Source organism: Streptomyces albus subsp. chlorinus (assembly GCF_013302895.1).
GTDB lineage: Bacteria > Actinomycetota > Actinomycetes > Streptomycetales > Streptomycetaceae > Streptomyces > Streptomyces chlorinus.
This window is the reverse complement of the sequence record NZ_VJOK01000001.1, coordinates 6,706,488-6,760,442: the sequence shown is the minus strand read 5'-3', so window position 1 is coordinate 6,760,442 and position 53,955 is coordinate 6,706,488. Positions and strand designations below refer to the sequence as shown.

Below are 53,955 nucleotides of genomic sequence, written 5' to 3'. Positions count from 1 at the left end.
AGCTGCGGTCGGCCCTGCGCGAGCACCTCCACAACTCCACCCGTGAAGTGAGGACATCATGACCGCGCACCCCAGGCTGAGCATCGGCCTGCCCGTCCACAACGGCGAGGAGTACCTCGCCGAGTCGCTCGACGCGCTGCTCGGCCAGACCTACGAGGACTTCGAACTGGTCATCTCCGACAACGCCTCGGCCGACGGAACCCAGGACATCTGCCGCCGGTACGCCGCGCGGGACTCACGCATCCGGTATCTGAGGCTGCCCCGGAACATCGGCGCGGCGCCGAACCACACCTACGTGTTCACCCGGTGCCGCGGCGAGTTGTTCAAGTGGGCCTCGCACGACGACCTGTACGCCCGGGACCTGCTGCGGCGCTGCGTGGAGGCGCTGGACGAGCGCCCCGAGGTGATCCTCGCGCACTCCGGCCAGGCCGTCATCGACGGCGACGGCAAGGTGAAGGTCCCCTACACCTACGGGCTCGCCACCGACTCGCCGCACGCGCCGGAGCGCTTCCGCAGTCTGCTGTTCGAGCCCGGTGGCGACGACTTCTACGGGGTGATGCGGGCCGACGTGCTGCGCCGGGTCAAGCCGCACGACAGCTACCACCACGCGGACCGCACCTTCGTCGCCGAGATCACCCTGCACGGGCCCTTCCACCAGGTGCCGGAGCTGCTGTACTTCCGCCGCGACCACCCCACCCGCGCCGAGCGGGCCAACCCGTCCAAGCGCTCCCGGTGCGTCAACCTGGACCCGCGCCGGGCGGGCCCGCTGCACCCGACGCCCCGGCTCCTGGCCGAGTACGTCTGGGGCTTCGCCTCGGCGATCCGGCGGGCGCCGCTGTCGCCGGCCGACCGGCGCGCGTGCTACCGCCACCTGGCCGCGTGGCTGGCCAGCCGCCTCGGGCCGGGCGCGGACGAGCGGGTCGAGGACCGCACCCCGGCCGACCCTGGCCGGCTCACCGTCTTTGTCGACTCCCTCGTCGCCGGCCGCGAGGACCGTGAGGGAAGGCGGGCGTGAGGTCCGGGGACCCGGCCCCGGTGCGGGTCGGGGTGTTCGGCCTGCTCGGCTCCGGCAACCTCGGCAACGACGGGTCGCTGGAGGCCGTGCTCGGATACCTGCGCGCCGAGCACCCCGGCGCAGCCGTGGACGCGCTGTGCGGCGGACCCGAGGTCGTCACGGCCCGGTACGGCATCCCCGCGGCGCGGCTGCACTGGTACCGGGGCGAGTACCGGACCGCCTCCCGTGCGGGCGCGGTCGCGGCGAAGGGCCTGGGAAAACTCCTCGACGCGTTCCGCACCGCCGCCTGGGTGCGCCGGCACGACGTGGTGATCGTGCCGGGCATGGGTGTGCTGGAGGCCACGCTGCCGCTGCGGCCGTGGGGTTTTCCGTACTCACTGCTCCTGCTCTGCGCGAGCGGCCGGCTGTGCGGCACCCGGGTCGCGCTGGTCGGTGTCGGTGCCGCCGCGATCGGCAGCCGGCCCACCCGGGCCCTGGTGCGCTGGTCGGCGCGGCTGGCCGCCTACCGGTCGTACCGGGACTCCCTGTCCCGTGACGCGCTGCGGGCGATGGGCGTGGACACCGCGCGCGACGAGGTCCACCCGGACCTCGCCTTCGCCCTGCCGGCGCCGCGGGCGGCCGTGCCCCGAGGGGCCGCGGAACGCCTGGACCCGCCGGGTGCGGTCTGCGTCGGCGTGATGGATTTCCACGGCGGCGACGACGACCGCGACCGGGCCGAGGAGATCCACCGGCGCTACCTCGACGGGACGACCCGCTTCGTCCGCGCGCTGGCCGAGGACGGCAGGCGGGTGCGGCTGCTCACCGGGGACGCGTGCGATGCGCCGGTGGTCGCCGCGATCCTCGACGCGGTGGACTCGCCACTGGTCACCGCGGCCGAGGCGGACTCGCTGACCGACCTCATGACGCACATGGCGGCAGCGGACACCGTGGTGGCGACGAGGTACCACAACCTGGTCTGCGCGCTGAAGGCCGGTACGCCGACGCTGGCGCTCAGCTACGCCGCGAAGAGCGATGCGCTCATGGAAGGGATGGGCCTCGGCGCGTACCGCCACCCGGCCCGCGAGATCGACACCGACCGGCTCCTCGCACAGTTCCGGGACCTGGAGAAGCACTCGGCCGAGCTGAGGCGGACCCTCACCGAGCGGAACCAGGCCGCGGCCCGCCGCCTGGCGGACCAGTTCGCCGCGCTGAGCACGGCCCTGTTCCCCGCAACGGACCACCACGCACCCGCCCCTGCCCGACGGGAGACTCCATGAAAGCGACCGACGTCCCACAGATCGACGGCGCGTACCTGTTCGAGCCGACGCCGTACGCCGACGAGCGCGGCTTCTTCTGCCGCACCTTCGACGCCGACGTGGTCCGCTCGGTCGGCCTCGACCCGTGCGCCTTCGTCCAGGACAGCGTCTCCCGCTCGGTGCGGGGCGTGCTGCGCGGCCTGCACCTGCGCTCCGGCGCGGGGGAGGCCAAGCTGGTGCGGTGCTCGTACGGCAGGATCTTCGACGTCGTCGTGGACCTGCGGACCGACTCACCGACCTACCTGGGCCGGGCCTTCTTCGAGCTGTCCGGCGAGACGCAGTCGACCCTCTACATCCCGGCGGGGTGCGCGCACGGCTTCCAGGCGCTGACCGGGACCGCCGACACCTCCTACCGGATCGACCGCCCGCACGATCCGGGCGAGGACGTGACGATCGCCTTCGACGACCCGGAGCTGGCCATCCCCTGGCCGCTGCCGGTCACCTCGATGTCCCGGCGGGACCGGGAGGCACCGCGCCTCGCCGAGGTCCTCCAGCGGAAGGAAGGGTGAGGCGGCGTGGACACCGGAGGATCGGGACGCACCGAAGTACCCGGGGAGTTCTCCCTGCCCCTCTCGCGGCAGGCGAACGAGCGGCTGCACAGCCTGATCCCCGGGGGCGCGCACACCTACGCCAAGGGCGACGACCAGTACCCCGAGAACCTGGCCCCGGTCATCAGCCACGGCCGGGGCGCACACGTGTGGGACATCGACGGCAACCGCTACACCGAATACGGCTCCGGACTGCGGTCGGTCAGCCTCGGCCACGCCCACCCGCGCGTGACCGAGGCGGTACGGCGGCAGCTGGAGAGGGGCAGCAACTTCGTCCGGCCGTCCGTCGTGGAGATCGAGGCCGCGGAACGCTTCCTGGCCACCGTGCCGACCGCAGAGATGGTGAAGTTCGCCAAGAACGGCTCCGACGTCACCACCGCGGCGGTGCGCCTCGCTCGCGCCGTCACCGGACGCCCGCTGGTGGCCCTCTGCCGCGACCACCCGTTCTTCTCCGTCGACGACTGGTTCATCGGCACCACACCGATGCCGGCCGGTGTGCCGACGGCGACCACCGAACTCACCGTCTCCTTCCCGTACGGGGATCTGGCCGCCACCGAGGAACTGCTCGACCGCCACCGGGGCGAGGTCGCCTGCCTGATCCTGGAGCCCGCCACCCACACCGAGCCCCCGCCCGGATACCTCGCCGGACTGCGCGAGCTGGCCGACCGGCACGGCTGCCTCCTGGTCTTCGACGAGATGATCACCGGCCTGCGCTGGTCGGAGGCGGGCGCCCAAGGGCTGTACGGCGTCGTCCCCGACCTCTCCGCGTTCGGCAAGGCACTGGGCAACGGGTTCGCCGTCTCCGCGCTGGCCGGGCGCCGCGAGGTGATGGAGCGGGGCGGGCTGCGGCACTCCGGCGACCGGGTCTTCCTGCTGTCCACCACGCACGGCGCGGAAACGCACGCGCTGGCCGCCGCGATGGCCGTGCTCACCACCTACGTCGAGGAAGGCGTCACCGCGCGGCTGCACGCCCTCGGCGAGCGGCTGGCGGCCGGGGTCCGCGAAGTCGCGGCGAGCATGGGCGTCGGTGACCACCTGATCGTCCGGGGCCGGGCCAGCAACCTGGTCTTCGCCACCCTCGGCGAGGACCGGCAGCCGTCGCAGCGGTACCGCACCCTGTTCCTGCGCCGGCTCCTGGAGGGCGGCGTGCTCGCTCCCTCGTTCGTGGTGAGCAACGCGCTCAGCGACGCCGACATCGACCACACCGTCGATGTGGTGGCCCAGGCGTGCGCCGTCTACCGGAAGGCGCTGGACGCCGCCGACCCCACCCCCTGGCTGGCCGGGCGGCCGGTGAAGCCGGTGTTCCGCCGCCGCGCGTGACGTGCCGTCAGGGGCGCGCCCCCTGCCGGGCGTCGGCCCTCGCGTGGACGAGGCGGCCGGCCGTCAGGTCGACCAGCCACCCGGTGGCCGGTACCGCCGCCAGCGCGGTGCACCAGCCGCCGAGCACGTCGGTCGGGTAGTGCGCGCCGAGGGCGACCTGCGCCCAGCCCATGGCGGCGCCGGCGACCAGTGCCACGGCGAACACGAACGCCGTGCCGGCCGTCCTGCCGGGGCGGCGCCGACCGGTCGCGAGCAGCGCCACCACGAGGGCGAGCGCGGTGGCGAAGGCGGTGTGCCCGCTCGGATAGGACAGGTTGCCGTCGCCGTGGATGCTGCGCCCCACAAGGGGCTTGAGCAGCGTCGTCGCCCCCACCGCCGCTCCGGTGCCGAGGACGGCGAGCACCGCGGCGCGGGGCCGCCGAAGCAGCAGGCAGCCCGTCACGGCGGCAGCGACCAGCATCGCCGCTCCGGCCGGCTCCCCCAGGAAGTCCATGGTCGAGGCGGCGTGCCGCCACGGCGACCGCACGCCCTCCCCCGCCGGCTGGAGCCACTCGTCCACCGTGCCGGGACGGCTCTGCCCGGCGAACAGGGCCCCGAGCACGGCGACGACCAGTGTGGCGAGAACCGCGAGCAGTCCGAGCCGCGCGCGCAGCGGCGGGGGCAGCACCGCGGGCGCCGGCCCGCCGCTCACCCGGCCGTCGGGGCTGACCACGTCGGAATCCGTCTCCACCCGCCACCCCTGCCCACCCGCACGGCCGTGGCAAACCGCCGCGCGGCGAGCAGGTGAACAGTACCCGCCCGGCACGGGCCGCCGAGCGGCGCGGGCTTCCCACCGGCCGCCCCGGCTTGACCTTGACACCGTGCCAAGGTCTTCGCTGGAGCCGAGGAGGTGGTCCCCATGACCGCATCGGAGCAGGACACCGGGACCGCCCGGATTCTGCGGGGCCTGGAGGACGGCCGCGCGTCGGTGCGGCTGCGGGCGGCGCTGGCGGCGGGCACGGCTCCCGACCCGGGGTTCGTCGGCAGGCTCGTCGAACGCTGCGCGGTCGAGCCCGAGTTTTCCGTACGCGAGATGCTCACCTGGGCACTCACCCGCCACCCGGCCTCGTCGGTGGTCCCCCTGCTGCTCGCCGAAGTCCGCTTCTCAGGAGCGCAGGCTCGGAGCCAGGCGTTGCACACGCTCTCCAAGATCGGGGACCGGCGGGCATGGCCGCTACTCACACCGGCGCTGCTGTCCGACCCGGACGACGAGGTGGCGCGCAGCGCCTGGCGGGCAGCGGTCGTGCTCGTCCCCGAGGACGAGAAGCCCGAGCTGGCCGCGGTGTTGGCCGCACAGCTCGGGCGCGGTGGACGCGAGACGCAACTGAGCCTGAGCCGGGCGCTGATCGCGCTGGGTGAGACGATGCTGCCGGCTGTGCGCGCCGCGACGGGGGACGGCGACCCGCGCGTGCGCGGGCACGCGATCGCCACGGAACGGCTGTGGCGCGACCCGGACGCCGGGTTCGAGTTCGCGGTCGAGGAGGCGAAGCGCGCCGTGGCACTCGGCGGGGCCGCCCAGGAGGGAGAAGAAGACCGTGCTGATCGGTGAGGTGGCGCGGCGGTCCGGGGTCAGTGCCCGCATGCTCAGGCATTACGACGCGCTCGGTCTGGTGCGGCCGACGGGCCGTACCGTTGCCGGTTACCGGGAGTACTCCGGCGACGACATCCGGCGCATCTTCCACATCGAGAGCCTGCGGTCGTTGGGGATGTCGCTGCGGGACGTCGGGCGCGCACTCGACGATCCCGACTTCACGCCCTCCCAACTCGTCGGCGACCTCGTCGAGCGGACGCGGGAGCGCCTCGCGATGGAGACCGAACTGCTCACCCGGCTCCGTCGGATCGGTGCCGCGGAACCCGCCGGCTGGGAGGGCGTCCTGGAGGTCGTCGCGCTGCTCCAGGCGCTGGCCTCGAAGAGCCCCGGGAACCGCCAGCGCGCGGCCCTCTCGTGCGGGGAGAAGGTCCCGGTGCCGGTGGACGCCCTGGTCGAGGCGGCCCTGAGGGAGAACGACCCCCACGTCTCCGGAGCCCTCCGGTGGGCCCTGGCACGCGCGGGCGGGGACGGACCGGCGCTGCTGGCGGAGGGCCTTCGCTCACCTGAGGCCGAGGTGCGGAAGCGTGCGATCCAGTGCCTCGCCGGGTTCCCGGACGGCAGGACGACCGCACTGCTGCGGGAGGCCCTCACCCATGCCGACTGCGTCGTGCGCGGATACGCGGCGCTGGCGCTCGGGAGGCGCGGAGCGGCCGAGGCGGTCCCGGCGCTCGTCGATATGGTCGTCGCACAGACGCACGACGTCGAGGCGGCCGACGCGCTCAGCGCGCTGGCGAGCAGCCCCGCGCTGGCGGAGCGGATCGCCACCAGGCTCGTCGGCCGTCTCTCCGCCGACGCCACCGGGCCGTCCGCGCGCCGGCGGCTGGCCCAGGCGCTCGCGGACATCCCGGGCGGCACGGCCTCCCGTGCGCTCGCGGAACTGGCGCGGGACGAGGACCGTGGCGTCGCGGTCACCGCGGCCTACATCCTCGGCATCCGCGATGACGGATGACACAGGGGCGCCCCGGGCGGACCCGTCCCCTCTCAGGTCGCTCGCGTGAGCGGGGGGGGCGGGCCGACGGTGCGGGCGGCCCAGGGGCGGTCGTCGGCGCGGCCGGTGGAGGCCCTATCGTTCTCGCCCGTGACCGAACCTTCCTCGTACCTCACCACCACGGCGGACGCCTACGACGCCGTCGCCGGCCTCTACGCCGAACTCGCCCGCGACGCCCTTGACCCCCTCCCGCTGGACCGTGCGGTCCTCGCCGCGTTCGCCGAGCTGGTGCGGGCCGACGGCGCCGGGCTCGTCGCCGAGGTGGGCTGCGGCCCCGGAGAGGTGGCCGCGCACCTCAGGGACCTCGGCCTGGAGGTCTTCGGCGTCGACCTGTCACCGGTGATGATCGACATCGCCCGGCGGACGTACCCGGACCTGCGGTTCGAGCTGGGTTCCATGGACGCCCTGGAGGTGGCCGACGGCGAGCTGGGCGGCCTGGTCTCCTGGTACTCGGTCATCCACGCCCCGCCCGGCACTGTGCCCTCCTACCTCGCCGAGTTCCGGCGGGTGCTGGCGACGGGCGGCCATCTGCTGCTGGCGTTCTTCGAGTCGGAGGGCGGACCGGTCACGGCGTTCGACCACAAGGTGACGACGGCCTACCGGTGGCCGCTCGACGAGCTGGCGCGGCTGGCGGGTGAAGCCGGTTTCACCGAGACCGGCCGGATGCTGCGTGAGCCGCGCGAGGACGAACGGTTCCGGCGCGGCCATCTGCTGCTGCGCAAGGCCGGGTAGCGGCCCCTGGCGGGGTGGGTGCGGCGGCGGTTCCTCCCGGCCCGGCGCCGCGACTGCCGTACCGTGGACGGCGGTCCACTGGCCGAGGGAGAGTGCCGTGCCGGCCGTCACGTCCTCTCACACGCCCAGGGTGGCTCCGCCGTCGACTGTCAGGTCGTGCATGGTGATGTGCCCGGCCCGGTCGGAGAGCAGGAACAGCACGGCGTCCGCGATGTCCTCCGGCCGGGCCAGCTTGCCCAGCGGGATGCCCAGCTTGTATGCCTCGGGCCGGCCCTCGACCGTGGCCTGCGGGCCGGTCTCGTCCTGCCACATCGACCGGAGCATCGCGGTGTCGGTCGACCCCGGGGCCACCACGTTGCACCGGATGCCGTGGCCGGCCACCTCCAGGGCGAGGCACTTGGTGAACATCGTGGCCGCCGCCTTCGACGCGGCGTAGGCCGCCATCTCCGTGCGCGGCGTACCGGCCGCGTTGGACGCCACCGTGACGACCGCGCCGCGCGAGCGGGGCACCATGCGGTCGACCACCGCCCGCGACACCAGGAAGACGCCCGTCGTGTTGACGGCGAACGTCGCGGCCCAGTCCTCGTCCGTCTGGTGGCGCACCGGCCCCAGCCGCAGCACACCGGCGGCGTTGACCAGGAAGTCGAGCGGCCCCAGGGCGCGTTCCACGCCCTCCACCAGGTCCTCCACCTCGGCGCGGCGGGTGACATCAGCGGGGAACGCCTCGACGGCCAGTCCGTCGACGGTCAGCTTGGCCACCACCTCGGCCAGCCGTCCGGCGTCACGGTCCACCGCGGCCACCCGCACACCCCGCCGGCCGAGTGCGCGGACCACGGCCGCGCCGATTCCGCCCGCTGCCCCGGTGACCAGGGCGACCTTGTCCTCCATTGTGCAGACCTCCATTGCTGGGTGCGTGCGACGGAGTTCCCGTACGTCCGGCCGGTTCGAGTCGAGGCGTACGCGGGCTGTGCCGGGAGACTCCATGGTGGCGGCGCTGTACGGTCGAGCTTCTGCGATCACGTGGCCGGCTGACCGCGTTTCAGTGTCGTGGCCGTCTCGACAGCGGGGCAAATGTCCTCGGCGGGACTGTGTCAAGTGAACTGTGTTCCACGAGTGCGGCCGACGGCCGCACCGCATCCGGCGCTACAGGCGTCGGCGTCTCCTGCCGCGGAGGCCGGACAGGAGCGCCGCGAGGACCATGATCCCCGTCATCGCGCGGAAGGCCGCGCCCAGGCCGTCGGCGAAGGCGACCGCGAGCCGGCCGTCCAGTCGGCTGGTGCCGACGAAGAGGGCGAACGCCAGCTCGCGCGGGATCGAGTGCGCGGCCACGAGCATGGCCGTGGTGAAGGAGAAGACCATCCCGATGCCGGCGAACGTGCGCAGCACACCGGAGGCGATGCCCAGCCGGTCGGGCGGCGCGGCCTTCATCACGGCGGCGCTGTTGGCCGGGAAGAAGAAGCTGCCGCCGATCATGAGTACCAGGTTCCCGATCGCGGGGAGCCACAGGCTGCTCGTCGCGGTCATCCGGGAGAAGACCAGCATCGCGGCGACACAGATGCCGAGCCCCAGGGTCGCGGGGACGACGGGCCCCAGCCGGTCGGTGAGCCGCCCCGCCCAGGGCCCCACCAGTCGCGCCGACCACATAGCCGGGTACCAGCAGCAGGGACGCGTCGATCGGGTCCATGCCGCGGGTGCCCTGGAGATACATGATGACGAGGAAGAGCACGGCGAAGCTGCCGACGCCCTGAAGCAGCGAGGCCAGCAGCGACGGCGTCATCGCGGGGATGCGGAAGAGCGACAGGTCGAGGGTCGGCTCCTCCTGCCGCAGCTCGATCGTGACGAACGCCACCAGCAGCGCGAGGCCGCCGGCCAGGAACCCGGTCATGGTCGCGTCGAGCGGACGGGACGCCAGTCCGGTCATCGCCCACAGCACCCCGAAGAGTCCGAGTCCCAGTGCGACCATGCCGGCGACGTCGAGCTTCCTGCGGCGGCGCTCGCCCCGGTCACGCAGCACCCGCGCGGCGAGCGCCAGTGCGACGGCGCCGATCGGCACATTGATCCAGAAGATCCACTGCCACGACACACAGGTCACCACGACCCCGCCGAGCAGGATCCCGAGGACGGAGCCGAACGAGAAGCCGAAGGCGTTGAACCCGTAGGCGCGACCGCGCTCCTCGGGCGGGTACAGCTCCGAGATGATCGCGCCGCTGTTGGCCGCGATCAGCGCCGCACCGACGCCCTGGAGGAGACGGAACCCGATGATGCTCGGCGCGTCCCAGGCGAGCGCGCACAGCACCGAGCCGACCGTGAACACCAGGAAGCCGGCCTTGTACATCCGCACGCGGCCGAACATGTCCCCGAACCGGCCCAGTTGGGTGGAGAGCACCGTGACCACGAGGAGGTAGCCGATGACCACCCAGGTGACGGCGGACAGGGAGATACCGAGGTCTTTCTCGATCTCCGGCAGGGCGAGCACCACGATCGTGCCGTCGACAGCCGAGATGAGTACGCCGATCATCACGACGAGCATGCCGAGGGCACGGCGCGGCGGTATGGGCGCCGGAGTGTCCGCCGACCCCGCCGCGGTCTCTTCGCTGACCATCGCTGATCCGCTTCCTTTCACTTCGCGTATCTACCATGTGAGCTTGCTAGCATGCCGGGAACAGTGAACGCCCCCGATGCCGTGGGGAATCGGGGGCGTCCGGAAAGGCGGCCTCACTCCGCGCCGCCGGGGCACCACCGCGCCCCGGTGGCCCGCCACCGCTTTCTCGCGCCGCGGAAGCCGCTCAGCTCTCGCGCGACAGCGACGCCGGGGAAACGCTCAGCTGGGGAGAGGCGCCTCGATGCTCCATTCCCGCCCGTCCGGATCGCGGACGACCATCCGCTGGGTGCCGTAGTGCGTCTCCTCGAACGGGGAGACCACCTCGACGACGGGGTCGGGCCGGAAAGCGGCGGCATCCGCGACGCGCAGCACGATCTGCGTCCGCGGCTCGCGCTCCTCGGGGATCTCGTTGACGACGAAATAAGGACCGCTGTCCTGCTTGAGCATGCCCGAGCCGTGCTCGGTGGAGAACTCGACCTTGAAGCCCAGCGCCTCCAGGAACTTGGCCGTCTTCCCCCAGTTGTGCGTCTCGACGAAGACGCCTTCGACACCCTCGGTCGTCATGTCTGAAGTCCTTTCACGAAGGGGTTCCATCCTGATCGCGCCGCTGGTGCTCGGCGAGGTAGGCACGCAGCGCCTCCGCGACCAGAGCCGACAGCGACAGCTCGCGGTCGATGGCGGTGTGCTTCACCTGTCTGATCAGCTCCACCGGCAGGTAGACGTTGAACTGCCTGACTTCCTCAGCACCCATGGCGAGCATGCTAGCACGCTAGCAGCTACAGGCCGATTGTTCTCCCTGCGCCCCGTCGTTCCCGCCCCGCGTCCCCATGGCGGAAGGGTCGGAGGCGGTCAGGCGGTCGCCCCGGCGATGAGGGCGGACCCGCCCATGGGCGCGGACACACCGCGGCCCGGCACCCCGCCGGGGTGCCGGGCTCCGTCCGGCAAGGTGCCGCTGGTCAGTCCGTGCCGGACTCCATCGCGGCACGGTCCAGCAGCTCGTCGTCGCCGGAGACCTCGCCGCGCGAGGCGATCGCCTCGGCGCCGCCCTCCGGCATGGTGCCGATCAGCCCGGTCGCGGCGGCCTGCGCCGCGCCGATGGCCGGCGTGGAGGTGCCGATGAGACCGAGCCCGGCGTACTGCTCCAGCTTGGCGCGCGAGTCGGCGATGTCGAGGTTGCGCATGGTGAGCTGGCCGATCCGGTCCACCGGGCCGAACGCCGAGTCCTCGGTGCGCTCCATGGACAGCTTGTCCGGGTGGTAGCTGAAGGCGGGACCCGTGGTGTCGAGGATCGAGTAGTCCTCACCGCGCCGCAACCGCAGCGTCACCTCTCCGGTGACGGCCGCGCCGACCCAGCGCTGCAGCGATTCGCGCACCATGAGGGCCTGCGGGTCGAGCCAGCGGCCCTCGTACATGAGACGGCCGAGGCGCCGCCCCTCCGTGTGGTACTGGGCGAGGGTGTCCTCGTTGTGGATGGCGTTGACGAGCCGCTCGTAGGCCACGTGCAGCAGGGCCATGCCGGGCGCCTCGTAGATCCCGCGGCTCTTCGCCTCGATGATCCGGTTCTCGATCTGGTCCGACATGCCCATGCCGTGCCGGCCGCCGATGGCGTTCGCCTCCATCACCAGATCGACGGCGGAGGCGAACTCCTTGCCGTTGATCGTGACCGGACGCCCCTGGTCGAAGCCGATCGTCACGTCCTCGGCGGCGATCTCCACCTCGGGGTCCCAGAACCGCACGCCCATGATCGGCTCGACGGTCTCCACGCCGGTGTCCAGGTGCTCCAGCGTCTTGGCCTCGTGGGTGGCGCCCCAGATGTTGGCGTCGGTGGAGTACGCCTTCTCGGTGCTGTCACGGTAGGGCAGCCCGTGAGCCAGAAGCCACTCGGACATCTCCTTGCGGCCGCCCAGCTCCGTCACGAAATCGGCGTCGAGCCAGGGCTTGTAGATCCGCAGGTTCGGATTGGCGAGCAGGCCGTAGCGGTAGAACCGCTCGATGTCGTTGCCCTTGAAGGTGGAGCCGTCGCCCCAGATCTGGACGTCGTCCTCCAGCATCGCCCGGACCAGGAGGGTGCCCGTGACCGCGCGGCCGAGCGGCGTGGTGTTGAAGTAGGCACGCCCGCCGGAGCGGATGTGGAAAGCGCCGCAGGCCAGCGCGGCAAGGCCCTCCTCGACCAGCGCCGCACGGCAGTCGACCAGGCGGGCGATCTGTGCCCCGTAGGTCTTCGCGCGACCGGGTACCGAGGCGATGTCGGGCTCGTCGTACTGGCCGATGTCGGCGGTGTACGTGCACGGGACGGCGCCCTTGTCGCGCATCCACGCGACCGCGACCGAGGTGTCGAGGCCGCCCGAGAAGGCGATGCCGACGCGCTCGCCGGCGGGAAGGGAGGTGAGGACCTTAGACATAGGAAGAGTATGCATAATCGCGCATGGTCATGCAAAGCGACGCGGGTCACGCCGACCGTGCACGACCCCTCCCGGCACCTCCGGGGCGGAGGATCTCATGATCCACCACCCCGGAGAAGCCCACCGTGGACGGCACCCTCTCCTGCCGGCTGGACGATCGTTCCGGCAACCGTCGCGTGACGTCGCACGTCGTACTGGACCCTGGGCCGAGGCGACCGCTCCCGGTGCCGGGGAGGCTCTTGCCAAGCACTCGCGCCGACCGGGGTATTGACGTCACCGCGTGGGGGACGGTGAGGTGTCCCCTCCGGCACACTCCCCCCCGGCACAGCCCCCCCACACACACAGCCTTTCCCCCCACAACTTCCCCCCACAGGAGGTCTGTTCATGGCAGGCAGCTCCACCTCGCCGGAAGGCACAGGCATACGCGTACGCGCGCGTCGCGCACGGATGGTGGCCGCGCTGGCCGTCGTCGGCGGTCTGACGGGTACCGCCGCGGCGACGCCGTCGTTCGCCGCGCACGAGGGGGCCGGTACGGCCCCGAAACAGCACCGGGCCGCCGCGTACATCTCTCCGTTCACCGGGCTGCCGGCGCGGCGGAACCCGGTGCTCGCGGTGAAGATCGACAACCACAAGGACGCGCGCCCGCAGACCGCGCTGGAGGACGCCGACATCGTCGGTGTGGAGAAGGTCGAGGGCGGCCTGGGCCGGCTGTTCGCGATCTACTCGAGCCACTACCCCGAGACCCTGGGACCGGTGCGCAGCGCCCGCGAGTACAACGTCGAGCAGATGCGGATGTTCCAGCGGCCCGCGCTCGCCTACTCGGGCGCGCGCCAGGCCGTCGTGGACAAGATCAACAAGTCGCCGCTCCACGGGGTCTCGCACGACGACCACCCGGACGCCTACGAGCGCGGCGGCGACCACGCGCCACCGCACAACCTCTACGGCCACCCCGACAGGCTCCTCGCGAAGGCGCCGGAAGCCAGCACGGCCAGTGACATCGGTTTCCGCTTCGGCGCCGAGCCCGGCGGTGGCACGCCGACCGACGAGCGGACCGTCGACTACGGCTCGTCCGCGACCACCTTCACCTGGTCGCCGGACGAGGGCCGTTGGCTGGTCTCCTTCGACGGTGAGCCCGCGAAGGGCACCTCCGGGAAGCGGCTCGGCGGCAAGACCGTGATCATCCAGAAGACGGATATGCCGCCCGACTCCAGCGGCGAGACGCCCTACATCGAGACCGTCGGCAGCGGCGAGGCCGTCGTGCTCCGCGACGGCAAGGCGTTCACGACGACGTGGCAGCGCGCGAGCGCGACCGGCGACACCACCTACACCCTGCCGAACGGCAAGCGGATGCCGTTCGACCGCGGTCAGGTCTGGCTCGCCTACCAACAGCGCTGACGCCGCCTGCCGCCGGGCGGCACGGCTCGCGTGGAAAAGCGCCTGTCCCGTCCTGCCGGCATGGGTATGACGGTGGACACGGCCCCTCGCCCGGGGTCCTCTCCGAAGGAGCAGCACCGTGGTGTACGTCCCGGCCGACTGGTCCCGGCACCACCTCGACGGCCGCCGCTTCCGCCCCCTCGGTGAGGTGGAGCGGTCCCTGCTCGCCCAGCGTGTGCCGGCACCCGGCGGAGGGCGCGCCCTCGATGTCGGCTGTGGCACCGGGGAGCTCGCCGTCTTCCTCGCGGAACAGGGGTATGCCGTCGACGCCGTCGATTTCGCCGAGGGTGCTCTCGTCCGTGCCCGGAGGGAACGACGGGGTGCCGGGCGGATCCGGTGGCTGTGCCTGGACATCGAGCAGGAGGGCACGGAGGTGCTCGCCGGGGACGGCTACGAGGTGATCACGCTCCGTCTGGTGTACCCCTTCCTGCGGGACCGCACCCGGGCCATGCGCGGCCTCGGCGCCCGGTTGCGAACCGGCGGGGCCGTCGTGGTGATCACTCCCGTCGCCGCGAACACACCGGAGGAGCGGCGGAACGTCGCCTTGGACGAGGACGAGATCGAACTGCTGGCCGAGAGCTGGGAGGAGGTGGAACGGTACGACGCCGAGGGGCTGGCCGTCCTCGTGCTGCGACATCCGCGCACCGCGCCCCCCGCCGTCGAGAAGCCCGGACGGCTGGGCCCGCACGCGGTGGCCGGGGCGTGCGCCGTGGTCACCGACGCGCACGGGCGGGTCCATCCAGCGGCTGTCGCGGGACGACCGGCGGTCGTCCCGCCGAGGCCGGCCGCGGAAGCGGGCGAGCCGGTGCCGGAGCAGCGGGCGCCGGGAGCGCCGGTGTCGGATCCCGTCCGGCGGTCGCCGCGTGCCGTGTCGCGCCCGGACAGGCGCGGCGACGGCTCTCGCGCACGGGAGACGGCGTGAGCGGAACCTGGCTGCCGCCCGCGCAGTACCTGGCCACTCTGCCCAAGGCCACCGTCTACGGCTGCCTCTACGTCACCGACGAGGCCGACCGCCCCCTTCAGCTGCGCTCCGTCCGGAATCCGGCGGTGTGGCAGTGGCCCGGCGGGAACATGGACCCGGGCGAGACGCCGTGGGAGTGCGCGGTGCGCGAGTGCGAGGAGGAGACCGGGCTGCACGTCGCCGGTGAACCGCGGCTGCTGGCTGTGCACTTCCTTCCTCCGCTCGGCAACTGGAGCACCCACAAGGTCGGTTTCGTCTTCGACGGTGGCCGGCTCAGCCGCGAACTGATCGACAGCATCGTGCTGGACCCGGAAGAGCACACCGAGGTCGCCGTCCGGTCGGTGGAGGAGTGGCGGACGGTGATGCCGGCGTTCTCCTTCCGCCTGCTGGCCGTGACCGCGCAGGCCCGCCGCACCGGCGTGGCGGCGTACCTCGAACAGTCGGGGCCCGCGTAGACGACCGGCCCGTTCCCTCTCGCTCGCCGGTGCACGGAGCTGTCGCGGTGGACCGATCCGGGGTTGAATACCGCACAGGCCGGTACCGCGGCCGGCCGGCGAGCGGCGGCGCGGTGACGGTGTCGGTGGCGGACACGGCGTGGCGGGGCGGCGCTCAGGGGGCAGACCGCCGTGCGACGCGTGAGCGGGGGCGGGCGGGGCCGGGCGACGGGCCCGGGTCGCGGTCGAAGGGGGACGGAATGCCGGTGTGGCAACGGTCGGGGCCAGCGGCCCGGTGCGGAGAGGCTGCTCCAGCGGGAACGCGCCCCTCGGGGGCCCGGGTCGCCGGTGCACCCGCTGGGAAGGCGCAGGGTGCCGGGGCGTGTTCCGCCGGTTCCACTCCCGGGAGACGGCAGCCATGACCGATCTCGACTTCGGTGCCGCGCAGGAGGCCGTGAACCGGATCCAGCGGCTCTCGGACACGTACTGGCACGCGCTGGACGCGTCCTGCCGGGCGATGGACGACGACGCCTGGGTCGGTCCGGCCGGCCGCCGGTTCCATGACGACGTACAGGCGCAACGCCGGGAGTTATGGGACCAGTTGACCCAGGCGGTGCACGCCGCCGAGGCGAAGCTCCGGTCACTGCCGAGGAAGCCATGACCGATCCGACGGCCGACCCGAACTTCTCCGGCATCAAGCAGCCCGTATTCGACGACCTGGTGGGCAGCCACGGGCGGGCCGCGTCCGCGCTGGAGCAGCTCGCCCAGGATCTGTGGGCCGAACTGAACAGGATGGGCATCGACACCTCGCCCGCGACGCGCCTGCGCGGTCTCGCGCAGCGGGTGCGCACCCAGGCGACCGACCTCCAGGCGCGGCAGAGCCGGGTGCACGCGATGCAGCAGGAGGGCTCCGGGGGCGCCCCCTACCGCACACCGTCCGGCACGTTCTGGGAGGTGGGCGAGGCCGCCACCCCCTCGCCTCGGCCCGGTGCCCCGCCTCCCACCGATCCGGCGCGCCTCTCCTACGAGCTGTGGAACGCGAACTTCCTGCCGCGTCCCGGGCGGCTGCGGCCCGACGGCACACCGTTCTCCCGCGAGGAGGACGCGGTCCTCAGCTGGATCGAGACGAACAAGCAGACGATCATCGAGGAGGCGCGGAAGTGGAACATCTCCCCGCAGGCCGTCGCCGCCGCCATCGCCTGGGAGGCGATGGAGAACGTGCAGCCGTTCCGTCATCCGATTCCGGCCAAGTCCGGGCTCGGCCGGGTACATCAGCGGTTCGCCCGGTGGGCCACCGGGCCGGGAAAGGTGCACACGGACTTCCCGTTGGTCAAGCAGGTCGAGGACCGCGGCTATCTTCCCCGTCAGGGCCTGGCGGAGCGTGAGGCCCTGCTCAGTTCGAGCAAGGGGTCGATCACGTACATCGCCGCGATCATGGGGGCCTTCGCCGACAGCGCGGACCGCGACGGTCGATACCACATCCGTTACGACGTCCCGGCGCTCACGCATCTGTTCCAGGGCAGCGACCTGGAACAGTGGGAGCGGCGGCTCCGCGAGAAGCCGAGGGACGAGCCGCTCTCCCCGAAGAACCCGATGGCCGAGTGGGCGAAGCGCAACCGGGTGTTCCTCGACTCCGCCATGCCGCTGCGCCCTTGGGACAAGGACCCCACGCCCACGACGCCCACCCCGCAGCCGCCGCCCACCCCCGAGCCGACGCCCGGACCGAGCCCCACGCCCCGCTGAGGCCGGCGCCGCCCGGCCCGCTCCCTCTTGCCGGGCTGCCGGACGTTCCCGGACCGCCCAACGGTTCCGGGACTGCGGGTCGTTCCCGGACCGCCGGACGGCTTCCGGACTGATGGCCGGTTCCCGGGGTACGGACGGTTCCCCGGCCGCGGACGGCCGTTCGGCCGGTCTCAGTCTCCCCCGGGCGCGGTGTGCCGCAGCAGAGGGCCGGTGTGGCGCTGGAGGACGGCCGTGGCCTCGGCCGGGGTGCGGTGGCCCGCCAGGACGTGGACGGTCAGCCCCTCCGCCAGGGCCAGCAGCGTGCGGGCCTCGCGCCGGGGGTCGATGTGCGGGGGGATCTCCCGGGTGTCCTGTCCGTAGCGGATGAGCCAGCACAGGAGGTCGTCGAGTTTGGCGTAGGTGTCCCGCAGGACGGCGGCCAGCTTCGCACTGGCCGGGGCGTGTGCGGTGAAGGCCAGCCAGGCGTGTGCGTGAGTCCTCGACTCCTCGTCCAGCAGCGCGAGTTCGGCCAGCGTGTGGGACAGCAGGGTGGAGGCGGACCGCGGGTCGGAGGCGGCGGCGATGCGCTGGTTGGCACGCTCGGTCACGCCCTGGGAGATGTGCTCCAGTGCGAACAGCAGCATGTCCTCCTTGGTGCGGAAGCAGCGCTGGACGGCGCCCATGGACACCTCCGCCTCTGCGGCCACGTCCCGGAGGCTGACCGCGTCCATGCCGGAGCGGGCGATCAGGGTGCAGACGCTCTCGGCGATCCGCCGGCGGCGTTCCTCGTAGTCGACCTGTCTGGGCACGTTCCCGCTCCTCCCCAGGTTCCGATGCACTTGCATCATATCCGGATCTCCCGCACGATGTGATGCGACCGCATCGGAACGGCGCGGGCACATCACAGGAGGGGTATTCCGTTCATGGCAAAGCAGACCAAAGGGGCGGGCAGCGACTCGGTACAGGGGCTGCTGTGGCTGTTCGGCGCGATCCTGGTCGTCCAGGGCTTCGGATCCGCCGTCACGGAGGCCGGGTGGGACACCAGCTTCGGGGTCTCCGGTCTCCTGCGGGCCGCCCATGTGCCCGTCTGGGGAACCCTGGTGGTCGGGGTGGCGGGCGTCGCCCTGCTGGGTGCGGCGGCGCGTCGCCGCCACCGCGAGAAGCGGGCGGGGCGCGGCTCGTGACGGGACGGGCCAAGCTGCACCGTCCATGACCGGTACGGAGTGACGCACCTCGTGACCGGTACGGAGTTGCCGCGCCTCGTGACCGGTACGGAGTGACGCATCTCGTGCCGACGCGAGGTGTCGCACCTCGTAGCCCGTGCGAAGTGCCGTGTCTCGTCGATCCGTCGGCGACGGGCGCGGGCCACCGGAGGCGGAGCGCCTGCCTAGGCAGGGAGGCAGGGAGTCAGTCCGCTCGGCGCAGTCCCGCGATGAGGAGAGCGACCAGCCGGCGGGCGTCGTAGCGGGGGTCGGTGTCCGCGCCGATGCACAGGTTGCCGACGCCGCGCATCAGTTCGTAGGCCCCTAGGCCCGCGCGGATCTCGCCGGAGTCGGCCGCGGCGTCGAGGAGTTGGGCGCACACCGGCACGAGGCGGTCCAGGAAGGAGGCGTGCAGCGTATCGAAGCCGGCCTGGTCGGACTGCAGCACGGCGGCGAGTCCGTGCTTGGTGACCAGGAAATCGACGAACAGGTCGATCCACTGCCGCAGCGCGGCGTACGGGGTCGCGCCGCTCTCCAGCAGAGCCGGCCCGGCCTCGGCGCAGGCCTCGATCTGGTGCCGGTAGACGGCGATGATGAGGTCGGCGCGGGTGGGGAAGTGGCGGTAGATCGTGCCGACCCCGACGCCGGCCTCGGCCGCGATGTCGCGTACCGGCGCCTCCACGCCCGACGTGACGAACACCGCGGCGGCCGCGTCGAGCAGGGTCTCCTGGTTGCGCCGGGCGTCCGCCCGCTTGGACCTGGCCGCGGGACCCGCGCCCTCGTCGCTCCCGTGCACCGCCGCTCCCTCCGCCGTCTCGCCTACGGAACAGGGTTCCGCTTGCCCATCGTGCCAGAGCCGGGACCCGGCGGCCAACCGGGCCCCGCGCGGCATCCTCGCCGGCGGAACCGGACCCTGCCCCGGCCCCGGCGCCGGGTGTCAGGGCCGGGAGCCCGCCTCGATCCCGTCGAGCAGGAACTCCAGCCCGAGCGAGAAGTTGGCGTCCCAGTCGTCGTCGGCGATGTAGTTGTTCGCGGCGACGGTCGGGTACCGCTCGCGCCTGTTCTCCAGGTACTCCTGCCCCAACCGGGTCTCCTCGGCGGAGAGCTGGAGGCTGGACTGGGCGGCGGTGGCGCCCATCACATGGTTGTAGAGCGCCCAGGTCGCGGCGTGCAGCCGCTTGCCGGTCACCCCGGCACGGACCAGCGCGGACTGCAGGAACTCCATCCACGCCAGGAAGTTGGGCCCCATCAGCGGCCGTTGGCGCGCGGGCAGGGTGGCCGCCCAGGGGTGCCGCAGCATGGCCTTGCGCCAGCCGTCGACGAGGGTGGCGATGTCCTCGCGCGGACTGTCGGCGTGCCGGTCGGGGACCTGGGTCTCGCCGAAGATGGCGTCGACGGCGAGATCGACGACGTCGTCCTTGGTCGCCACGTGCCAGTACAGCGTCGTGGCACCCACCTGGAGGCGCTCGGCCAGCCGTCGCATCGTCAGCCGGCCCATGCCCTCGTCGTCCAGCAGCGCGACGGCCGCGTCGACGATACGCGCCCGCGTCAACGGGGGTTCGCCCTGTTTCTCCCGCGAGGCCCGCAGCCAGACGTTGCCGACTCCGCCGCCGGACCGGCTCTTCGTGCGCTCTTTGTCTGCGATGACGTTCACCTCCGAAATCACGCGGCCCGATCCCAGGGCGCGAGACGCCGCACCGAGCGTGCACTGGAGTCTCGCATGCCCTGGCCCCCGGTCCGTACCAGGTGACCGGCGCACCGGGACCGAGCCGCAGTCCTACTTCTTGAAAAAATCTTCGCCCCCCTGTTGACCAGGCATTTCAACGCTCTCCAGGCCGCCCGGGGAGAGGCTTCGCACCCCCTTTTGGTCACGTCCCGCTGCGCAGAGTTGTAGTAGAGTCACTCGTCACTAGACCAACGTTCGAGACACCCGACCATAGTGCGAGTGACTGTGACAGACATCAAGCAAGAAGCCCCGGCTCCCCCCGCTCAGTCCCCGAAACGCTGGTGGGCCCTCCCCGTCGTGAGCCTGGCCCAGCTGATGGTCGTGCTGGACGCGACCATCGTGAACATCGCCCTTCCCTCGGCCCAGCAGGACCTGGGAATGTCGGACGCCGACCGGCACTGGGTCATCACCGCCTACGCCCTCGCCTTCGGCGGGCTGCTGCTCGTGGGCGGCCGGGTGTGCGGCGCCCTCGGCCACCGCCGCTCCTTCACCCTCAGCCTGATCGGCTTCGCCGTGACCTCCGCGCTCGGCGGAGCCGCGAACTCCGCGGGCATGCTGTTCGCCGCCCGCGCGGGCCAGGGAGTCTTCGCCGCCCTCCTGGCGCCGGCCGCGCTGTCCCTGCTGATCCTGACGTTCACCGACGGGCGCGAACGGGGGAAGGCCTTCGGTGTGTTCGCCGGGGTCGGCGCCGGCGGCGCGGCCCTGGGCGTGGTGGCCGGCGGTCTGCTCACCGAGTACACCGACTGGCGCTGGTGCCTCTACATCAACGTCCCGATGGCCGCCCTCGCCCTGCTGGGCGTGCCGTTCATCATCCGGGACCGCCCCAGCGGCACCCTGCGCCACCTGGACCTTCCCGGGGTGCTGCTCAGCGTCGCCGGCCTCGTCTGCCTGGTCTACGGCTTCACCCAGGCCGAACCGCACGGCTGGGGCGACCCGAAGGTGCTCTCCCTGCTGATCGGCGGCATCGTGCTGCTGGGGCTGTTCGTCCTGGTCGAGGCCCGGACGGGGCACCCGCTGCTGCCGCTGCGCATCCTCGCCCACCGCACACGGGGCGTCGCCTTCGTCTCCGTGTGCGTGATGTTCATCGCGATGTTCGGCTTCTACCTGTTCGTCAGCTACTACACGCAGACGATCCTCGGCTACTCACCCGTCAAGGCGGGCATGACGCTGCTGGTGAACGCCGTGTGCACCACCATCGGCGCGATGCTGATCGCCGGAAAGCTGACCGGCCGCGTCCCGGCGAACGTGCTGATCGCGGGCAGCCTGCTCTCCTCCGCCCTCGGCATGCTGATCCTCACCCAGCTGGAAGTGGACAGCTCCAACGTCTTCCTCGTCTATCTGACCCCCGCGATGATCCTGACGGGGCTCGGACTCGGCTGCCTGCTGGCGGCGGCGACCAACATGGCGACGGTGGAACTGGGCCACGCCGAGGCGGGTGTCGCCTCAGCCGCGTACAACACGGTGCAGCAGGTGGGCGCCGCGTTCGGTACCGCTCTGCTCAACTCGATCGCTACCAGCGTCACCGGTGACTACCTCAAGGAGCACGGGGCCGGCCCGGAATCCGTCAACGCCGGGACCGTGCACGGATACACGGTGGCGCTGTGGGTCGCCTTCGGCATCCTCCTCGCCGGTGCGGTGGCCGTCGCCCTCTTCTCCCGGCGCCGGGACAGCGAGGGCCGGCCGGAGGCCGTCCTCGAGTCCACGCACTGAACCGTCCCTCTCCGCTCACTCAGGCCATCCCCCAGCCGAACAAGGAGAAACAAGGCCCATGGACAATGCGCAGCTGCCCCCCACCGCTGCCGAGGGTTTCGTACCCGTCATCGATTTGTCCGCGAAAGACACGGCCCCAGGACGCGCCGCGATCGCCACCGCGATCGACCAGGCGTGCACGAGTTCCGGTTTCTTCGTGATCGTCGGTCATGGTGTCCCCGAAGACCTCATCGGCCGCATGTTCACCACGACGAAAGCCTTCTTCACCCTGCCGGACGAGGAGAAGGACCTCGTCGCGCACCGGCCGGGGGTGTCCGGATACCGGCGGACCGGCGGCACCACCGCCCTCAGCCTCGATCAGGAGACGCCGCCCGACCTGTGCGAAGCCTTTTCCGCGCACGTGACGGGGGAACTGAGCGACAGCGAGCGCGGCAGGCTCGGTGACCAGTGGGCGACCTGGACGCTGGCGAACATCTGGCCCGAACGGCCCGCCGGCTTCCGGGAGGTGTGGCAGGAGTACATGGCCGTCATAAGCGATCTCGCGGCGGACCTGATGCGACTGTTCGCCCTCGCACTCGATCTGAAAGAGGACTTCTTCGACGACAAGTTCGACCACCACGGATCATCCGTCGCCGTCAACTACTACCCCCCGCAGCACACCCCGCCCCTCCCCGGCCAGTGGCGGCGGGGCCCCCACACGGACTTCGGCAGCCTCACCATCCTCTACCAGGAGGACGACCGCGGCGGCCTCCAAGTCCTCCAGGGAGAAGACACCTGGCGCGACGTCGCCGCCATCCCCGGCAGCTTCGTCGTCAACATCGGCGACCTCATGGCCCTGTGGACCGGCGGACGCTGGGTCTCCACCATGCACCGCGTCGTCAACCCCCCACACGGAGACACCACCTCCCGCCTCACCATCCCCTTCTTCTACCTCCCCAACCACGACGCCACGATCGAACCGCTGCGGCCGTGCCCGGACGCGGCCGGCGGCCCGGTGGGCAGTCGCCGGACCGATCTCACCAGCGTGATCGCCGGGGAGTGGATGTCCCGCAAGATCCAGAAGATGTTCGCCGGCACCCCGTAACACGCCGCGCGTGCCCCGACCCCGATCCGTTGCCGAGGTGCCCTCCCCCGCATGCGCACCTCGGCAACGGGTCGGCTTTCCGCTGTTGCGGCAGCGGTACCGACAGAAAGACGTAAAGAAAAGGATCGAGCAAACCGTGGGGACCGTACGGTCGGCGGATGAGTTGACACATTCGGCCACCGGCCGTGGCGACCGGCAGCCGGCCGGACCTACCGTCGGGCGGGACATCACTTCCCGGGCGTCGGCGCGGAAGCCTCGGGAAATGCAAGAGGAAGGAAAAGTCGTGAGTAATGCTCAGCCGACCGTCACCGTGACCGATGGGTTCGTGCCGGTCATCGACCTCTCCTCGCGGAAAACCCCCGAGGGTCGCGCCGCGATTGCCGACGCGATCGGAAACGCACTGCGCAGTTCGGGCTTTTTCATCGTCGTCGGCCACGGGGTTTCCCGGGACCTCGTCGACCGCATGTTCACGACGACGAACGCCTTCTTCAAGCTCCCGGAGGAGGAGAAGGACCTCGTCGCGTCCCGCCCGGGGGTGTCCGGATACCGCAGGGCCGGCGGCACGCTCGCGCGCAGCCTCGACCAGGAGACGCCGCCCGACCTGTGCGAGACGTTCGCGGCCCACGTGACCGGGGAGCTGAGCGACGAGGAGCGCGCCGGGCTCGGTGACCAGTGGGCGAGCTGGACGCACCGGAACGTGTGGCCGAAGAACCCCGAGGGGTTCCGGGGCGCCTGGCAGGACTACATGGCCGCGATGGAGGAACTGGCCGCCGACCTGATGCGGCTGTTCGCGCTGGCACTCGAACTGGACGAGGACTTCTTCGACGACAAGTTCGACCACCACGGATCATCCGTCGCCGTCAACTACTACCCCCCGCAGCACACCCCGCCCCTCCCCGGCCAGCTGCGGCGCGGTCCGCACACGGACTTCGGCAGCCTCACCATCCTCTACCAGGAGGACGACCGCGGCGGCCTCCAGGTCCTCCAGGGAGAAGACACCTGGCGCGACGTCGCCGCCATCCCCGGCAGCTTCGTCGTCAACATCGGCGACCTCATGGCCCTGTGGACCGGCGGACGCTGGGTCTCCACCATGCACCGCGTCGTCAACCCCCCACACGGAGACACCACCTCCCGCCTCACCATCCCCTTCTTCTACCTCCCCAACCACGACGCCTCCATCGAGCCGATGCGGCCGTTCACGGATTCCTCCGCCGTCGAGCGGTTCGACACCGTGACGGTGAGCGAATGGGTGTCGCGCAAGGTCCAGAAGATATTCTCCTGAATTTCTTCCGAGTTGACAGATCCAACGGCTGAACATGGTCCGCCCGCTCAGCCGTATCTACGGTCGGAATCACCTACCGCTGACGGCTCCGCAGAAAGGCACGGAAGATGACCAAGAGCGTCCACCACGACAGGATCAGCGAACAGTACCAGGCTTCGAGCACGCAGTACGACAACGTCAAGAACCTGCCGTACGCCTTTGTCGAGCGGGAGACGCTGCTCTCCGGGGTTCCCGACCTCACCGGGAAGCGCGTGCTGGACGTGGCGTGCGGAACCGGTTTCTATTCCCGCATTTTCAAGCGGCTGGGCGCCGACAAGGTCGTCGGCGTGGACATCGAGCAGTCCATGGTCGACGTCGCCCGCCAGATCGAGGCCGAGGCGCCGCTGGGTATCACGTACGACGCGGTGGACGCCGCGGAACTGCCGGTGCTGGGGGAGTTCGACGTCGTCGCCCCGATCTGGGCGTTCGTGCACGCGAAGGACACCGCCGAATACCACGACATGGTGGCCCGGTGCGCGGCGAACCTGGTGAGCGGCGGCACCATGGTCGCACTCTGCTCCAACCCGGACATCGACCTGGACAAGATGTCCGTCTACCCCCGCTACGGCCTCTCCATCACCCCGAAGGAGAAGCACGGCGATCTCCAGGTCATCCACATCGAGATGGATGTCGAGCCGCATGTCGGATTCGACGGCTTCTTCTGGCCGGCGGGCGCCACGGAGGAGGCGATGGAAAAGGCCGGGCTGATCGATGTGAAGCGCCACCCGAATCGCGCTCCGGGACACGTCGCAGGAATGTCGGAGAAGGGCTACTGGGCCGATTTCGTGGCCAACCCGCCGTTCGCTCTCTACACGGCGGTCAAGCCCTGAGGATCCGGTTCGGGAGACCGGACGAGTGGCACCCTCTCGAGACGGAGAATCGCATTGAAGCTCGCTGTGTTCGGAGCAAACAGTTCCACCGGACGTCACCTCACCGAGCAGGCGCTGGGTGCGGGACACACGGTGACCGCGGTCGTGCGACGGCCCGAGGCGTTCCCGCTGTCCGGCCCGCAGCTGCGGGTGCACGCCGCTGACGTGTTCGACAAGGCGGCGGTCGAGGAGGCGGTGGCCGGCAGCGAGGCGGTCATCTCGATCCTCGGCGTCCCCTACCAGCGCAAGCCGGTGACGGTGCTCTCCCGCGGCATCACGCACATCACCGACGCGATGGCGGCGCACGGCGTCAAGCGGCTGGTCGCGGTGACCTCGCGCCTGCTGGCCGTGCACGCCCCCCGCTCGGAGGGCGAGAAGCCGCTGTACGAGAGGTTCGTCTACCGCAGGCTCCTCTACCCCTTCCTCACCACCCTCGGCCGGACCCTGTACGACGACATGCTCCGCATGGAGCACATCGTGCGCGCGACCGAGCTGGACTGGACCCTGGTGCGGCCCTCCGCGCTCTACAACACCGACGTGGTCAGCGACTACCACTTCGGCCCGCCGGAGTCGCCGGGCCTGTACACCTCGCGCATCGACCTCGCCCATTCCCTGCTACACGAGGTCACCGAGAACTCCCATGTGCGCTCGGTGGTCTCTGTATTCACCACGGAAGGGGTGCCGACCTTCGGTGACGTACTGAAAAAGGAAGTCATGCGCATCGGCTCCTGGGAGCATAAGTAGGATTCAAGCCGCGCACGGACCGACGACACCGCCCCGGAACGGGGTGGTGTCGTCCCCATGCGCGTTTTCCCCGCGTTTCCCGGACCGCACACCGGCTCATTCCGTACCCAACTCCAAAGCAGCGTGGTAAGACTGGAACAGACCTGTGGCATGGACCAAGCGGCACCATCCGACCGTGAATCCGGGAGAACTTCCAGGGGGGAGATGCACCGGTGCACAAAGGATCGCAGCTCGCAGTATTCCTCGAAACCCTGCACTGGTCGCCCGAGCGACTGGCGCGGGAAATCAACAGGCGATACGGCGAGGGCACCGTCAGCCTCAAGGCTCCGTACGGCTGGGCGAAGGGAGCCTACCCCCGGGGCCAGGTGCCGGGCTTCGTGGCCGCCATCCTCTCGGATCAACTGGGCAGAACGATCGATATCAGCCAGATATGGCCGCAACGCTTTCCGGACGCCCAGCCGGGCGGTGTCGGCGACCCGGCCCTCGGCCCCCCGTGGACGGAGGAGCACGTCGGCCGCATCCTGCGGCCGCTGCTGGACCAGGAGGACGGTAAGCGGGAGCCGTGGCCGGCCGAACCGGTGCCCGGCGCCGTGCTCGTCTCGCTCGCCGTGGACTGGCTGACGGCCGAGGGCCGGCTGGCGTCGGCGCGGTCACAGGGCGCCGAAGTGTCCACCGAGATGGTCGACATACTGACCAGTCGGATTGCGCGACTGCGCCGGGTGAGCGCCGCGGAGGACGACTCCCTGGTCATGAACTGGGTGGTGCACGAGCTGCGCTGGGCACTGCACATGTCCGAGAACACCGCCTATGACGCCCCGACCGGCAGACGGCTGTACGGCGCCATCGCCGAACTGGCGCAGCTCGCCGGCTGGCTGGCCGAGGACCAGGGCCACTACGCCCGCGGCCAGCACTATCTACTGGCCGCGCTCCGCGCCTCCGGCCTGGCGGGCGACCGCAACCTGGGCGCGTACGTCCTCTCCTGTCTCAGCTACCACCTCACCAAGTGCGGCAACGGCCAGGACGCGCTGCGGCTCATCAAACTCGCGGACGTCGGCATGGACGACGCGCTGCCCGGCGTACTGCACTCGCTGCTGGCCTCACGCGAGGCACGGGTGTACGCGCACTTCACGGACGGACCGGCGGCCGAGCCGGCGGGCCAGGCGGGGCCGACGGTCCACCGCGTCGGTTCGGCGGGACACCCCGCCGGCGGGCCTCCGGAGCGCCGTGACGCGGAGGGCAGACTGCCCGGACCGGGGCCCCGCTCCCCCCTGATCGGCGCGCACTCGGGGGTGGTCACCCCGTCGGGCCACCGCGGGCTGAGCCCGTGCGACTGCGACCGGTGAGCGCCGCCCGGCCGGCACCGGCCGGAGCGTCACGGCCCGTGCCCTGACCAGGACACGGGAGGGGCGTGGCCGGAACGTAACCGGGACGTGGCTGGGGCATGTTCGGGGCACGGCCGGGGTACCGCCGGGTCAGGCCACCCGGAACATCCCAGGCAGGGCAGGGCACGGCGCGGCGCGGCCGGCCGTCCCGGCGGGGGAGCCGGTGCCGTCCCCGGCGACCGGCTCCCCTCCCCTCCGCACCCGTGCCCTCCCCTGCCTGCCTCCCCTCCCCCGATCTCAGGCCGCCCCGTCGTGAGGCCGCGAGGGGGCGGGCAGCTCGAGGTAGCCGCCCAGGGTGTGCGTGCCGGGCGGCGGTGCGGGCTCGGCGGCGCGGGGAGCGTCCCCGCCCGTGGGGGCGAGATAGCCGCCCAGCGTGTAGGTGCCCCCGTCCAGCGGGCCGGGACCGGACCGGGCACCGGCCGGGGCGGCGGGAGACGGGACAGGGCGCGCGACGTCGGTCGGGGCCACGGCGTCGGGGGGTGCGACGGCGTCCGGGGCGGCGAATTCGCGGGCCCCGTGCAGCCATGCGAGGTGGTCGTTGAGGTCGTCGGCGCTCATCCCCGCCAGCGTCCTGTTGCGGGCCGCCGCCGTCTCGCCGCGGGCGTGCCACAGTCCGATGCTGTCGCGGGCCGTACGGTGCACGCGGGCGGTGCGCTCGCGGCGGGCCGCGTTGTAACGGCGGAACCGGGCGGGGAACTCGTGTGCGGAGCAGTCGAGCAGGTCGCCGAGCACCACCGCGTCCTCCAGCGCCATGCAGGCGCCCTGCGCCGCGTAGTGCAGCATCGGGTGGGCCGCGTCCCCGAGCAGGGCGACCCGGCCGTCGGTCCAGGTCCCGACGGGTTCGCGGTCGACCAGCACCCAGGCCTTCCACTCCGTGCCCAGGGCGAGCAGCCGCCGCGCGGTGTCGCACAACTGGGCGAACTGCTCCCGCACCCGGGAGCCGGGCACCGGCACCCCGGAGAACACCTCGGCCGGCTCGTTCTCCACGCTGGGTGCCAGGTTGAGCAGTCGGCCGCCGGCGATCGGATAGTGCACGAAGTGCCTGCCCGGCCCTGCCCACCAGGTGACGGACCGGTGGCGCAGGTCGTCGGGTACCCGCTCCATCGGCACGATCGAGCGGTAGACGGTGATGCCCGCGTTGCGCGGCATGCCGTCCCCGACGAGCTGTGCGCGGACGGCGGAGTGCAGGCCGTCGGCCCCCACCAGGGCGTCCGCCGTCAGCACCTCCCCGTTCCCCAGCCGCACCCGCACACCGTGGTCGGTGTGGGTGTAGCCGGTGACGGGAGAGGACGCGCGCAACTCGACGCGGTCGCTGTCCCGGCACGCCCGCAGCAGCAGCCGGTGCAGCTCGCCACGGTGCACCACGACGTAGGCGTTGCCGAAGCGGGCGCGGTACCGGGCGTCGAGCGGCATGCTGACGACGTGCTCTCCCAAGACGCCGTCCATGAACCGCAGTTCCTCCACCGGTACGGCGATGCCGCCGACGGCCTCCGCCAGGCCCAGCCGGTCGAGTGCGAGCATGCCGTTCGGTGCGAGCTGGATGCCCGCGCCCAGCTCCGCGAACTCGGCCGCGCGCTCGCACACCACGACCCGGTGTCCTCGGGCGGAAACGCCGAGCGCCGTGGCGAGTCCACCGATGCCGCCCCCGGCGACGGCCACCGTCGTCATGCCTCTCCCCCGGCCGACCGCGCCTCGGCGGGGCCGACGGTGACGGGCGGCTGCCCGGCCGCCGGCGCTGCGGCCCGCCGTGTGCCCGCTTCCTCTCCCGCCCCCACGAGACGGGCCAGTTCCAGCCGCTTGACCTTGGTGGTGGCGGTCTGCGGAAGGTCCGCCTGCCGCCACTGGACCGGCGGGGCCATCCGCGGCAGATCGGCCACCGCCGCCCGCCAGGCCGCCTCGTCCAGGGGACGGTCGTCCTTGGTGCAGACGACCGGCAGCGGGAGCCCGTCCTCCGTCTCGATGATCACGACCTCGGTCAGCTCGGCGAGGCGGGAGAAGAGCCGGTCCTCCACCGAGAGGGTGCTGCCGAACCCGGGGATCTCGTCGACCTCCCGGTCGAGCAGATGCAGACACCCCCAGCGCGTGCGGTAGCCCAGATCCCCCATCCGCCACCAGCGCGCGGAGGCCTGCTGCTCGAACCGCTCCTGTTCACCGAGGTAGGTGCGGATCCGGCCGTCGCTGCTGACCTCGATGTATCCGGGCGAGGAGGCCGTGGGCCGCTTGCCGTCCCGGCTCACCACCCGCACCCCCGTCATACCGGGGAAGGGGATGCCCACGCAGCGGCCGTCCGCCGTGGGCGAGCGGCGCTTGCCGTAGGAGCGGGCGACGCTCGGGCCGACCTCGCTCTGCCCGTAGATCTGGCCGAACTTGGCCGACCGGCGCCGGGAGGCCCCGATCAGGGTGCTCACCGTGCGGGGGTGCAGAGCGTCGAACGTGCTGCTGAAGAACTTCACGTTGGCCAGCGGCCGGCGCGGGTCGGAGGCCAGTTGCTCCCAGCTCAGGTACGTGTTCGGGTGGGCCTCCAGGACCGCGGGCCGCAGCCGCGCGAAGAGCGGGGCGACCCGCTGCGGGTCGGCGTCCGCGAGCACCGCGACGGGGAAGCCGCGCAGCAGCGAGAGGGCCAGCGCGGTGAACAGCCGCGAGTGCACGAAGGAGACGTGGATGGCCACCGGCTCGCGCCGCCGCAGCAGCGCTGTCGCCAGCGCCTGCGGCCGGTAGCGGGCCTCCAGGCTGAAGGCGGTGTGGACGGCCAGCTTGGGCAGGCCGGTGGTGCCGGAGGTGTGGGTGACCAGGGTCGGGTGCTCCGGCGGCAGCGCCAGCGCGGGGATGCGCGGCGCCCCCGCCAGCTCGGCCAGCGCGGTGGCCCGCCGGTGGCTGCCGGAGGCCAGCAGGACGCGACGGCAGAGCGGGAAGACCTCCTTGGGCAGGGAGCCGGTCAGCTTCGCCTCGTCGGTGAGCAGGTACGGGCGGTCGACCCGGCGCAGCAGCGCGGTGACCGTCTCACCGTCCAGATGGGGCGACAGGAGCACCGGAACGGCGCCGATCCGCGCGGCCGCGACCGCGAGCAGGGTGATGTCGAAGGCGTTGCTCTTGTGAATCACCAGATGGTCGCCGGGGCGTGCCCCGGCGCGCCACAGGCGCGAGCCGAAGTCGCTCACGAGATCGGCGACGTCGGTCATCGTCAGGCTTCTCCCCCGGTCCGGCGCGATGTCCAGATCGTGGTCGAGGAGCAGGACGTTCGTCGGATAGCGGGCCGCCGCCCGGTCGAACAACGTGCCCAGCCGAATGCCGCTGTTTCCTATGCGCTGGAGAAGCATGCGTCAACCTCGATGCGGGTCTGCTGATGAAGGTCAGGGGGTCAGGACGACTCGACGACTTTCTTGAGGCGTTCGACAGTGGCGGCCATATCGGATCTCACCTTGGCCCCCCACTCGGTGAAGAACGCCTTCTTCTCGTCGTCGCTCATTCCGGCCGTGATGCCCGTGATGCCCTCGGTGGGTCCGCCCATCCGGAAGTGGTGGGTGAGCGAGGTGCCGCCCGGTGCGGGCCGCAGCGTGTATCCCCAGACGCTGTCCTGGGCGCGGCCGGCCTCGGTGCGCATCGCCCAGGAGAAGCGGTGAGGGGGTTCGGCCGCCACGACCTCGGCCGTCGTGGTCCACGCGCCGCGTACCACGGGGGCCCAGGCCACCACGTCGGCGCTGCGGTGGTTGTGGCCGCGGAACACCGCGCCCACGGTGCCGGGGGTGCCGTGTGTCCACTCCCCGCCGGTGCACTCCTCGCTCCACTGGTGACAGCGCGGCAGATCGCTCACCACGGAATAGACGCATTCCGGGGACCGGGCGACATGCACCTCGACGCTGATGTCGAAGAGGGGTTCTGCTTCGTTCGGAACTTCTGTGGCGTTCATGGCGAAATCCTGTCCGGGGGTGGGAAGGGCGGCAAGAAAACGCGGTCCGGGTTCGTCAGGTCCCGTCGGCCGCGAGGGCGGCACGGCTCTTTCCGCCGCGCCCGCCGGCCCGCGTCGTCCGCCATTCGACCAGGGCCAGGCCCGCGGCCATGCCGCCGCCGAACCCGGCGAGCACCACCAGGTCGCCGGGCACGAGCCGGTCGGCGGCCCGGTCGAGGGTGACCGGCACCGACGCGGCACCGGTGTTGCCGAGGAACCGCACCGTCGTATGCGTGTGCTCCGGCAAAAAGCCGAGGCTGTCGGCGAGCGCGGCGATCATCCGCCCGTTGGCCTGGTGGGGGACGAAGTGCGCGCGCCGGGCGCGGTCCGCCAGATGGCGGTCGAGGAAGGAGCGGATCAGCGGCCCGACCCGGTTCTCCACGAAGTGGCGGACCGCCGGGCCGTCCATGGCGAAGTAGTGGAGGCCCTCCTCGACCGAGGCCCGGGACGCGGGTATCCGGGAGCCGCCCGCGGGGACCCGGATCAGGTCCCGTTCCTGCGGGAAGGTGGCCAGCTCGGTGGCGAGGACACCTCCGGTCGCGGTGGGCCCCAGCACCACGGCTCCGGCGCCGTCGCCGAAGAGCACGACGGTCCTGCGGTCGGTGGGGTCGAGAGTGCGCGAGTAGATGTCGGCGCCGATGACGACGGCGTGGCCGCCCGTGCCGCGGATCATGCGCTCCGCCGCGGTCAGCGCGAAGACGAAGCCGCTGCACACCGCGTTGATGTCGAACGCCGGGGTGCCGGCCGGGACGCCGAGTTCGGCGGCGACCGCGGTGGCGGTGGGCGGCTGGGGCGCGTCGGGTGTGGAGGTCGCCACCACGACGAGGGAGATGTCCGCCGGGCAGACCCCCGCGTCGTCGAGCGCGGCGCGCGCGGCCATCGCCGCCAGGTCGGAGGTGGCCTCGTCCGCCTTCGCCCAGCGGCGTTCGCGGATGGCGGTCTTCCGGGTGATCCACTCGTCCGTCACGCCGGCCGGTGCGCCGACCTCGTCGTTGGTGACGACCTTTCCGGGAAGACAGGAACCGGTGCCGAGAATTCCGATCGCTTCGGCGTCATGGACCGGTGCTGCTCCAGGGGCCATGATGACTCATTTCAGCTCGTCGCCGCGCGGCATTCCCGGGCGGGAGTGCGGGGCGGCGTCCGGTACGAAGGTTTGCCCCGGACGGTATTCGGGGGCCGGGCGGCGCCCTAGGAAAACGCGGCAACAAGTGTCAGCTCCGTCGGCGGCGGTGGCCGTTGCGCCAATCCCGCGGCGACCGGAAGTGAACGCCTCGGGGTGCGGCAGAAGTTGACAGACTTCCCGGCCCGTACATCGACCTTCTCCCGCAAGCGGTCCTAGCGTGGGGCGCCGAGGCGGTGGCCGTCCGAACAAGGGATTTTCATGGGGACAAGCAAGGAGGCGGCGGCACAGCCGCCTTGGACCGGTGCCATCGACGTGCACCACCATGTCATTCCGGAATTCTACGCTGCGGAACTGAGGGACCTCGGATTCGCCTCCACACTGCCCGGTGTCGACAAACCCCGGTGGGAGATCGGGACGAGTCTGTCGATGATGGAGCGGCAGGGCATCCGGGCGGCGGTCGTCAACGTCTGGCCCGGGGTGCCCGCCGTGGACGCGGCGACGGGCGCGCGGCTGGCCCGCCGGGTCAACGAGTTCCTCGCGGAGCTGACGGCCGCGCACCCCGGCCGGCTCGGCGCGTTCGCGGTGCTGCCGCTGCCGCACGTGGACGCCGCGCTGGAGGAACTCGCCTACAGCATGGACGTCCTCGGCCTGGACGGGGTCGGCCTGGTCACCCACTACGGCGGTGTGTACGTGGGGGATCCGGCGCTGGACGCGTTCCACGCCGAGGCGGCGCGCCGGGGCACCCCGCTGTTCGTCCACCCGACGGCGCCGCCCGTCGACCAGCCCGCGTTCGGACTGCCCGTCTCGCTGTGCGAGTTCCCGTTCGAGACCGTGCGGCTGACGGCGCAGCTGCTGTACAACCGCACGCTGGAGAGGCATCCGGGGCTGCGCGTGATCCTGTCCCACGGGGGCGGCGGTGTGGCCTACTACGCCGCACGGCTGGCCTGCGGCCCGCTGATCCGCGCCGATCTGGCCGAGCGGCTGCCCGAGGACCCGGTCGGCTATCTGCGGCGCCTCTACAGCGACACCGCCATGATCGGTGATCCGCACGCCTTTCCGTCGGTGCGGGCGTTCACCGGAGCCGGCCGGCTCCTGGTCGGCTCGGACTTCCCGTTCATGCCGGAGTCCTTCAGCGCGGCCGGCGGCCGTCACATCGTCGGGCAGGGCGGATTCACCCCGGACGAACTGGCGCGCATCGAGTTCGGCAATGCCGCCGAGCTCTTCCCACGATTCGCCCACGAGAGGCAGGAGGGCCGTTAGCATGCTGGACGACACCACGGTCGCCGCGTATCTGGACCGTATTTCGGCGCGGCGCCCGGCGAAAGCCGACCTGGAGTCGCTGCGGAACGTGCAGATGCGTCATCTGCTCTCCGTGCCCTTCGAGAATCTGGGCTATCACCTCGGTGAAGAGATCCACATGGACGAGCGGGCCGTCGACAAGGTCGTCCAGGAGCGCCGGGGCGGTGGCTGCTACGAGGTCAATCCCTCGCTCAAGTTCCTGCTGGAGAGCCTGGGGTACGAGGTCTCCCTGCTGCCGGGCAGGGTGTGGATCAAAGGACGGCTGACCGCCCCCCTGTGCCATCTCGCGCTCAAGGTGCGGGCGGAGGGCGCGGAGTGGCTGGTCGACGTGGGCTTCGGCCGCAACAGCCGCTACCCCCTCTCGCTGGCCACGCGGGACGAGCAGCAGGACCCGCACGGCAGCTTCCGGGTGGCGGCGGCCGACGACGGCGGTATCGACGTCTCCTTGAACGGCACGCCGCAGTACCGGGTGTACGACATCCCGTGCGACATCTTTGACTTCGGGCCCACGCTGTGGTGGTACCGCACCGCGCCCGACTCCCCCTTCCTGCAGAACCTCTTCTGCTCGCTGCCCACCGAGAACGGCCGGGTCACCCTGAAGGAGGACCAGCTCACGCTCATCGTCGGCACCGAGCGGGAGAGCCGGCGGCTGTCCGGCGAGGAGGAGATCCGTGAGGCGTACGACAAGTGGTTCGGCATCCGGCTGGAGCGGCTGCCGGTGAAGGCGTCCCAGGACAACGGCATCTCCATGTCGTTCGACTGACAGCGGGCGCGCCCGGCGCGGCCACGGCGTCCGGCCATGGCCTCCGGTCGTCCTTCCCCGCGGCCGGAGGCCGCGAGCGCTCCACCCCCGGAGCCGTTCCGGGGGTGGAGCGCTTCGTCGGCCTTCGGCGTCCCCGGGCCTGGGTCCCGGACCCGGGACGGTAGGTCGCAAGGTGCCGGAGTCAGGAGGTGCCGGAGGGGTTGGAGACCAGGTAGCGCCAGTACCCGTCCGGGCCCCGGCGGGCGATGTCGGTCGCCGTGCCCTCGGTGTGCACGTGGCTGCCGTCCGGCCCCACGCCGTCGTGCACGTAGTCGTTGATCAGCAGTGCCGTGTCCCCCACCACATAGACGTGGCGCAGCGTGACGGTGATCGGGATGCGGTCGCGCACCACCGCCGGGAGCCCGGCGCGGCGCTGCTCGCCCGCCGACACCTCACCGGGCCGCACCACATGGACGGCTTCCGGTTCGAAGAGCGCGTCGAGGAGTTCGAGGTTCCGCGCGTTGAAGGCGTCGGCGAAGACGGTGGGCAGGTCGGCCGGCTCGACGGGAAGTCCCGCAGTGTGCTGAACGGCATTCGCGAGGTCATTCATGCGCCGAGTACAGCAGCCGGGAAAACCCGAGGGCACGGGGTAGCGCCGGTCTCTGTCAGCTCCGCGCCTCCGGACGGAGTATTCCGTGCGGACCTGACAGATGACGGAATCAGCCGTGGCTCCGGCTTTCGCGCGAACGGCATGATGCAGCCGTCATCCGCGTGCCGGTACGCCCGAATCGGTCGACAAGGAGTTTCCCTTGACCACGCTCACTCTGCTCTTCCATTCCCGCAGCGGAAACACCTACCAGCTCGTGGAGAAGGCCGCGAAAACGGCGCTGGACGCGGGTGCCGAGGTGCGGGTCCGCAAGGTGCCCGAGCTGCCCGACCCGATGATCCTGGACAAGGGTGCCTACGCGGAGCTGGCGACCGCCACCGCGGACGTCCCGGACGCTGGACTGGACGACCTGCTGTGGGCCGACGCGATCATGGTAGGTACGCCGGTCCACTACGGGCTGCCCGCCCCGCAGATACTCAACTTCATCGACCACACCGGCCCGGTCGCCATCCCCGGCAAGCTGATGAACAAGGCGGTGTCCGCGTTCGCCTCCGGTTCCATGCCGCACGCGGGCCAGCAGGCGGCCATCCTCGCCCTGCACAACGCCTTCTGCCACTGGGGCGCCGTGATCGTGCCGAACGGCTCGGCCGCCGCGGTGCTGCACCAGCCCGGGAACGGGGCCCCGTACGGCACCGGCACCATCTCGCGGCACCAGGCGAACAGCGTGACCGAGGACAACCTGGGTGCCATCGAGTACCAGACGCTGCGCACCCTCCAGGTCGCCGGCGCGCTCGGCCGGGGGCTGCGGCCGGAGCCGGGGATCACCATGGTGAGCGACGAGCGGCTGCGCACCTTCGGCCTGGACATCTGACGGGGCGGGCATGACGTTCCGTGACTCCCCGTGGCCCGAGGGGACGCCCTGCTGGGTGGAGGTGCGGGTGGCCGACCCCGTGCGCACCAGCACCTTCTACGGCAAGCTCTTCGGCTGGACGTTCTTCGACCACGGCCCCGAGTACGACCACTATCTGACGGCGCGGCTGAACGACCGCGCCGTCGCCGACATCGGCCCGCGGGCGCCGGGGCAGCCGGCGGCCGGGCCCTCGGCGTGGCTCGTCTGCTTCGCCGTCACCAGTGCGGACGCGACCGCGGCGCGGATCACCGAGGCGGGCGGCACCGTGCCGCTGGCGCCGTGCGACGTCGGCGACCACGGCAGGTTCGCGGTGGCGGCCGATCCCGCCGGGGCCGAGTTCGCCGTCTGGCAGGCGTACGCGTACCCCGGCGCGGAGGTCACCGGCGTGCCCGGTGCGGCCGTGTGGCACCACTGCGCGAGCCGGGACGCCGGGGCGTCGCTGGCCTTCTACGCGGCCGTGTTCGGCCACACCGTGACCCGGGCGCCCGGCGGCTGCACCACGCTCGGCCTCGACGGGCGCCCGGTGGCGAGCGTCGGCGAGGTCCCGACCGGGGACGGCGGCGCACCCTCACACTGGGACGTCACCTTCGGCGTCGAGCACCTGGCCACCGCGCTCACCCGGATCACCGAGCTGGGCGGCACCGTGCGCGAGGGACCGTTCGACACCCCGCACGGCCCCGGCGCCCGGGTCACGGACGCGCAGGGCACCCCGTTCGACGTCCTCGAAACCGGCGGCGGGCACTGAGGTTCGGTAGGGGGCGCCCTCCCGCCGCGCCCCGGCACACCACCGGGCCGCCGGCGGACCACCGCCGAGCCGCCGCCGGTCCACTGCGAGAGGGCCGCCCCTTGACGCCTCCACGCCACCTGGGGGGCAGCGGGCGCGACACGGGCGCGGGCGCGGATCCGACATGAACGCCGGCGCCCGCACCCGGATCCGGACCGGATCCGCAACCGCACCCGCACCCGCACCCGCACCCGCACCCGCACCCGCACCCGCTGCGAAGGGTGACGCCCGCACGGCACCGTCGCGGGAACTCCGGCATGAACAGCGGACGCCCGCGGCATGACGCGTTCCCGGCGGTTCCGTTGCCGAGGACTCCACCGCGCGGGCGCCGCCCGCACAAAATCCGGGGCCCGGGCGGCGGTTGGGCCCGAAAGGACGTCGGACATCCGCCCCGTGCCGGGTCCACCGGGTCTGACGGCCGGCCGGGTCCCGGCAATTGACAGATTTCCGCTGACCTGACGAACCGGTTCGTCGCGCCTTGGCCCGCACCCGCCGAGGCATCAGGGTGGAGCCGTGTCCCCGATATTCCTTTCGGATCGATATCCAGGCGACGGCCGATGCCGGGCGACGGCGCGGAACAGCCGTGACCGGCTCGGGTCGCCGTGCGAAAGCTGGAGCCGGCATTGACTAGCGACATGCTCCCCATTCCCTTGGAAAAGGCGCGGCAACAGCCGGAATGGGAGGACCGGGCGCAGGTGCAGCGCGCGCGGGAGACCCTGGCCGAGCGCCCCGGACTCGTCCGGCCGGACGACGTGCGGACGCTGCGTGCCCATCTGGCCCTCGTCAGCGAGGGCGCGGCCCAGGTCGTGCAGGCCGGTGACTGCGCGGAGGACCCGGCCGAGTGCACGGCGGACCACGTCGCGCGCAAGGTGGCCGTGCTCGACCTGCTCGCCGGTGCGATGAAGCTGGCCGGGCGGCGTCCGGTGCTGCGGGTGGGCCGGATCGCGGGACAGTTCGCCAAGCCGCGGTCGCAGCCGACCGAGCGTGTCGGGGACGGCGAACTCCCCGTCTACCGGGGCCACCTGGTCAACGGACCGGCGCCGGACGCGGAGGAGAGGCGCCCCGACCCGCTGCGTCTGGTCACCGGGTACATGGCCGCCGCCGACATCATCGCCCACCTCGGACAGGGCCGTGCCACCGGCATCGACCAGCCGGTGTGGACCAGCCACGAGGCGCTGGTCCTCGACTACGAGGTCCCCCTGGTGCGCCGGACCGACGAGGGGGAGCTGCTGCTCTCCTCGGCCCACTGGCCCTGGCTCGGGGAGCGCACCCGCCAGGTGGACGGGCCGCACGCGGCGCTGCTCGCCCAGGTGGTCAACCCTGTCGCCGTCAAGGTGGGGCCCACGGTGGAGGTGGCCGAGCTGCTGGCGCTGTGCGCCCTGCTGGACCCGGAGCGGCGCCCGGGCCGGCTGACGCTGATCGTGCGGATGGGCGCCGGGACGGTGGCCGAGCGGCTGCCCGCGCTGGTCCGCGCGGTGCGGTCGGCCGGGCATCCGGTGGTGTGGCTGACCGATCCGATGCACGGCAACACGGTGGTCACCCGCAGCGGCCACAAGACGCGGTACGTCCGCACGTTGCAGCGCGAGGTCCGCGAGTTCCGCGCCGTGCTGGCCGGGGCCGGTGCGTTCCCCGGCGGTGTGCACCTGGAGACGACGCCCGACCAGGTCACCGAGTGCGTGCTCGACGCCTGGGAGGCCGACCGGGTCCCGGAGGTCTACACGAGCTTCTGCGACCCGCGGCTCACCGTCGACCAGGCGCTCGAGGTCCTGAGCGCCTGGGGCGGGGCCGAACCGCCGGCGATGGCGGCCGAGGTGGCCGGGCCGCGGCAGGCGGCGGGGGGCTGAGACATGGCAGGCAGCGGCGCCGACAGCCCCCCCGGGCGGCCACGCGCGGCGACAGCGACGACAGCGACAGCGAAATCGACAGCCGGGAAGTCCGGTCCACCCGGTGGGCCCGGAGCGCTCGGCACACGGGCTCGGCACGTGAGCGGCGTCCGGGCGCGCACGCAGCGGCACCCAGAGGAACGGAGAGGAACCGCCATGTCCGGGATACCCGACATCCCCGCGTACCCGATGCCCGGTGAGCAGGATCTGCCGGCGAACACCGCACGCTGGACGGTGCGTCCCGAGCGGGCCGTCCTGCTGGTGCACGACATGCAGCGCTACTTCCTGCGCCCGTTCGCCGACGAGCAGCGCCGCACGCTCGTGGGCAATGTCGTCCTGCTGCGCGAGCGGTGCGCGCGGCTCGGTGTCCCCGTCGCCTTCACGGCGCAGCCCGGCAGCATGACCCCCGAACAGCGCGGTCTGCTGCGGGACTTCTGGGGGCCGGGGATGCGCCTCGACGCGGCGGACCGGGACGTCGTGGGGGAGCTGGCCCCGCGCCCGGACGACTGGCTCCTCACCAAGTGGCGCTACAGCGCCTTCTTCCGGTCCGATCTGCTGGCCCGGATGCGGGGGGCGGGCCGCGACCAGCTCGTCGTCTGCGGCGTCTACGCCCACATCGGGGTGCTGGCCACCGCCGTGGACGCCTTCACCCACGACATCCAGACGTTCATGGTGGCCGACGCCGTCGCCGACTTCTCCGCGGACGAGCACCGGCTCGCGCTCACCTACGCGGCGCGCCGGTGCGCCGTGGTGGCCACCACCCGCGGACTGCCCGTCGAAGGCGGCACGCTGCTGGGCGACGTGGCCGACGGGACGGCGGAGAGGCGGGCCGCCGCGTGAGCGCCCGGCGGACGGCCGCCGACCCGGCGCGGGTGCTGCTGGAGCGGGTGCTGGCCCCCTCCCCTCCCCCGTTCGCCCTGCTGCACCGCCCGACGGCGGCCGGGTCCGACCGGGTGGAGGTCCTCACCGGACCGGTCGGGCCCGTGGAGCGCATCGCCGACCTGCCCGTCCCCGCCTCGGCGCGGGGCCCGGCCGGCGCCGACGTGCTGGCGCTGGTGCCCTACCGGCAGCTGGCCGAGCGCGGCTTCCCCGCACCGGACGACGGGGAGCCGCTGCTGGCCATGACCGTACGGGAGCAGGCCGCGCTGGACCGGGCCGAGGTGCTCGCCACCGTCCCGGACGTGCCCATCCGGCTGGAGAACGAGCGCTTCGACATCGACGACGAGGAGTACGCCGGGCTGGTGCGCCGCGTCCTGGCCGAGGAGATCGGCGCGGGCGCCGGCGCGAACTTCGTCGTCAAGCGCCGTTTCCTGGCCGATCTCACGGGCTACACCCCGGCCACGGCGACCGCCTTCTTCCGGCGGCTGCTGGCGCGGGAGGCCGGCGTCTACTGGACGTTCCTCGTGCACACCGGCGACCGCACGCTCGTCGGGGCCAGCCCGGAGAGGCATCTGAGCCTCGCGGACGGGGTCGCGGTGATGAACCCGATCAGCGGGACCTACCGCTATCCGCCTGACGGCCCCACCCTCAGCGGGGTGATGGACTTCCTGGCGGACCGCAAGGAGACCTACGAGCTGTTCATGGTGGTGGACGAGGAGCTGAAGATGATGTCCCGGTTCTGCGACGCGGACGTGCGCGTGGTGGGGCCGTACCTCAAGGAGATGGCACGGCTCGCCCACACCGAGTACGTCATCGAGGGGCGCACCGAGCGGGACGTACGGGAGATCCTGAGCGCCACCCTGTTCGCGCCGACCGTCACCGGCAGCCCCCTGGAGAGCGCGAGCCGGGTGATCAACCGGTACGAACCCGCTGGGCGCGGCTACTACAGCGGGGTGGCGGCGCTCATCGGCAGGGACGGCCGCGGCCGCCGCACGCTGGACTCCTCCATCCTCATCCGCACCGCCGACATCACCTCCGAGGGCCGGATGGCGATCGGAGTGGGCGCCACCCTGGTGCGGGACTCCGAACCGGCGGCCGAGGTGGCCGAGACGCTCGCGAAGGCGACCGGTCTGCTGTCCGCCCTGCGCGCCGAGCCGGAGGGCCCGCTGGGCCGGCACCCCTCGGTGCGGTCGGCGCTGCGGGCCCGCAACCAGGAGATCGCCCGCTTCTGGCTGGACGGGTCCGGCCCCGCCGCCGGCCGCCCTTCCGCACTGGACGGGCGGCGGGTGCTGGTCGTCGACGCCGAGGACACCTTCACCTCGATGATCGCCCACCAACTGCGCTCCGCGGGGTTGGAGGTGACGGTGCGGCGGTTCGACGAGCCCTACTCCTTCGCCGAGCACGACCTCGTCGTCATGGGGCCGGGTCCGGGCAGCCCGCTGGAGGTCGGTGAGCCCCGGATCGCCCATCTGCACGAGGCGGTGGACACGCTGCTGGAGGCGCGCCGCCCGTTCCTCGCCGTCTGCCTCAGCCACCAGGTCCTCAGCCACCGGCTGGGCCTGCCGGTGCGCCGGAGGGACATCCCGCACCAGGGGGTGCAGAAGGACATCGACCTGTTCGGGCGGCCGGAGCGGGTGGGCTTCTACAACAGCTTCGTGGCGCACAGCCCGTCCGGGCTGCTGACCCCGTACGGTACGGGCCCGGTCGAGGTCTGCCGGGACGCGGCGACCGGTGAGGTGCACGCGCTGCGGGGACGGCACTTCGCGGGAGTGCAGTTCCACGCCGAGTCGGTCCTCACCCACGACGGGGTGCGCATCCTCGGGACGCTGCTGGCCGGTGTGCTCGACGGCGCCGGGCAGCCGGTGCGGTCCTGACGGTGGGCGGGCGCGGCCGCGCGCTGCCCCGCCGTACCGCCCGCGGAGCCGGGGCGGCGACCGCACCGGCCCCGTCAGCCCGTCGTCAACGCGACCCGGCGGCCGTGCAGTTCGCCCGCCTCCAGCATGCGGTGGACCTCGGCTGTGGCGCTCAGCGGAAGGACCCGTACCTCGCGCGGCCGCAGACGGCCCCCGGCCAGCAGCCTGTTGACGCAGCCGGCCGCCTGCGCCAGCTCGCCGGCCGTGGCCCCGGTGATGGCGAAGCCGACGACGGACCCGTCCCGCACGTACAGCGGTCCGGCGGGCAGCACGGGCGTGGTGTGCAGTCCGGCGAGCAGGACGACGCGTCCGCGCCGGGCGAGCAGCCGCACGGCGGTGGTGAGGTCGTTGACGCCGGCCGCGTCCGCCCAGACGTCGACTCCTTCCGGGCACGCGCGCGCCAGCCGGTCACCCAGCCCGTCCGCCTCCCGGTCCACCACCACATCGGCTCCCAGGTCACGGCAGTAGGCGGCGTCCCGGGCCCGGGCCACCGCCACCACCCGGGCACCCGCCGCGGCGGCGACGACCAGCATGGCGGCCCCCACGTTCCCCGCCGCGCCGACCACGACCACGGTCTGGCCCGCCCGCAGCCGGCCGTGGGTGACCAGGCCCAGGTACGCGGTGGCCGCCGGGTGCACCACCGTCACCGCGGTCTGAGGGGCGACACCGTCGGGCAGCCGGTAGAGCCGTTCGGCCGGCACGACGGCGCGTTCGGCCGCCGCCCCCTGCCGTCCGGCGTGTCCGAGGCTGTTGCACCACACCCGCTCCCCCACCCGGAACCCGGTGACCCCGTCGCCCGTCCCGGCGACCCGGCCGACCAGATCGCGGCCGACCACGAACGGGAAGTCCACGGGCGTCTCCACCGCCCCGGACCGGATGAAGGTGTCCACGTGGTTGGCGGTGGTCGCCTCGACGTCCACCAGCACCTCGTGCGTGCCCGGCCGGGGGTCGGGGAGCGGACCGAACCGTATGGAATGTGCCGGACCGAATTCGTTGATGTAGGCAGCACGCATACGGGGATTCTCCCAGAGGACGCGGCGCCGGACACGCGGCGGCCCGGTCGGGTGCGGAATGTGTCAACTCGCATCGCCGGGCCGCCTTTTACCGTTCCTTTTCCCCACCGCCCGCACTTGACTGATTGCTCCCGCCGGCGTTGCCGGGCACCCGCCCGCCCTTTCAGAATGCGTGCGGTGTTCCCTCGCACGTCCTCGCCGTATTCGGGCAGGTCCGGCGCTGCCATATGTCCCCGGCCGGAATGAGAAGGGGTGCTCGGATTGAACACGACGGCACACGAGATCGCGGTCATCGGCGCGGGCCCGCGCGGGCTCGCCGTGCTGGAGAGACTGTGCGCGAACGAACGGGCGCGGCCGTTCCGTTCGCGGGTGCTCGTCCATCTCGTCGACTCCGCGCCGGCCGGTGCGGGATCGGTGTGGCGCACCGGCCAGTCGCGGCACCTGCTGGCGAACACGGTCGCCTCACAGATCACCGTCTTCACCGACGTTGCCTCGCGCATCGCCGGTCCCATCGAGCCGGGACCGAGCCTGTACGAGTGGGCCGCGTCCCTGCCCGCACCCCCAGCGGGGGACGACGCGGCCGGCAGCACCCCCGACACGGCGTACGACGCAGCCACCCTCGCCGAGGCGCACGCGCTCGGGCCCGACTCCTACCCGACGCGCGCGCTGTGCGGGCGCTACTTCGCCGACTGCCTCCGCCGCGTCGTGGAGGGCGCCCCCGCCCATGTGGAGATCAGGGTGCACAGGTCCCGGGCCGTGGCCATGGCCGACACCCTCGGGTATTCCGGCGGGCCGCAGGGCGTCCGGCTGGAGAACGGCACCCGGCTCAACCACCTGGACGCCGTCGTGCTCGCCCAGGGACATCTGCCGACCCGGCCGACCCCGCACGAGGAGCGCATCGCGAGCCTCGCCCGTATCAACCACCTGACCTACCTGCCGCCGGCCAACCCGGCGGACGCCCGCCTCGACGGCATCCGGGCCGGGGAGCCGGTGCTGCTGCGCGGCCTCGGGCTGTGCTTCTTCGACTACCTCGCCCTGTTCACCCTGGGCCGCGGCGGCCTCTTCGACCGCGTCGGCGGGGAGCTGGTGTACCGCCCCAGCGGCGAGGAGCCGCTCCTGTACGCCAGTTCGCGCCGGGGTGTGCCGTTCCACGCGCGCGGCGAGAACGAGAAGGGCGCGCACGGCCGCCACCTCCCCCGCCTGCTGACGGCCGACCACGTGGCCCGGCTGCGCACGCGTGCCGCACGGGCGGGCGCCGGGCTGTCCTTCGCCCAGGACCTGTGGCCGCTGATCGCCCGCGAGGTGGAGACCGTCTACTACGAGACCTGGCTCAGGCACCGGCGCGGCGCCGAGGCGGCGGAGCTGTTCGCCGCCCGCTACGCGGCCTGCGCCGAACCGGCCGCGCGCGAGGCCCTGGTGGACGCCCACCGGATCCCCGCCGCCGACCGGTGGGACTGGGCGGCCCTCGCGGACCCCGCACGCACGCGTACGTTCACCGACCGCGACGACTTCCGGGCCTGGCTGCTCGACCGGCTGGCGGAGGACGTCCGGCAGGCCCGCGAGGGGAACGTCGGCGGACCGGTCAAGGCCGCCCTCGACGTCCTGCGCGACCTGCGGAACGAGATCCGGCTCGCCGTGGACCACGGCGGCCTGGAGGGGTCCTCGCACCGGGACGAACTGGACCGGTGGTACACGCCCTTGAACGCCTTCCTCTCCATCGGCCCGCCGCCCCGGCGCGTCGAGGAGATGCGTGCCCTGGTGAGGGCCGGTGTCCTGGAGCTGACCGGCCCCGGCACCCGGATCAGGATCGACACCCGTCGCCGGGCGTTCGTGGCCGACTCCGAGACGGTGCCCGGCCCCACCGTCCGGGCCGGGGTCCTCATCGAGGCACGCCTGCCCGCGCCGGATCTGCGCCGCACGGCCGACCCGCTGCTGCGGCACCTGCGGCACACCGACGCGTGCGCCCCCTACCGGGTCGCCACCGCGGACGGCGGCACGTACGAGACGGGCGGACTGGCCGTGACCCCGCGGCCCTACCGGCTGCTCGACGCCCGGGGGCGGGCGCACCCGCGCCGCTTCGCGTACGGGGTGCCGACCGAGGCGGTGCACTGGGTGACGGCGGCCGGCATCCGGCCCGGTGTGGACTCGGTGACGCTCGCCGACGCCGACGCCATCGCCCGCACCGTGCTCGGCCTGGGGCCCAGCGACGCGGCAGCCGGTGCCACGGCGGCCGGGGTCCCGCACGGCGAGGTGCTGCTGTGAGCACACCGCCCGCGAGAGCCGCCACGGCCGGTACCGCGCCGCCCCCGCCCGCGCCCCACGTCCTCGACGCGGGCCTGCTCTCCCCGGTCCGCGCGGGCACCCCCGTCGAGCGGGCCGTCTCGGACTCCGCGTGGCTCCAGGCCATGCTCGACGCGGAGGCCGCGCTCGCCCGCGCGCAGGCGAGGCTCGGCCTCGTACCGGCACACGCCGCCGAGGTCATCACGAGGACCGCGCGGGCCGGCCGGTTCGATCCGCGTGAACTGGCCGTCCGCGCACGCGAGAGCGCCAACCCCGTGGTCTCTCTGGCCGGAGCCCTGACGCGCGCGGTCGCGGAGGCGGACCCGGCCGCCGCCGAGTACGTGCACCGGGGCTCGACCAGCCAGGACATCTTCGACACGGCGGCGATGCTCGTCTCCCGCGACGCGCTGCGCCTGCTGCGCGCGGACCTGGCCCGTATCGCGGACGCGCTCGCGCGCCTCGCCCGCGCACACCGCGACACGGTGCTGCCGGGACGCACCCTGGCGCTGCACGCCGTGCCCACCACCTTCGGGCTCAAGGCCGCGGGCTGGCGGCGAGCGGTGCTGGACGCCGACGCCCGCGCGGCCACCGTCCTGGCCGCCCTGCCGGTCTCGCTCGGCGGTGCGGCGGGCACCCTCGCCGGATACGTCGAGCACGGCGCGGACCCGGAGCGCCTCGTGGCGGCGTTCGCCGCCGAGACCGGGCTGCGCGCCCCCGCCCTGCCCTGGCACACCCTGCGCACCCCGATGGCCGACCTCGCCGCCGTCCTGGCACACGGCGCGGGCGCGCTGGGCAAACTGGCGGTGGACGTGCTGTCCCTCACCCGTACCGAGGTGGGCGAGGTCGTCGAACCCCATGTACCAGGACGCGGCAGCTCCTCCGCGATGCCGCAGAAGCGCAACCCCGTCCTGGCCACGCTGGTCCGCAGCGCCGCCCTTCAAGTCCCGGCGCTCGCGGGGGTGCTGACCCAGTGCATGCTCACCGAGGACGAGCGTTCCGCGGGCGCCTGGCACGCGGAGTGGCAGCCGCTGCGTGAATGCCTCCGCCTGACCGGGGGCGCCGCCCACACGGCGGTGGAGCTGGCCGGGGGACTGACCGTGCGGCCCGCGCGGATGCGCGCCAACCTCCGGCTCACCGAGGGCGGGATCGTCGCCGAGCGCCTCGTGGCCGCGCTGGCACCGCTGCTGGGCAAGGCCGCCGCCCGCACCCTGCTGACCCGCGCCACCGCGGCGGCGGCGGAGGACGGGCGCCCCTTGGCCGTACACCTCGCCGGCGCGGCCGAGTTGGCCGGCCGGATCCCCCCCGCCGAACTGGACCCGCTGTGCGATCCGGCCGGCTACACCGGCGCCGCGGCCGGCCTGGTGGACCGCGAACTGCGGCCGGGCGGCGCGGAAGGAGACGGCTGAAACCCCGCCCCCGCCTCGTCCCCGACGGAACGGACGGCGCCCTGCGCGCCCCGCCGCACCACCGGCTTCTGACCCGCCGTGACCCGCACCTGACCCGTTCCTGACCCGTTCCCGACCGCTGCTGACCGCGACGACCCACCGCCGGCCCGTCCCGCACCGTGGTGCCCGCTCCGGTGCGAGGGGGGCCGGCAGGCCGGGCGGAGTCCACGCGAGGGGCGGGGTCGTCCCCGGCACGGGCCCGCTCCGGAGGGCGGCTCCCCGCCGGAGGGGCTCGGTGGGGAACCGTCTGGTAGGAAACCACGAGTCCCCCGGGGCCACCCGCCGCATCCGCCCGCAGCGGAACCGGACATCCCCATCAGCGGAGCGCGCCGTCACCCACGGAATCCGTGGCTTTCCCCGGCGCCGCACACGGATTCCTGACTGTCTCGGGGGCGTTCACGGGAATATCGGCTGCCCGCCGTCCCGCTGACCACCCTGACCCGGCTCATGACCAGCTGACCCGCTGACGACCTTGCGCCGCACACCGCCCGTGGGTTTGGATTTTCGCAGCCTTAGGGAACGGGGGAAGAACAGGCTGCGGATTCTTATACACATGGTAACCGCAGCTATTCGCCCCCTCATTCCGACGACCAATCGACCCAGGGCCGGAAAAATAGGGGGAGAAATGTACGTGTACCGAGCACCGCGGGAATTGACCGAACCCTGGCGCCGTACCGCCCCAGCGACCGCGCCGCGCCCGCGCGTCCGTCCCGACCGCCGCGCGCCACGCCCCGCCTTCCCGCGAGGGCGTGACTGAGCCTCCCGCGTCCCCCGCCGTGCCGGCAGCCCGCACGGTGCCCCTCCGCTCCGTACGCCGCTTCCGCTCCGTACGCGACCGACTCGGCCCGCCACGCAGTGCGCACCCGCACGCGGGGGCCCTCTCCTCCCGGACCCGCTCTCCCCTCCGCCCCTGACGGGCCGGACCGAGGCCCGGAAGCCGGTACCCCCGTACCGGACATGTGACAGCCACTCCCACCCACCACCGCGCTCCGGACCGCCGACGACGTGCGCCGACGACGCCGCACGCTCCGCCAGGCCGCACCGGAGCCTCCTTCCGCGGACCCGGCGGACGTGCCCGCGCACGACCGGGTGCGCCGTACCGACGCGCCCGCGCACGGCACTCGCGACGTGCCCAGGTGCCGGTCGTCCCGCGCCGGAGACCGGGACCAGGGCACGGACACCTCGCGGCCGGCCCCGGCGGCCCCTTGCCCGCAGGGCCCACCGGCAGGCCCCAGGCCCGTATCCGCCCTCGCACCTGTCCGCTCACCACATCGATCACGACCGCGCACGCCCGTGCGCGGTCCGGGAAACGCACCGCGCACCCACCAGGAGGCACGGCATGACTCTCGTCAACCGCGAACCCGACTGCATCGCATTACTGGACGACCCGACGGACGGCCCCGGCCCGGAAACCACCGGAAGACCTGCCCTCGACCGTTCGGTGGCGGAACTCTCCCCCGTCGTTTTCGCCTCGCTCCCGCGGGCGGACCAACGCCGAAAAGGATTGATGTACCTGCGTGGTCTGCTGGGAGCGACCGGAAGGAAATCGGTGCGGAACATCGCCGCATTCCTGGGGGACCAGGTCAACGATCAGGGCCTGCACCACTTCATCAACGACTCGACATGGGAATGGGACCCCATGCGGGAAGCCCTGGGACGCCATGTCCTCCAACGGCTGCCACCGCGCGCCTACGTGGTCCATCCGCTGCTCATCCCGAAGTCCGGCACGCACTCGGCGGGCGTGACCCGCACCTTCTCCTGGGAGCGGGGGCAGGCCGTCACCGCCCAGCAGGTGACCGGCGTGTGGGGCGTGACCGCGCAGACCGCGCACCCGCTGAACTGGCAGCTGCACCTGCCCTCCCAGTCGCCGAGAGGCACCCCCGACGACTGCCGCGGGACGGTGCCGGGCACGGACCCGGCCGCCTGGCGGACACCGGAGGAGGCGATGGTGAACGCCTACGTGGAGACGGCGGCGCGCCTGTCGCTGCCGCGTCGCCCGGTGGTGCTCAACGCCGAGCGGCTGGACGGCATCAAACTGGTCGCCCGGCTCGGCGCGGCGGGGCTCCGGCACGTCTCGAAGATCGCCCCGGACACCTGGCTGCTGCCCAACGACCCCTCGCTGCCGGGGTGGGGCGACAGCCCCCTGCAGGCGAGCCGCATCGCGCGGATGGCCAGGGCCGGCCGGAACCGCGTGGCCCTGATCCCGTCCGGCACCCCGGACACACCGGAGCTGGTCGTCACGGCACGGGTGCGCCTCCCGGCCGTACGGGAAGCCTCCGGGCAACGCGGCACCGGGAACGGGGACCTGCTGCTGATCGGTGTGGGCGGCGGCCGCTCCCGGTGGCCCGAGGAACTCTGGCTGACGGACATGGCGCGGGCCGACCACTCCGCCCTGCTGCGGCTCGTGGGGCTGAGCCGCCGGGTGGAGCGGCAGGGCGTGCCGCTGGCCGAACGCGTGGGGATACGGGACTTCGTGGGCCGCTCGTACGCGGGGTGGAACCGGCACGCCACGCTCGCCTCGGTCGCCCATGCGGCCACCGAACTGGCCGGACTGCGGCCGGACGCCGATCCCTTGGCGGCGAGGGGGTGGGGCCGCGCCTGCCTGTGACTGGGGGCGCGCGTGCGGCCGGGAACCTGTGACCGGAGGCCCGCGTGCGACCTCCCGCCTGTGACCTGGGGTCCGTGGCCTGGGAGCTGTGACCCGGGGTCCGGGACCGGGAGCTGTGACCGGGGGCGGGCCGGGCCGGGCAGGGTCCCGGTCTCAGTGGCCCCTGCTGTGCCGGCCGCCGAGCTGGTCCCGGTGGCGCGGGTCGCCCAGGTGCCTGTCCTCGTCGAACTCGGGGGCCGCCTTGACCTGTTCCCTGGACAGGGCGACGCGGACGGTCCGGTCGGCGTTGCTGATGCCCAGGACCGCGCCGGCCGGGAGGAGCACCTTCTTGCCGAAGATCCACGGGCCGGTGTCCACCACCAGGTACCCGGAACCGATCTCCGTGGAGTTCTCGTCGACCGTGCCGGCGCGGCCGTCGGGCGCCTCGACGTGGTACCCGGTCAGGTCCGCGTCCGGCGTGTGGCCGGCGGTCGGCGCGTAATTCCCCAGGTTCTCCGTCACCAAGACCTCCCGAAACCTCTCGCCGGACCCTCCGCACGCCGGCGGACGCGCCCACCACGGGTGCCCCGCCGGACATCCCGGTACACACCCTCGTCTGTTTCCATGAGAAGGCAGGCGGGGGAGCGTCGGACGCCGAAGGAGCTGGGCGGTGGCGAAGGGGAAGGCGGAAGCGGGGGCGGTGACCGCGCCGGTGGTGGTGTTCGATCTGGACGGGACGCTGGCCGATGTCCGGCACCGGCTGCCGCTCCTCCAGCGGCGCCCCCGCGACTGGGAAGCCTTCTTCGCCGCGGCCGTCCACGACCCGCCGCTGGCCGAGGGCGTCGCTCTGGCCCGCGAGAAGGCGCGGGAGGGGGAACTCGCCTACGTCACCGGACGCCCCGAACGCTGCCGCGCCGACACCCTGGCGTGGCTCCGCGAGCAGGACCTGCCCGGCGACCGGCTCCTCATGCGCGCCGAGCGGGACCGCCGCCCCGCGCGGGTCGCCAAGCCGGAGCTGCTGCGGCACCTCGCCCGCGAGCGCCCCGTCCTGCTGGTGGTGGACGACGACGCGCAGGTGTGCCTCGCCTACGAGCGCGCGGGCTTCCCGGTGCTGCGCGCGGACTGGATGAGCCAGGAGCCGGTACTGGAAGCCGTCCAGGAAGCGGAAGGGCGCACTTGACGCGCGCCGGGCGACTCGCGCCGACAGCTGCCGCACCCGCCGAGGGCTGCCGCGTCGAAGACGCCCGCCGACGGCTGCCCCGGTGGAGGCGCCGATCACCTGCCCCTCCCCGATGCCGCGCCCGATGCCGCGCCCGCCGGTGACACCTCCGGGGGACGGCCCACCCCGCGAACGGCACACGTGGCGACGACGGGGCGGGGAGGGGGCGTTCAGCCTGCCGTTTCCGGCAGTCGGCGGACCGCGAACCCGCCCCGGCCGTCGAAGCCCACCTGCCAGACGGTGTCGAAACCGTCGTCGGCGGCGGGGGCGCGGAGCCGTCGGAGAGTGGCCAGCACGCCGGCCTCCGGCACCCGGTCACGCCCCTCCCGGAGCGCGTTGCGCCGCAGCGACCCCGCCGGATCGGGCGGGAACCAGTAGGCGGTGACCGTCGCGCCGTGCGCGTGCGCCAGGGCGACCAGCGGCTCCCATTCCCGCGCCGAGGGGTTGGTGTTATCCACGGCGACCGACCGCCCCGCGCCCAGCGCCTCCTCGACGAGGCGCAGTTGCCTTCGCTGCTTGTTCCGCGCGGAGCGGGGAAAGAAATCCTTGCTGACCAGCAGGTACCGACCGGTGAGGTGCCGGTCGCAGAACGTGGACTTCCCCGAGGCCTGGAGCCCGACCAGCACGGCGACGTCCGGGACCGTCCTCCTCACGGGCATCCGCACCACCTCCTCGCCGTCGGGGTACCCACCCCCGCCCTGGGAGCGGCGGGGTCGGTGCGACCGTGTGCGTCCGGGCCATCGCCATCCGTGCCGCGGCGGCGCATCCTGTCCCCGACGGGAAGGCCCGCACCGCCGCGCGGGGCGGGTGTGCCGAGGCGAGGAGGGAGCGAGTCGATGCCCACACCCGTGTGCTCGCTGATCCTGAACGAACGCCAGAGAGTCGCGAGCGGGTCGTACCACGTGGTGCGGTTCCCGTTCGGCGGCGGCGAGTCCTACGACGCGGAGGGGATGCACCAGGTACGGCAGCCGGACGGCTACGAGGTGACCAACTGGCGCGCCGACGACCGGTCCGGCCTCATCTGGCCCTCGGTCGACGGCTGGGGCTCCCTCACCGCGCTGATCTACTGGGAAGCGGGCGACTACAGCGAGCTGCGCGACCAGTTCGTACGCGACCCGCTCCGGCTGACCGACGATCCGGTGAACACCACGGCGACCGACCACAGGCGCCCCTCCCCCGGGATGCAGTGCTTCACCAAACACCACGAGTTGTTCGTGCACCCGGGCGTACCGCTGGCGCTCCGCGTCTCGCACAACGACTCCCGCGCCCGCCACCTCGTCCACGCCCAGTTCAAGCTCGCCATCCACACCTGAGGCGACGGGCGCACAGCGCGGCATGGGGCCGCCTCCGGCGCGTCGCCCCCGGGGGCCGGCGTTCGCGCACGCCTGCGGTTGACCGACCGGGCAGTCGGGAGTCGGCCGGCCGGCGCCCCCTCCGTACGGACACCCCGAACGGCCCGCCCGCCCGGGTCCCGTTCGGGAGGGCGGCTCCGGGGCGGGCCGAGAGGGCCGTGGGCCCGGGGACCGGAACGGCGGGGTCCGACGGGTCCGGCCGTCACGAGGGTCCCCCGGTGCCGTGGAGCGCGCCCGGCGCTCCGGTGCCGGGCGGGGTGAACCGTCCGAGGACACCGGCCATATGGGCGGCGAACGGCGCCAACGCGGGCCGCAGGTCCGACCAGTGCTCGGCCTCCTCCCCCCGGTAGACGGCGCGGGCGCGGGCCAGGACGGGGCGGTGCCGCGCGGGCAGCCGCTCCAGTGCCCAGGCCGCCGCCGCGTCCTTGGGGTCGATCACGCCCGTCGCGAGGGTCCGCCAGATGCGGGCCAGCGTCAGGACGGCGTTGCGGGTGTCGCTCTCCAGCTCGGACAGCAGCTCGGGCACGGCGGCGATGAGCGCCCTCTCCAGGTCCTCGTCCGGCACCGGGTCGAGCAGCCGCGCCGGTGGCGGCCCGTACAGCGCCGTGTTCCCGCGCAGCACCACCGTGACCAGCAGGGCCAGATCCGGACTCGGTGCGGGGGCGGGGATCTCACCGCGCTCGTACTCCTCGCGCAGCCACTCGCCGTACTGGAACTCGCACCACGGCGGATAGCGCCAGGGACGGATGTCGCCCTCGGCCACGACCGTCAGCTCCACGGGGCGCGCCGGACCCGTCCGGGCCTTCTCCCCGGAGACCGGGAGCAGTTCGGCGACGAGCGCCCGGCGTTCCTCCTGGGTCGTGCGCCGCCGCGCCACCACGAACACATCGACATCGCTGTGCGGCCGCAGCCCGCCCAGTACCGCGGACCCGTGGAGGTACGCCCCCCGTACAGCGGGCCCGAGCACCCGCCGGACCACCTCCACGACCTGCTCCGCCAGCGCCACCCGACCTGCCCTCCCCTTCACCGACGCACCGGGTTCCGCCCGGACCGCTCCGGGGCCGGACCGCCACCGAAGACCGCCGCCCCCCGTGCCGGCCGTTCTTCGGGAGCGGCATTCTCCCCCGTCGGAAGACCTCTGGCCAAGGCGCATCCGGGTGGACCGGGCGCACGGATCAGGAGCGCTGGAGCGGCGGGGCCGGCGCCCTGAACGGCGGCGCGGGCGCGGAACCGGACGGGGGCGGGGGCGGGCACAGGCGTCGGCGTCGGCGTCGGCGCGGAACCGTACCGACCGCGGTCCCGCTCTCCGCGGCACGGCGTGACAGCGCGCCGCCCGTTGCCGAACGCCCTTCGGACAGCGCGGCGGCCCCACTCTCGGCGCACGGCGTGACGGCGCGCCCCCGGGCCGAGCGCGACCACGCCGTCGTGCGCCGGCCGGAGCGAGGTCCGGCGGCCACCTCCTCGCCATGGAGGCCCCGGAACAGCTCGCGGCGGACACCCGGGGATTCTTCGGCGGCCCGCGCCGGCTCAGCCCACCGGGCTGCTCGCCGCGGCGGCCAGCCGTTCCAGCTCGGCCGCCGCGTCCGCACGGAACGCGGCACGGGCGGCCTCGGTCTGCCGGGTCCGGGCGGGGCCGGGGGCCGCCAGCGCGCGGACCGCCCGGACCGGCTCCCCCTCCCCTTCGGCGTGGCAGGACAGTCCGGCCCGGGCCATCGCCTCGACGCCCGCCACGGCGTGCCCGGGCAGGGGGCGGTAGCCGACGACGGGCAGCCCCGCCGCGAGGGCCTGGGCGGCGGTCTGCCCGGCGGCGTTGTCGAGCAGGACATCGGCGGCGGCCATCAGCCGGTGCAGATCGGTCACCCAGCCGAGGGGCAGCACACCGGGCCGGCGGGCGGCGCGGCGGCGGAGGCGCTCGTCGTTGCCGCACAGCAGGACGGGCAGGCAGCCGTCCGCCGACAGCCGCCGTGCCGTCTCCAGGAGCCCGGTGCCCACGCCCCAGGCGCCGGTGGACAGCAGGACGGCGGGCCGGTCCTGCGGGGCGGCGTCCGCGCCGGGGAGCGCCGCCGCGTGCCGGTGCAGGAGGGCCCGCCACCGTCCGTCCGCGTCCCGGGGGTCGAAGAACCGGTCGGGCACCACGGGGCCGGTGGTCCGGGCCGCGCGTCCCGTGGCGGCCCGGACGTCCTGGGTGGCGGTCTCGGTGACGCACAGGTGGAGGTCGTTGCCGGAGTGCAGCCAGCCGCGGTGGACGGCGAAGTCCACCACGACGACGGCCGCCGGCACGGACAGCGCACCGCGGGCGCGCAGCCGCCCGGTCACCTGGGCGCACAGGTGGAAGGTCGGTACGACGACGTCGGGGCGCCAGTGGGCGACGGCGCGCAGCAACGGGCGCTCGGCGAGGGCCGCGAGGGGCGCGCTGCTCAGGCGCGGCCGGGGCGTGGTGCTCGCCGCGAGGAAGCCCGCGTAGACCGCGCCGTACAGGCCGGGCAGATGGCGGACGGTGGCGCGGTAGCCGGCGCGCAGCGCGCGTCCGGTGCCCGCCGGAAGCAGGGTGAGGACGTCGCGGACGGCGGCGGTGTGGCCACGGGACCGCAGCCGGGCCGCGAGTTCGTGGGCGACCGCGTCGTGACCCGCGCCCATGCCGGCACTCAGCAGCAGGAAGCGGTGCGGCATGGGGCTCCAGAGGTCGTCGGTGGCGGGCCGGGCGAGGCCCCGGGCGGCCCGGCCCCTTCCGCGAAGCGGCCGGGCGTGCTGGTCGCGGTCGTGGTCGTCCTCCCGCCACCGGGCGCCGGCCGTCGTGGTCGGCCTCCCCGCACCGGGGGTGCGCCAGAGGTCCCGCCTGCCGCGCCCACCGC

The 53,955-nt window shown here is 73.0% G+C and carries 50 protein-coding genes; 31 read left to right on the top strand and 19 right to left on the bottom strand.

Features of this window, described 5'->3' with window-relative positions; genetic code table 11:
• Nucleotides 1-58: 58 nt before the first annotated feature.
• Genes FM076_RS29305 through FM076_RS29290 form a run of 4 tightly spaced genes read left to right on the top strand, consistent with a single transcriptional unit; the run spans nucleotide 59 to nucleotide 4,178 of the window.
• Nucleotides 59-1,015, top strand: a complete 957-nt coding sequence (locus FM076_RS29305; RefSeq protein ID WP_173873866.1) for a glycosyltransferase family 2 protein — start codon at nucleotides 59-61, stop codon at nucleotides 1,013-1,015.
• Nucleotides 1,012-2,271 (top strand): polysaccharide pyruvyl transferase family protein, encoded by a 1,260-nt coding sequence (locus tag FM076_RS29300; RefSeq protein ID WP_173873865.1) that lies wholly within the window; start codon nucleotides 1,012-1,014, stop codon nucleotides 2,269-2,271. Before FM076_RS29305 ends, FM076_RS29300 begins: the two co-directional genes overlap by 4 nt.
• Nucleotides 2,268-2,819: a dTDP-4-dehydrorhamnose 3,5-epimerase family protein gene (locus FM076_RS29295; protein WP_173873864.1), complete on the top strand. Its 552-nt coding sequence runs from the start codon at nucleotides 2,268-2,270 to the stop codon at nucleotides 2,817-2,819. Before FM076_RS29300 ends, FM076_RS29295 begins: the two co-directional genes overlap by 4 nt.
• A gap of 6 nt (nucleotides 2,820-2,825) precedes the next feature.
• Nucleotides 2,826-4,178, top strand: coding sequence for a glutamate-1-semialdehyde 2,1-aminomutase (locus FM076_RS29290; RefSeq protein ID WP_173873863.1), 1,353 nt, complete (start codon nucleotides 2,826-2,828; stop codon nucleotides 4,176-4,178).
• Between the two features lie 7 nt (nucleotides 4,179-4,185).
• Here FM076_RS29290 and FM076_RS29285 read toward each other — a convergent pair whose 3' ends face one another.
• Nucleotides 4,186-4,869: a phosphatase PAP2 family protein gene (locus tag FM076_RS29285; protein WP_173875089.1), complete on the bottom strand. Its 684-nt coding sequence runs from the start codon at nucleotides 4,867-4,869 to the stop codon at nucleotides 4,186-4,188.
• Between the two features lie 207 nt (nucleotides 4,870-5,076).
• On the opposite strand from FM076_RS29285, the gene FM076_RS29280 reads away from it, so the two are divergent.
• The 3 genes from FM076_RS29280 to FM076_RS29270 all read left to right on the top strand — a co-directional run bounded on the left by FM076_RS29280 (nucleotide 5,077) and on the right by FM076_RS29270 (nucleotide 7,528).
• Complete coding sequence (locus FM076_RS29280) at nucleotides 5,077-5,766, top strand: HEAT repeat domain-containing protein (protein WP_173873862.1); 690 nt, start codon at nucleotides 5,077-5,079, stop codon at nucleotides 5,764-5,766.
• The gene (locus tag FM076_RS29275; RefSeq protein WP_173873861.1) at nucleotides 5,753-6,757 is read left to right on the top strand and encodes a HEAT repeat domain-containing protein; all 1,005 of its coding nucleotides are present in this window, start codon (nucleotides 5,753-5,755) and stop codon (nucleotides 6,755-6,757) included. The genes FM076_RS29280 and FM076_RS29275 overlap by 14 nt, the downstream gene beginning before the upstream one ends.
• Before the next feature lie 129 nt (nucleotides 6,758-6,886).
• Entirely contained in the window at nucleotides 6,887-7,528 is a 642-nt protein-coding gene (locus FM076_RS29270) for a methyltransferase domain-containing protein (protein WP_173873860.1), read from the top strand.
• A gap of 117 nt (nucleotides 7,529-7,645) precedes the next feature.
• Here the strand turns inward: FM076_RS29270 and FM076_RS29265 are convergent, their stop codons facing one another.
• The 5 genes from FM076_RS29265 to argG all read right to left on the bottom strand — a co-directional run bounded on the left by FM076_RS29265 (nucleotide 7,646) and on the right by argG (nucleotide 12,532).
• Nucleotides 7,646-8,416 (bottom strand): 2,3-dihydro-2,3-dihydroxybenzoate dehydrogenase, encoded by a 771-nt coding sequence (locus FM076_RS29265; RefSeq protein ID WP_173873859.1) that lies wholly within the window; start codon nucleotides 8,414-8,416, stop codon nucleotides 7,646-7,648.
• A 151-nt stretch (nucleotides 8,417-8,567) separates the two neighbouring features.
• Nucleotides 8,568-10,130, bottom strand: coding sequence for an MFS transporter (locus FM076_RS29260; RefSeq protein WP_202034931.1), 1,563 nt, complete (start codon nucleotides 10,128-10,130; stop codon nucleotides 8,568-8,570).
• A 219-nt stretch (nucleotides 10,131-10,349) separates the two neighbouring features.
• Nucleotides 10,350-10,694 (bottom strand): VOC family protein, encoded by a 345-nt coding sequence (locus FM076_RS29255; RefSeq protein ID WP_173873858.1) that lies wholly within the window; start codon nucleotides 10,692-10,694, stop codon nucleotides 10,350-10,352.
• A gap of 13 nt (nucleotides 10,695-10,707) precedes the next feature.
• Nucleotides 10,708-10,881, bottom strand: coding sequence for a CopG family transcriptional regulator (locus tag FM076_RS29250; protein WP_173873857.1), 174 nt, complete (start codon nucleotides 10,879-10,881; stop codon nucleotides 10,708-10,710).
• Between the two features lie 205 nt (nucleotides 10,882-11,086).
• On the bottom strand, nucleotides 11,087-12,532 hold the full coding sequence (gene argG / locus FM076_RS29245) for an argininosuccinate synthase (RefSeq protein ID WP_173873856.1): 1,446 nt from the start codon (nucleotides 12,530-12,532) through the stop codon (nucleotides 11,087-11,089).
• 384 nt (nucleotides 12,533-12,916) lie between these two features.
• Here argG and FM076_RS29240 point away from each other — a divergent pair, with 384 nt between their 5' ends.
• From FM076_RS29240 to FM076_RS29220, 5 genes are all read left to right on the top strand, one after another.
• Nucleotides 12,917-13,927: a DUF3048 domain-containing protein gene (locus FM076_RS29240; protein ID WP_173873855.1), complete on the top strand. Its 1,011-nt coding sequence runs from the start codon at nucleotides 12,917-12,919 to the stop codon at nucleotides 13,925-13,927.
• Nucleotides 13,928-14,045: 118 nt separating this feature from the next.
• Nucleotides 14,046-14,888, top strand: a complete 843-nt coding sequence (locus FM076_RS29235) for a methyltransferase (protein ID WP_173873854.1) — start codon at nucleotides 14,046-14,048, stop codon at nucleotides 14,886-14,888.
• Nucleotides 14,885-15,382 carry an NUDIX domain-containing protein gene (locus FM076_RS29230; RefSeq protein ID WP_173873853.1) on the top strand — a complete coding sequence of 166 codons (498 nt, stop codon included), beginning with the start codon at nucleotides 14,885-14,887 and terminating at the stop codon, nucleotides 15,380-15,382. The genes FM076_RS29235 and FM076_RS29230 overlap by 4 nt, the downstream gene beginning before the upstream one ends.
• A 397-nt stretch (nucleotides 15,383-15,779) precedes the next feature.
• On the top strand, nucleotides 15,780-16,022 hold the full coding sequence (locus FM076_RS29225) for a hypothetical protein (protein ID WP_173873852.1): 243 nt from the start codon (nucleotides 15,780-15,782) through the stop codon (nucleotides 16,020-16,022).
• Nucleotides 16,019-17,104 carry a hypothetical protein gene (locus FM076_RS29220; RefSeq protein ID WP_173867898.1) on the top strand — a complete coding sequence of 362 codons (1,086 nt, stop codon included), beginning with the start codon at nucleotides 16,019-16,021 and terminating at the stop codon, nucleotides 17,102-17,104. Before FM076_RS29225 ends, FM076_RS29220 begins: the two co-directional genes overlap by 4 nt.
• A gap of 170 nt (nucleotides 17,105-17,274) precedes the next feature.
• Here the strand turns inward: FM076_RS29220 and FM076_RS29215 are convergent, their stop codons facing one another.
• Nucleotides 17,275-17,892, bottom strand: a complete 618-nt coding sequence (locus FM076_RS29215) for a TetR/AcrR family transcriptional regulator (RefSeq protein WP_173873851.1) — start codon at nucleotides 17,890-17,892, stop codon at nucleotides 17,275-17,277.
• 114 nt (nucleotides 17,893-18,006) lie between these two features.
• On the opposite strand from FM076_RS29215, the gene FM076_RS29210 reads away from it, so the two are divergent.
• Nucleotides 18,007-18,267 carry a hypothetical protein gene (locus tag FM076_RS29210; protein ID WP_173873850.1) on the top strand — a complete coding sequence of 87 codons (261 nt, stop codon included), beginning with the start codon at nucleotides 18,007-18,009 and terminating at the stop codon, nucleotides 18,265-18,267.
• 223 nt (nucleotides 18,268-18,490) lie between these two features.
• On the opposite strand, the gene FM076_RS29205 is transcribed toward FM076_RS29210, so the two are convergent.
• Together FM076_RS29205 and FM076_RS29200 are read right to left on the bottom strand one after the other, a co-directional pair.
• Nucleotides 18,491-19,081 carry a TetR/AcrR family transcriptional regulator gene (locus tag FM076_RS29205; protein WP_265667712.1) on the bottom strand — a complete coding sequence of 197 codons (591 nt, stop codon included), beginning with the start codon at nucleotides 19,079-19,081 and terminating at the stop codon, nucleotides 18,491-18,493.
• 141 nt (nucleotides 19,082-19,222) lie between these two features.
• Nucleotides 19,223-19,939, bottom strand: a complete 717-nt coding sequence (locus tag FM076_RS29200) for a TetR/AcrR family transcriptional regulator (protein ID WP_173873848.1) — start codon at nucleotides 19,937-19,939, stop codon at nucleotides 19,223-19,225.
• Between the two features lie 285 nt (nucleotides 19,940-20,224).
• Between FM076_RS29200 and FM076_RS29195 the strand changes: the two genes are divergently transcribed.
• The 6 genes from FM076_RS29195 (at nucleotide 20,225) to FM076_RS29170 (ending at nucleotide 27,082) form a co-directional block, all read left to right on the top strand.
• A complete protein-coding gene (locus tag FM076_RS29195) occupies nucleotides 20,225-21,721 on the top strand; it encodes an MFS transporter (RefSeq protein WP_265667714.1) in 1,497 nt (498 codons plus the stop codon).
• A 58-nt stretch (nucleotides 21,722-21,779) separates the two neighbouring features.
• Nucleotides 21,780-22,805: an isopenicillin N synthase family dioxygenase gene (locus tag FM076_RS29190; protein ID WP_173873847.1), complete on the top strand. Its 1,026-nt coding sequence runs from the start codon at nucleotides 21,780-21,782 to the stop codon at nucleotides 22,803-22,805.
• A 283-nt stretch (nucleotides 22,806-23,088) separates the two neighbouring features.
• A complete protein-coding gene (locus tag FM076_RS29185; RefSeq protein ID WP_202034930.1) occupies nucleotides 23,089-24,087 on the top strand; it encodes an isopenicillin N synthase family dioxygenase in 999 nt (332 codons plus the stop codon).
• Between the two features lie 107 nt (nucleotides 24,088-24,194).
• A complete protein-coding gene (locus FM076_RS29180; protein WP_173873845.1) occupies nucleotides 24,195-24,956 on the top strand; it encodes a class I SAM-dependent methyltransferase in 762 nt (253 codons plus the stop codon).
• 54 nt (nucleotides 24,957-25,010) lie between these two features.
• The gene (locus tag FM076_RS29175; RefSeq protein WP_173873844.1) at nucleotides 25,011-25,739 is read left to right on the top strand and encodes an NAD(P)-dependent oxidoreductase; all 729 of its coding nucleotides are present in this window, start codon (nucleotides 25,011-25,013) and stop codon (nucleotides 25,737-25,739) included.
• 212 nt (nucleotides 25,740-25,951) lie between these two features.
• Entirely contained in the window at nucleotides 25,952-27,082 is a 1,131-nt protein-coding gene (locus FM076_RS29170; protein WP_173873843.1) for a hypothetical protein, read from the top strand.
• Between the two features lie 276 nt (nucleotides 27,083-27,358).
• Here FM076_RS29170 and FM076_RS29165 read toward each other — a convergent pair whose 3' ends face one another.
• Genes FM076_RS29165 through FM076_RS29150 form a run of 4 tightly spaced genes read right to left on the bottom strand, consistent with a single transcriptional unit; the run spans nucleotide 27,359 to nucleotide 32,148 of the window.
• Nucleotides 27,359-28,789 carry an FAD-dependent monooxygenase gene (locus tag FM076_RS29165; RefSeq protein ID WP_173873842.1) on the bottom strand — a complete coding sequence of 477 codons (1,431 nt, stop codon included), beginning with the start codon at nucleotides 28,787-28,789 and terminating at the stop codon, nucleotides 27,359-27,361.
• The gene (locus FM076_RS29160; RefSeq protein ID WP_173873841.1) at nucleotides 28,786-30,438 is read right to left on the bottom strand and encodes a class I adenylate-forming enzyme family protein; all 1,653 of its coding nucleotides are present in this window, start codon (nucleotides 30,436-30,438) and stop codon (nucleotides 28,786-28,788) included. Before FM076_RS29160 ends, FM076_RS29165 begins: the two co-directional genes overlap by 4 nt.
• A gap of 41 nt (nucleotides 30,439-30,479) precedes the next feature.
• Nucleotides 30,480-31,028 (bottom strand): SRPBCC family protein, encoded by a 549-nt coding sequence (locus FM076_RS29155; RefSeq protein WP_173873840.1) that lies wholly within the window; start codon nucleotides 31,026-31,028, stop codon nucleotides 30,480-30,482.
• A 55-nt stretch (nucleotides 31,029-31,083) separates the two neighbouring features.
• Nucleotides 31,084-32,148, bottom strand: coding sequence for a 3-oxoacyl-ACP synthase III family protein (locus FM076_RS29150; RefSeq protein WP_173873839.1), 1,065 nt, complete (start codon nucleotides 32,146-32,148; stop codon nucleotides 31,084-31,086).
• 300 nt (nucleotides 32,149-32,448) lie between these two features.
• Here FM076_RS29150 and FM076_RS29145 point away from each other — a divergent pair, with 300 nt between their 5' ends.
• Both FM076_RS29145 and FM076_RS29140 read left to right on the top strand, forming a co-directional pair.
• Nucleotides 32,449-33,450, top strand: coding sequence for an amidohydrolase family protein (locus FM076_RS29145; RefSeq protein WP_173873838.1), 1,002 nt, complete (start codon nucleotides 32,449-32,451; stop codon nucleotides 33,448-33,450).
• 1 nt (nucleotide 33,451) lies between these two features.
• Nucleotides 33,452-34,252, top strand: a complete 801-nt coding sequence (locus FM076_RS29140; protein ID WP_173873837.1) for an arylamine N-acetyltransferase family protein — start codon at nucleotides 33,452-33,454, stop codon at nucleotides 34,250-34,252.
• Between the two features lie 181 nt (nucleotides 34,253-34,433).
• On the opposite strand, the gene FM076_RS29135 is transcribed toward FM076_RS29140, so the two are convergent.
• Nucleotides 34,434-34,841, bottom strand: coding sequence for a YybH family protein (locus tag FM076_RS29135; protein ID WP_173873836.1), 408 nt, complete (start codon nucleotides 34,839-34,841; stop codon nucleotides 34,434-34,436).
• Between the two features lie 199 nt (nucleotides 34,842-35,040).
• Between FM076_RS29135 and FM076_RS29130 the strand changes: the two genes are divergently transcribed.
• The 5 genes from FM076_RS29130 to FM076_RS29110 all read left to right on the top strand — a co-directional run bounded on the left by FM076_RS29130 (nucleotide 35,041) and on the right by FM076_RS29110 (nucleotide 41,168).
• Nucleotides 35,041-35,709 (top strand): flavodoxin family protein, encoded by a 669-nt coding sequence (locus FM076_RS29130; protein ID WP_173873835.1) that lies wholly within the window; start codon nucleotides 35,041-35,043, stop codon nucleotides 35,707-35,709.
• A gap of 10 nt (nucleotides 35,710-35,719) precedes the next feature.
• Complete coding sequence (locus FM076_RS29125; RefSeq protein ID WP_173873834.1) at nucleotides 35,720-36,493, top strand: VOC family protein; 774 nt, start codon at nucleotides 35,720-35,722, stop codon at nucleotides 36,491-36,493.
• A gap of 674 nt (nucleotides 36,494-37,167) precedes the next feature.
• Nucleotides 37,168-38,376 carry a 3-deoxy-7-phosphoheptulonate synthase gene (locus FM076_RS29120; protein WP_202034929.1) on the top strand — a complete coding sequence of 403 codons (1,209 nt, stop codon included), beginning with the start codon at nucleotides 37,168-37,170 and terminating at the stop codon, nucleotides 38,374-38,376.
• Between the two features lie 195 nt (nucleotides 38,377-38,571).
• Nucleotides 38,572-39,255 carry an isochorismatase family protein gene (locus tag FM076_RS29115; RefSeq protein WP_173873832.1) on the top strand — a complete coding sequence of 228 codons (684 nt, stop codon included), beginning with the start codon at nucleotides 38,572-38,574 and terminating at the stop codon, nucleotides 39,253-39,255.
• A complete protein-coding gene (locus tag FM076_RS29110; RefSeq protein ID WP_173873831.1) occupies nucleotides 39,252-41,168 on the top strand; it encodes an anthranilate synthase family protein in 1,917 nt (638 codons plus the stop codon). Before FM076_RS29115 ends, FM076_RS29110 begins: the two co-directional genes overlap by 4 nt.
• A gap of 74 nt (nucleotides 41,169-41,242) precedes the next feature.
• On the opposite strand, the gene FM076_RS29105 is transcribed toward FM076_RS29110, so the two are convergent.
• On the bottom strand, nucleotides 41,243-42,220 hold the full coding sequence (locus FM076_RS29105; protein WP_173873830.1) for an NADPH:quinone reductase: 978 nt from the start codon (nucleotides 42,218-42,220) through the stop codon (nucleotides 41,243-41,245).
• Between the two features lie 261 nt (nucleotides 42,221-42,481).
• Here FM076_RS29105 and FM076_RS29100 point away from each other — a divergent pair, with 261 nt between their 5' ends.
• The 3 genes from FM076_RS29100 to FM076_RS29090 all read left to right on the top strand — a co-directional run bounded on the left by FM076_RS29100 (nucleotide 42,482) and on the right by FM076_RS29090 (nucleotide 48,553).
• Entirely contained in the window at nucleotides 42,482-44,482 is a 2,001-nt protein-coding gene (locus tag FM076_RS29100; RefSeq protein WP_173875087.1) for an FAD/NAD(P)-binding protein, read from the top strand.
• Nucleotides 44,479-45,906, top strand: coding sequence for a lyase family protein (locus FM076_RS29095; RefSeq protein ID WP_173873829.1), 1,428 nt, complete (start codon nucleotides 44,479-44,481; stop codon nucleotides 45,904-45,906). The genes FM076_RS29100 and FM076_RS29095 overlap by 4 nt, the downstream gene beginning before the upstream one ends.
• A 1,378-nt stretch (nucleotides 45,907-47,284) precedes the next feature.
• Entirely contained in the window at nucleotides 47,285-48,553 is a 1,269-nt protein-coding gene (locus FM076_RS29090) for an IS701 family transposase (RefSeq protein ID WP_173873828.1), read from the top strand.
• A 153-nt stretch (nucleotides 48,554-48,706) separates the two neighbouring features.
• Here FM076_RS29090 and FM076_RS29085 read toward each other — a convergent pair whose 3' ends face one another.
• A complete protein-coding gene (locus tag FM076_RS29085) occupies nucleotides 48,707-49,054 on the bottom strand; it encodes a PRC-barrel domain containing protein (protein ID WP_173873827.1) in 348 nt (115 codons plus the stop codon).
• A gap of 178 nt (nucleotides 49,055-49,232) precedes the next feature.
• On the opposite strand from FM076_RS29085, the gene FM076_RS29080 reads away from it, so the two are divergent.
• Nucleotides 49,233-49,712 (top strand): hypothetical protein, encoded by a 480-nt coding sequence (locus tag FM076_RS29080; protein WP_173875086.1) that lies wholly within the window; start codon nucleotides 49,233-49,235, stop codon nucleotides 49,710-49,712.
• 209 nt (nucleotides 49,713-49,921) lie between these two features.
• Here the strand turns inward: FM076_RS29080 and FM076_RS29075 are convergent, their stop codons facing one another.
• Nucleotides 49,922-50,410, bottom strand: coding sequence for an ATP-binding protein (locus FM076_RS29075; protein WP_173873826.1), 489 nt, complete (start codon nucleotides 50,408-50,410; stop codon nucleotides 49,922-49,924).
• A gap of 177 nt (nucleotides 50,411-50,587) precedes the next feature.
• Here FM076_RS29075 and FM076_RS29070 point away from each other — a divergent pair, with 177 nt between their 5' ends.
• On the top strand, nucleotides 50,588-51,064 hold the full coding sequence (locus FM076_RS29070) for a hypothetical protein (protein WP_173873825.1): 477 nt from the start codon (nucleotides 50,588-50,590) through the stop codon (nucleotides 51,062-51,064).
• A gap of 241 nt (nucleotides 51,065-51,305) precedes the next feature.
• Here FM076_RS29070 and FM076_RS29065 read toward each other — a convergent pair whose 3' ends face one another.
• Complete coding sequence (locus tag FM076_RS29065; RefSeq protein WP_265667717.1) at nucleotides 51,306-52,109, bottom strand: aminoglycoside adenylyltransferase family protein; 804 nt, start codon at nucleotides 52,107-52,109, stop codon at nucleotides 51,306-51,308.
• Nucleotides 52,110-52,630: 521 nt separating this feature from the next.
• A complete protein-coding gene (locus tag FM076_RS29060; RefSeq protein ID WP_173873823.1) occupies nucleotides 52,631-53,773 on the bottom strand; it encodes an MGDG synthase family glycosyltransferase in 1,143 nt (380 codons plus the stop codon).
• Nucleotides 53,774-53,955 lie beyond the last annotated feature (182 nt).

Coding starts and splice junctions, on each gene's coding strand:
- FM076_RS29075 (WP_173873826.1), bottom strand. CDS start 50,410: ATGCCCGTGAGGAGGACGGTCCCGGACGTCGCCGTGCTGGTCGGGCTC.
- FM076_RS29240 (WP_173873855.1), top strand. CDS start 12,917: ATGGCAGGCAGCTCCACCTCGCCGGAAGGCACAGGCATACGCGTACGC.
- FM076_RS29140 (WP_173873837.1), top strand. CDS start 33,452: ATGCTGGACGACACCACGGTCGCCGCGTATCTGGACCGTATTTCGGCG.
- FM076_RS29305 (WP_173873866.1), top strand. CDS start 59: ATGACCGCGCACCCCAGGCTGAGCATCGGCCTGCCCGTCCACAACGGC.
- FM076_RS29250 (WP_173873857.1), bottom strand. CDS start 10,881: ATGGGTGCTGAGGAAGTCAGGCAGTTCAACGTCTACCTGCCGGTGGAG.
- FM076_RS29145 (WP_173873838.1), top strand. CDS start 32,449: ATGGGGACAAGCAAGGAGGCGGCGGCACAGCCGCCTTGGACCGGTGCC.
- FM076_RS29070 (WP_173873825.1), top strand. CDS start 50,588: ATGCCCACACCCGTGTGCTCGCTGATCCTGAACGAACGCCAGAGAGTC.
- FM076_RS29125 (WP_173873834.1), top strand. CDS start 35,720: ATGACGTTCCGTGACTCCCCGTGGCCCGAGGGGACGCCCTGCTGGGTG.
- FM076_RS29165 (WP_173873842.1), bottom strand. CDS start 28,789: ATGACGACGGTGGCCGTCGCCGGGGGCGGCATCGGTGGACTCGCCACG.
- FM076_RS29090 (WP_173873828.1), top strand. CDS start 47,285: ATGACTCTCGTCAACCGCGAACCCGACTGCATCGCATTACTGGACGAC.
- FM076_RS29150 (WP_173873839.1), bottom strand. CDS start 32,148: ATGGCCCCTGGAGCAGCACCGGTCCATGACGCCGAAGCGATCGGAATT.
- FM076_RS29135 (WP_173873836.1), bottom strand. CDS start 34,841: ATGAATGACCTCGCGAATGCCGTTCAGCACACTGCGGGACTTCCCGTC.
- FM076_RS29060 (WP_173873823.1), bottom strand. CDS start 53,773: ATGCCGCACCGCTTCCTGCTGCTGAGTGCCGGCATGGGCGCGGGTCAC.
- FM076_RS29210 (WP_173873850.1), top strand. CDS start 18,007: ATGGCAAAGCAGACCAAAGGGGCGGGCAGCGACTCGGTACAGGGGCTG.
- argG (WP_173873856.1), bottom strand. CDS start 12,532: ATGTCTAAGGTCCTCACCTCCCTTCCCGCCGGCGAGCGCGTCGGCATC.
- FM076_RS29120 (WP_202034929.1), top strand. CDS start 37,168: ATGCTCCCCATTCCCTTGGAAAAGGCGCGGCAACAGCCGGAATGGGAG.
- FM076_RS29220 (WP_173867898.1), top strand. CDS start 16,019: ATGACCGATCCGACGGCCGACCCGAACTTCTCCGGCATCAAGCAGCCC.
- FM076_RS29225 (WP_173873852.1), top strand. CDS start 15,780: ATGACCGATCTCGACTTCGGTGCCGCGCAGGAGGCCGTGAACCGGATC.
- FM076_RS29190 (WP_173873847.1), top strand. CDS start 21,780: ATGGACAATGCGCAGCTGCCCCCCACCGCTGCCGAGGGTTTCGTACCC.
- FM076_RS29260 (WP_202034931.1), bottom strand. CDS start 10,130: ATGGTCAGCGAAGAGACCGCGGCGGGGTCGGCGGACACTCCGGCGCCC.
- FM076_RS29265 (WP_173873859.1), bottom strand. CDS start 8,416: ATGGAGGACAAGGTCGCCCTGGTCACCGGGGCAGCGGGCGGAATCGGC.
- FM076_RS29105 (WP_173873830.1), bottom strand. CDS start 42,220: ATGCGTGCTGCCTACATCAACGAATTCGGTCCGGCACATTCCATACGG.
- FM076_RS29295 (WP_173873864.1), top strand. CDS start 2,268: ATGAAAGCGACCGACGTCCCACAGATCGACGGCGCGTACCTGTTCGAG.
- FM076_RS29255 (WP_173873858.1), bottom strand. CDS start 10,694: ATGACGACCGAGGGTGTCGAAGGCGTCTTCGTCGAGACGCACAACTGG.
- FM076_RS29180 (WP_173873845.1), top strand. CDS start 24,195: ATGACCAAGAGCGTCCACCACGACAGGATCAGCGAACAGTACCAGGCT.
- FM076_RS29280 (WP_173873862.1), top strand. CDS start 5,077: ATGACCGCATCGGAGCAGGACACCGGGACCGCCCGGATTCTGCGGGGC.
- FM076_RS29155 (WP_173873840.1), bottom strand. CDS start 31,028: ATGAACGCCACAGAAGTTCCGAACGAAGCAGAACCCCTCTTCGACATC.
- FM076_RS29115 (WP_173873832.1), top strand. CDS start 38,572: ATGTCCGGGATACCCGACATCCCCGCGTACCCGATGCCCGGTGAGCAG.
- FM076_RS29160 (WP_173873841.1), bottom strand. CDS start 30,438: ATGCTTCTCCAGCGCATAGGAAACAGCGGCATTCGGCTGGGCACGTTG.